The organism is Microbacterium sp. MM2322 (genome assembly GCF_964186585.1).
Classification (GTDB): Bacteria; Actinomycetota; Actinomycetes; order Actinomycetales; family Microbacteriaceae; genus Microbacterium.
Window position 1 is genome coordinate 2204076 of sequence record NZ_OZ075067.1, and the last position, 56978, is coordinate 2261053.

54 protein-coding genes (2 of these 54 cut by a window edge) are annotated in these 56978 nt (G+C 70.1%); 16 read left to right on the plus strand and 38 right to left on the minus strand.

Annotated features, from left to right (window positions below):
- On the plus strand, window positions 1-190 hold the end of the coding sequence (locus tag ABQ271_RS10845; RefSeq protein WP_349308770.1) for a homoserine O-acetyltransferase. Its footprint begins 1013 nt before the window's first position; the window shows 190 of its 1203 coding nt (coding positions 1014-1203); its start codon lies beyond the left edge, outside the window; the stop codon is at window positions 188-190.
- A 5-nt stretch (window positions 191-195) separates the two neighbouring features.
- Here ABQ271_RS10845 and ABQ271_RS10850 read toward each other — a convergent pair whose 3' ends face one another.
- The 6 genes from ABQ271_RS10850 to ABQ271_RS10875 form a co-directional block, all read right to left on the minus strand.
- The gene (locus tag ABQ271_RS10850) at window positions 196-1647 is read right to left on the minus strand and encodes an NAD(P)/FAD-dependent oxidoreductase (protein ID WP_349308771.1); all 1452 of its coding nucleotides are present in this window, start codon (window positions 1645-1647) and stop codon (window positions 196-198) included.
- The gene (locus ABQ271_RS10855) at window positions 1644-2126 is read right to left on the minus strand and encodes an SRPBCC family protein (protein ID WP_349308772.1); all 483 of its coding nucleotides are present in this window, start codon (window positions 2124-2126) and stop codon (window positions 1644-1646) included. Before ABQ271_RS10855 ends, ABQ271_RS10850 begins: the two co-directional genes overlap by 4 nt.
- Before the next feature lie 63 nt (window positions 2127-2189).
- Window positions 2190-3407, minus strand: coding sequence for an MFS transporter (locus tag ABQ271_RS10860; RefSeq protein WP_349308773.1), 1218 nt, complete (start codon window positions 3405-3407; stop codon window positions 2190-2192).
- The gene (locus tag ABQ271_RS10865; RefSeq protein WP_349308774.1) at window positions 3404-3745 is read right to left on the minus strand and encodes a thiamine-binding protein; all 342 of its coding nucleotides are present in this window, start codon (window positions 3743-3745) and stop codon (window positions 3404-3406) included. The genes ABQ271_RS10860 and ABQ271_RS10865 overlap by 4 nt, the downstream gene beginning before the upstream one ends.
- Before the next feature lie 13 nt (window positions 3746-3758).
- Window positions 3759-4973, minus strand: coding sequence for a glycosyltransferase 87 family protein (locus ABQ271_RS10870; RefSeq protein WP_349308775.1), 1215 nt, complete (start codon window positions 4971-4973; stop codon window positions 3759-3761).
- A 46-nt stretch (window positions 4974-5019) separates the two neighbouring features.
- A complete protein-coding gene (locus ABQ271_RS10875) occupies window positions 5020-5853 on the minus strand; it encodes an ADP/ATP-dependent (S)-NAD(P)H-hydrate dehydratase (RefSeq protein WP_349308776.1) in 834 nt (277 codons plus the stop codon).
- A 21-nt stretch (window positions 5854-5874) separates the two neighbouring features.
- Here ABQ271_RS10875 and ABQ271_RS10880 point away from each other — a divergent pair, with 21 nt between their 5' ends.
- Window positions 5875-6948, plus strand: coding sequence for an NADH:flavin oxidoreductase/NADH oxidase (locus ABQ271_RS10880; protein WP_349308777.1), 1074 nt, complete (start codon window positions 5875-5877; stop codon window positions 6946-6948).
- A gap of 6 nt (window positions 6949-6954) precedes the next feature.
- Here the strand turns inward: ABQ271_RS10880 and ABQ271_RS10885 are convergent, their stop codons facing one another.
- From ABQ271_RS10885 to ABQ271_RS10895, 3 genes are all read right to left on the minus strand, one after another.
- The gene (locus ABQ271_RS10885) at window positions 6955-8007 is read right to left on the minus strand and encodes a hemolysin family protein (RefSeq protein ID WP_349308778.1); all 1053 of its coding nucleotides are present in this window, start codon (window positions 8005-8007) and stop codon (window positions 6955-6957) included.
- Window positions 8004-9332: a hemolysin family protein gene (locus ABQ271_RS10890; RefSeq protein WP_349308779.1), complete on the minus strand. Its 1329-nt coding sequence runs from the start codon at window positions 9330-9332 to the stop codon at window positions 8004-8006. The genes ABQ271_RS10885 and ABQ271_RS10890 overlap by 4 nt, the downstream gene beginning before the upstream one ends.
- Window positions 9333-9435: 103 nt before the next feature.
- Window positions 9436-10890, minus strand: a complete 1455-nt coding sequence (locus ABQ271_RS10895; protein WP_349308780.1) for a GuaB1 family IMP dehydrogenase-related protein — start codon at window positions 10888-10890, stop codon at window positions 9436-9438.
- A 149-nt stretch (window positions 10891-11039) separates the two neighbouring features.
- Here ABQ271_RS10895 and ABQ271_RS10900 point away from each other — a divergent pair, with 149 nt between their 5' ends.
- The gene (locus ABQ271_RS10900) at window positions 11040-14738 is read left to right on the plus strand and encodes a multifunctional oxoglutarate decarboxylase/oxoglutarate dehydrogenase thiamine pyrophosphate-binding subunit/dihydrolipoyllysine-residue succinyltransferase subunit (protein ID WP_349308781.1); all 3699 of its coding nucleotides are present in this window, start codon (window positions 11040-11042) and stop codon (window positions 14736-14738) included.
- Between the two features lie 71 nt (window positions 14739-14809).
- Here the strand turns inward: ABQ271_RS10900 and ABQ271_RS10905 are convergent, their stop codons facing one another.
- From ABQ271_RS10905 to ABQ271_RS10925, 5 genes are all read right to left on the minus strand, one after another.
- Entirely contained in the window at window positions 14810-15055 is a 246-nt protein-coding gene (locus ABQ271_RS10905) for a zf-HC2 domain-containing protein (protein ID WP_349308782.1), read from the minus strand.
- On the minus strand, window positions 15052-15705 hold the full coding sequence (locus tag ABQ271_RS10910; RefSeq protein WP_349308783.1) for a sigma-70 family RNA polymerase sigma factor: 654 nt from the start codon (window positions 15703-15705) through the stop codon (window positions 15052-15054). Before ABQ271_RS10910 ends, ABQ271_RS10905 begins: the two co-directional genes overlap by 4 nt.
- A 91-nt stretch (window positions 15706-15796) precedes the next feature.
- Window positions 15797-16681, minus strand: a complete 885-nt coding sequence (locus ABQ271_RS10915; RefSeq protein ID WP_349308784.1) for a HAMP domain-containing sensor histidine kinase — start codon at window positions 16679-16681, stop codon at window positions 15797-15799.
- A complete protein-coding gene (locus ABQ271_RS10920) occupies window positions 16678-17397 on the minus strand; it encodes a response regulator transcription factor (protein ID WP_349308785.1) in 720 nt (239 codons plus the stop codon). The genes ABQ271_RS10915 and ABQ271_RS10920 overlap by 4 nt, the downstream gene beginning before the upstream one ends.
- Window positions 17398-17413: 16 nt before the next feature.
- A complete protein-coding gene (locus ABQ271_RS10925; RefSeq protein WP_349308786.1) occupies window positions 17414-17986 on the minus strand; it encodes a hypothetical protein in 573 nt (190 codons plus the stop codon).
- 117 nt (window positions 17987-18103) lie between these two features.
- Between ABQ271_RS10925 and aroA the strand changes: the two genes are divergently transcribed.
- From aroA to bcp, 3 genes are read left to right on the plus strand one after another with little or no spacing between them, the layout of a single operon-like run.
- A complete protein-coding gene (gene aroA / locus ABQ271_RS10930) occupies window positions 18104-19432 on the plus strand; it encodes a 3-phosphoshikimate 1-carboxyvinyltransferase (RefSeq protein ID WP_349308787.1) in 1329 nt (442 codons plus the stop codon).
- Window positions 19429-20472 carry a ribosome small subunit-dependent GTPase A gene (gene rsgA / locus ABQ271_RS10935; RefSeq protein ID WP_349308788.1) on the plus strand — a complete coding sequence of 348 codons (1044 nt, stop codon included), beginning with the start codon at window positions 19429-19431 and terminating at the stop codon, window positions 20470-20472. The genes aroA and rsgA overlap by 4 nt, the downstream gene beginning before the upstream one ends.
- Before the next feature lie 22 nt (window positions 20473-20494).
- Window positions 20495-20959, plus strand: a complete 465-nt coding sequence (gene bcp / locus ABQ271_RS10940; protein WP_349308789.1) for a thioredoxin-dependent thiol peroxidase — start codon at window positions 20495-20497, stop codon at window positions 20957-20959.
- On the opposite strand, the gene ABQ271_RS10945 is transcribed toward bcp, so the two are convergent.
- Window positions 20960-21361 carry a histidine kinase gene (locus ABQ271_RS10945; protein ID WP_349308790.1) on the minus strand — a complete coding sequence of 134 codons (402 nt, stop codon included), beginning with the start codon at window positions 21359-21361 and terminating at the stop codon, window positions 20960-20962.
- Between the two features lie 209 nt (window positions 21362-21570).
- On the opposite strand from ABQ271_RS10945, the gene ABQ271_RS10950 reads away from it, so the two are divergent.
- The gene (locus tag ABQ271_RS10950; protein WP_036312663.1) at window positions 21571-21819 is read left to right on the plus strand and encodes a WhiB family transcriptional regulator; all 249 of its coding nucleotides are present in this window, start codon (window positions 21571-21573) and stop codon (window positions 21817-21819) included.
- Between the two features lie 18 nt (window positions 21820-21837).
- Here the strand turns inward: ABQ271_RS10950 and ABQ271_RS10955 are convergent, their stop codons facing one another.
- From ABQ271_RS10955 to ABQ271_RS10965, 3 genes are read right to left on the minus strand one after another with little or no spacing between them, the layout of a single operon-like run.
- Entirely contained in the window at window positions 21838-23331 is a 1494-nt protein-coding gene (locus tag ABQ271_RS10955) for a histidine kinase N-terminal domain-containing protein (protein ID WP_349308791.1), read from the minus strand.
- A gap of 47 nt (window positions 23332-23378) precedes the next feature.
- Complete coding sequence (locus ABQ271_RS10960) at window positions 23379-24617, minus strand: hypothetical protein (RefSeq protein ID WP_349308792.1); 1239 nt, start codon at window positions 24615-24617, stop codon at window positions 23379-23381.
- Window positions 24614-25243, minus strand: a complete 630-nt coding sequence (locus ABQ271_RS10965) for an SAF domain-containing protein (RefSeq protein WP_349308793.1) — start codon at window positions 25241-25243, stop codon at window positions 24614-24616. The genes ABQ271_RS10960 and ABQ271_RS10965 overlap by 4 nt, the downstream gene beginning before the upstream one ends.
- Window positions 25244-25364: 121 nt before the next feature.
- On the opposite strand from ABQ271_RS10965, the gene ABQ271_RS10970 reads away from it, so the two are divergent.
- Window positions 25365-25613 (plus strand): helix-turn-helix domain-containing protein, encoded by a 249-nt coding sequence (locus ABQ271_RS10970; protein WP_349308794.1) that lies wholly within the window; start codon window positions 25365-25367, stop codon window positions 25611-25613.
- A 16-nt stretch (window positions 25614-25629) separates the two neighbouring features.
- Here the strand turns inward: ABQ271_RS10970 and ABQ271_RS10975 are convergent, their stop codons facing one another.
- On the minus strand, window positions 25630-26223 hold the full coding sequence (locus ABQ271_RS10975) for a hypothetical protein (RefSeq protein ID WP_349308795.1): 594 nt from the start codon (window positions 26221-26223) through the stop codon (window positions 25630-25632).
- A gap of 141 nt (window positions 26224-26364) precedes the next feature.
- Between ABQ271_RS10975 and ABQ271_RS10980 the strand changes: the two genes are divergently transcribed.
- Window positions 26365-26802 (plus strand): Rv3235 family protein, encoded by a 438-nt coding sequence (locus tag ABQ271_RS10980; RefSeq protein ID WP_349308796.1) that lies wholly within the window; start codon window positions 26365-26367, stop codon window positions 26800-26802.
- A gap of 6 nt (window positions 26803-26808) precedes the next feature.
- On the opposite strand, the gene ABQ271_RS10985 is transcribed toward ABQ271_RS10980, so the two are convergent.
- Window positions 26809-28032 carry a pyridoxal phosphate-dependent aminotransferase gene (locus tag ABQ271_RS10985; RefSeq protein WP_349308797.1) on the minus strand — a complete coding sequence of 408 codons (1224 nt, stop codon included), beginning with the start codon at window positions 28030-28032 and terminating at the stop codon, window positions 26809-26811.
- A gap of 75 nt (window positions 28033-28107) precedes the next feature.
- Window positions 28108-30891 (minus strand): preprotein translocase subunit SecA, encoded by a 2784-nt coding sequence (secA, locus tag ABQ271_RS10990; protein WP_349308798.1) that lies wholly within the window; start codon window positions 30889-30891, stop codon window positions 28108-28110.
- Between the two features lie 178 nt (window positions 30892-31069).
- Between secA and ABQ271_RS10995 the strand changes: the two genes are divergently transcribed.
- Both ABQ271_RS10995 and ABQ271_RS11000 read left to right on the plus strand, forming a co-directional pair.
- Window positions 31070-32398: a hypothetical protein gene (locus ABQ271_RS10995; protein WP_349308799.1), complete on the plus strand. Its 1329-nt coding sequence runs from the start codon at window positions 31070-31072 to the stop codon at window positions 32396-32398.
- Window positions 32398-33228, plus strand: a complete 831-nt coding sequence (locus ABQ271_RS11000; protein WP_349308800.1) for a serine hydrolase domain-containing protein — start codon at window positions 32398-32400, stop codon at window positions 33226-33228. The genes ABQ271_RS10995 and ABQ271_RS11000 overlap by 1 nt, the downstream gene beginning before the upstream one ends.
- A gap of 65 nt (window positions 33229-33293) precedes the next feature.
- Here ABQ271_RS11000 and raiA read toward each other — a convergent pair whose 3' ends face one another.
- The 12 genes from raiA to ABQ271_RS11060 all read right to left on the minus strand — a co-directional run bounded on the left by raiA (window position 33294) and on the right by ABQ271_RS11060 (window position 45550).
- Window positions 33294-33953: a ribosome hibernation-promoting factor, HPF/YfiA family gene (raiA, locus tag ABQ271_RS11005; RefSeq protein ID WP_349308801.1), complete on the minus strand. Its 660-nt coding sequence runs from the start codon at window positions 33951-33953 to the stop codon at window positions 33294-33296.
- A gap of 117 nt (window positions 33954-34070) precedes the next feature.
- Entirely contained in the window at window positions 34071-34745 is a 675-nt protein-coding gene (locus ABQ271_RS11010) for a phosphoribosyltransferase family protein (RefSeq protein WP_349308802.1), read from the minus strand.
- Window positions 34746-34839: 94 nt separating this feature from the next.
- Entirely contained in the window at window positions 34840-36513 is a 1674-nt protein-coding gene (locus tag ABQ271_RS11015; protein WP_349308803.1) for an LpqB family beta-propeller domain-containing protein, read from the minus strand.
- The gene (gene mtrB, locus ABQ271_RS11020; protein ID WP_349308804.1) at window positions 36510-38189 is read right to left on the minus strand and encodes an MtrAB system histidine kinase MtrB; all 1680 of its coding nucleotides are present in this window, start codon (window positions 38187-38189) and stop codon (window positions 36510-36512) included. Before mtrB ends, ABQ271_RS11015 begins: the two co-directional genes overlap by 4 nt.
- Before the next feature lie 19 nt (window positions 38190-38208).
- Complete coding sequence (mtrA, locus tag ABQ271_RS11025) at window positions 38209-38889, minus strand: MtrAB system response regulator MtrA (protein ID WP_349308805.1); 681 nt, start codon at window positions 38887-38889, stop codon at window positions 38209-38211.
- Window positions 38890-39036: 147 nt separating this feature from the next.
- Complete coding sequence (katG, locus tag ABQ271_RS11030) at window positions 39037-41376, minus strand: catalase/peroxidase HPI (protein WP_349308806.1); 2340 nt, start codon at window positions 41374-41376, stop codon at window positions 39037-39039.
- A 40-nt stretch (window positions 41377-41416) separates the two neighbouring features.
- Window positions 41417-41851: a Fur family transcriptional regulator gene (locus tag ABQ271_RS11035; protein WP_349308807.1), complete on the minus strand. Its 435-nt coding sequence runs from the start codon at window positions 41849-41851 to the stop codon at window positions 41417-41419.
- Window positions 41852-41912: 61 nt separating this feature from the next.
- Window positions 41913-43370 carry an adenosylhomocysteinase gene (gene ahcY, locus ABQ271_RS11040; protein ID WP_349308808.1) on the minus strand — a complete coding sequence of 486 codons (1458 nt, stop codon included), beginning with the start codon at window positions 43368-43370 and terminating at the stop codon, window positions 41913-41915.
- Window positions 43371-43392: 22 nt separating this feature from the next.
- Window positions 43393-43599 carry a DUF3499 family protein gene (locus ABQ271_RS11045; protein WP_036313226.1) on the minus strand — a complete coding sequence of 69 codons (207 nt, stop codon included), beginning with the start codon at window positions 43597-43599 and terminating at the stop codon, window positions 43393-43395.
- Window positions 43600-43650: 51 nt separating this feature from the next.
- On the minus strand, window positions 43651-44244 hold the full coding sequence (locus tag ABQ271_RS11050; RefSeq protein WP_349308809.1) for a CbiQ family ECF transporter T component: 594 nt from the start codon (window positions 44242-44244) through the stop codon (window positions 43651-43653).
- The gene (locus tag ABQ271_RS11055) at window positions 44238-44927 is read right to left on the minus strand and encodes an ABC transporter ATP-binding protein (RefSeq protein ID WP_349308810.1); all 690 of its coding nucleotides are present in this window, start codon (window positions 44925-44927) and stop codon (window positions 44238-44240) included. The genes ABQ271_RS11050 and ABQ271_RS11055 overlap by 7 nt, the downstream gene beginning before the upstream one ends.
- Window positions 44924-45550, minus strand: a complete 627-nt coding sequence (locus tag ABQ271_RS11060) for a biotin transporter BioY (protein ID WP_349308811.1) — start codon at window positions 45548-45550, stop codon at window positions 44924-44926. Before ABQ271_RS11060 ends, ABQ271_RS11055 begins: the two co-directional genes overlap by 4 nt.
- A 52-nt stretch (window positions 45551-45602) precedes the next feature.
- Here ABQ271_RS11060 and ABQ271_RS11065 point away from each other — a divergent pair, with 52 nt between their 5' ends.
- A complete protein-coding gene (locus ABQ271_RS11065) occupies window positions 45603-46238 on the plus strand; it encodes a TetR family transcriptional regulator (protein ID WP_349308812.1) in 636 nt (211 codons plus the stop codon).
- Here ABQ271_RS11065 and ABQ271_RS11070 read toward each other — a convergent pair.
- Window positions 46213-46686: a hypothetical protein gene (locus tag ABQ271_RS11070; protein WP_349308813.1), complete on the minus strand. Its 474-nt coding sequence runs from the start codon at window positions 46684-46686 to the stop codon at window positions 46213-46215. The two genes, ABQ271_RS11065 and ABQ271_RS11070, sit on opposite strands and share 26 nt — an antisense overlap.
- An 81-nt stretch (window positions 46687-46767) precedes the next feature.
- On the opposite strand from ABQ271_RS11070, the gene ABQ271_RS11075 reads away from it, so the two are divergent.
- Window positions 46768-47190, plus strand: coding sequence for a metallopeptidase family protein (locus ABQ271_RS11075; protein ID WP_349308814.1), 423 nt, complete (start codon window positions 46768-46770; stop codon window positions 47188-47190).
- 24 nt (window positions 47191-47214) lie between these two features.
- Here ABQ271_RS11075 and ABQ271_RS11080 read toward each other — a convergent pair whose 3' ends face one another.
- The 4 genes from ABQ271_RS11080 to manA all read right to left on the minus strand — a co-directional run bounded on the left by ABQ271_RS11080 (window position 47215) and on the right by manA (window position 53131).
- Window positions 47215-48603, minus strand: a complete 1389-nt coding sequence (locus tag ABQ271_RS11080) for a DUF5719 family protein (RefSeq protein WP_349308815.1) — start codon at window positions 48601-48603, stop codon at window positions 47215-47217.
- Window positions 48600-51461 carry a glycosyltransferase gene (locus ABQ271_RS11085; RefSeq protein WP_349308816.1) on the minus strand — a complete coding sequence of 954 codons (2862 nt, stop codon included), beginning with the start codon at window positions 51459-51461 and terminating at the stop codon, window positions 48600-48602. The genes ABQ271_RS11080 and ABQ271_RS11085 overlap by 4 nt, the downstream gene beginning before the upstream one ends.
- Before the next feature lie 66 nt (window positions 51462-51527).
- Window positions 51528-51848 carry a WhiB family transcriptional regulator gene (locus ABQ271_RS11090; RefSeq protein ID WP_076709487.1) on the minus strand — a complete coding sequence of 107 codons (321 nt, stop codon included), beginning with the start codon at window positions 51846-51848 and terminating at the stop codon, window positions 51528-51530.
- 140 nt (window positions 51849-51988) lie between these two features.
- On the minus strand, window positions 51989-53131 hold the full coding sequence (manA, locus tag ABQ271_RS11095) for a mannose-6-phosphate isomerase, class I (protein WP_349308817.1): 1143 nt from the start codon (window positions 53129-53131) through the stop codon (window positions 51989-51991).
- Between the two features lie 59 nt (window positions 53132-53190).
- Here manA and ABQ271_RS11100 point away from each other — a divergent pair, with 59 nt between their 5' ends.
- The 3 genes in view from ABQ271_RS11100 to ABQ271_RS11110 are tightly spaced (at most 38 nt apart) and all read left to right on the plus strand, a layout consistent with a single transcriptional unit that may run on beyond the window.
- On the plus strand, window positions 53191-54591 hold the full coding sequence (locus tag ABQ271_RS11100; protein ID WP_349308818.1) for an O-antigen ligase family protein: 1401 nt from the start codon (window positions 53191-53193) through the stop codon (window positions 54589-54591).
- Window positions 54588-55907, plus strand: coding sequence for a hypothetical protein (locus ABQ271_RS11105; protein ID WP_349308819.1), 1320 nt, complete (start codon window positions 54588-54590; stop codon window positions 55905-55907). Before ABQ271_RS11100 ends, ABQ271_RS11105 begins: the two co-directional genes overlap by 4 nt.
- A gap of 38 nt (window positions 55908-55945) precedes the next feature.
- Window positions 55946-56978: the 5' portion of a CDP-glycerol glycerophosphotransferase family protein gene (locus ABQ271_RS11110; RefSeq protein WP_349308820.1), read on the plus strand. 1352 nt of this gene lie beyond the right edge of the window; 1033 of the gene's 2385 nt are visible here — the first part of the coding sequence; its start codon is at window positions 55946-55948; its stop codon lies beyond the right edge, outside the window.

A 56978-nucleotide genomic window follows, 5' to 3' on the forward strand; every position in this document is an offset into this window, starting at 1 on the left:
GCGCACGCTGGTGCTCGGGGTCGACAGCGACCGCCTGTTCCCGGTGGAGGGGCAGCACCGCATCAGCCGCGGCATCCGCACCACCATCGACGACGAGACCGTCGTGCTGCGAAGCGACTTCGGACACGACGGGTTCCTCATCGAGACCGAGCCCGTCGGCCGCCACTTGCGTCGCCTGCTCGAGAGCTGAGGAGATCAGTTCGGCGCCAGATCCGGCGAGATCCGCGTGCCGAACGTGTGGCGGAGCGCAGACCTCGCCGCGTGCCAGCCGGCGAGACCGTGCACACCGGGGCCAGGGCTCGTCGACGCCGAGCACAGGTACACGCCGTCGAGCGGTGTCCGCCACGGCTCCGGCGAGACGACCGGCCGCTTGAGCAGCTGCCACAGGGCGGGGGCGCCCGCGGCGATGTCGCCGCCGGGGTAGTTGGGGTTCTCGGCTTCGACCTCGACCGCGTTGCGTGAGTTGACCGCGACGATCAGGTCCCGGAATCCGGGGGCGAACCGCTCGATCTGCCGGATGACCGCCTCGGCACGGTCGGCCGTGCTCCCCGACGGCACGTGCGTGTACGTCCAGAGGACATGAGCGCCGTCGGGTGCGCGGGACGCGTCGAACCCCGACGGCTGCGCCACGAGCACGTACGGCGCGTCGGGCAGTCCGCCTCGCGAGATCAGATTCTCGGATGCCGCCATCTCGGCGCGCGTGCCGCCGACGTGGACCGTGCCCGCCGAACGGACCTCCTCGTTCGCCCATGGCACGGGACCGGAGAGCGCGAAGTCCACCTTCGCCACCGCACCGCCGTAGCGGAAACGTTCGAGAGCCCGACGATAGCGGTCGGGCACGGCGTCGCCCGCGATGCGGAGGAAGTCTCTCGGGACGACGTCGAGCAGCACGGCTTTCGCTGCGGGCAGCTCGTCGAGCGAGGTCACCTCGTGGTCGGTGACGATCTCGCCGCCGTGCTCGCGCAGGTCGTCCGCCATCGCATCGACGATCCGTTGGCTGCCGCCGATCGGGATCGGCCATCCGCGTGCGTGCCCGTACGTCGACAGCGCGAGCCCGGCACCCGCGGCAGCGAGGCTCGGCAGCGACAAGATCGTGTGGGCGGCGACACCCGTGAGGAGGGCCGGTGCAGCATCCTCACGGAACCGGGCGTTCCACGCTCCGCTCCCCTGCTCCAGGGTCCGCAGGCCGAACCACACTGCCGCGGCGGGATCGGCGGGCATGCGGATGAGCGGATGCCCCGTGAAGTCCGCGACTCCGGAGGCGCGGTCGACGAGCGGCCGCATCAGGCGCGCGTACGCGTCGCCGTCGCGGCCGAGGGTGTCGGCCGTCCGGTCGAGATCGCGGTAGGCGACGGCAGCTCGGCCGCCGTCGAGAGGCTGCGCGAACGAGGCCTCGGGAACGGCGAACTCGACCCGTCTGCCCAGCCCGAACTCACGGAAGAAGCGGCTCTCGAACGCGAGCGGGTGAACGGCCGAGCAGACGTCGTGCAGGTAACCCGGCAGCGTCATCTCCGCTGTGCGGGCGCCGCCGCCGATCGTCGCGCCCTTCTCGTACACGCGGACGGCGAGACCCGCACGTGCGAAGGTGACGGCGGCGGCGAGCCCGTTCGGTCCCGCTCCGACGACGATCGCGTCGAGATCGCTCACTCGGAGACGCCCTCGTCGTGGGCCGACGTCTCATCGGTCGGCCGCGAGGCGCGCCCCTCGGCGAGGTAGGCGAGTCGGTGCAGGGTCTCGGCGTTCCGGAGCTGGAGCGCGACGTCGAGGAGCGCGGGGGGCACGAGACTCCCCGGGCCGGCGACGGCCTCCTCCTGGATGCGGACGACCGCGCCGTCGCGGTGGGGCCGCACCTGGATGTCCACCTGCGCCTCACCCATCGGCCAGCCCTTCGCCCGGAACAGGATGTGCCGCGGCGGCTCGAAGACGAGGACTTCGGTCTCATCGTCGATCAGGACCGGCCACACCCCGAACGAGTGGTGGAGGCGCGACCCGACCTGCGGCCACGAGTCGGCGACCTCCCGCATCCGGGACGCGCCGACGACCCACGACGGGAAGAGCCATCCGTCGGCGAGGACGGCGAAGACGTCGTCGGGGGTGCAGGCGAACACGCGCGAGTTCCGGGACATGACTCGACGCTACCGAGTCGGATGGAGCGAGACGGACGGGGTTGCGCGGGCGTCGCGGGCGTGTCAGACGCGCGCCGGCACGCGTGTCTGCGCGCGTCGCTCGATCCCGATGCTGAGGGCGGCGATCCCGAGCCCACCGAGCGCGAGAGCGAGACCGACCCAGACGGGTGCGGTGAACCCGAGCCCCGCCGCGATGACCGCACCGCCGAGAGCGGCGCCGAGGGCGTTGCCGGTGTTCAGGGCGGAGTGGTTGAGGGCTGCGGCGATCGACTGGTTGTCACCCGCGACATCCATCAACCTGGTCTGGATCGTCGGGCTCACGGCCGACGACGCGAACGCGACGGCGAACACGAAGACGATGACCGTGACGATCCACCCCGAGGTCAGCGCGAGCAGCAACTGCGTCACGACGAGCAGGATCAGCAGCCCGAACATCGCCCGGATCAGGTTGACGTCGGCGAGGTGGCCGCCGACGAGGTTGCCCGCCGTCATCCCCAGGCCGAGGATCACGAGGACGATCGGCACCAGCCATGCAGGCGCGCCCGCAGCTTCCGTGACGAGCGGCGACACGTACGTGTAGACGGCGAAGAAGCCGCCGAAACCGATCGCGCCGATGCCGAGCGCGAACCACACCTGGCCGATGCGGAACACGGCGAGCTCCGCACGGAGGGTGCGCGACGGCTCGCCCGGGCGGTGCGGCACCGTCAGCGCGATCGCGACGGTCGCGGCGGCGAAGATGACGACGACGAGCACGAACGCCCAGCGCCACCCGAGGTTCTGGCCGAGGAAGGTCCCGAGAGGCACGCCGACCACGTTCGCGACCGTGAGACCGGTGAGGACGAAGGCGACGCCCTTCGCCCGATTCCCCGGGCCCATCACGTCGGCCGCGACGAGAGCTCCGATGCCGAAGTACGCCCCGTGCGGAAGCCCGGCGAGCAGGCGCGACGCCGCGACGAGCTCGAACGTCGGAAGGACGAGGGTCAGCGCGTTGAAGAGGGTCAGTGCACCCGCGAGCAGGATCATGACGCGGTGACGCGGGTACTTCGCAACGGATGCCGCGATGGTCGGGGCGCCGATCACCACACCCAGCGCGTAGAGCGTGATCAGCCAGCCCGCCTGGGCGATGGCGTCTTCCTGAGAGGTCGCCCACGCCGACGGGAGGAGTTCGCGCGCGATCTCGGGGAGGAGACCCATGACGACGAACTCCGTCATGCCGATGCCGAAGCTGCCGATGGCGAGCGCCAGGAGAGCGCGGCGGGGACGGTCGGGAGCGGAAGTCACTCCGGAATCGTAGTCCCGCTCTTCTCCTGCGAACGAATCGATTCGAGGGCGGACTCGAGGCGGTCGATCTTGCCGTCGATCTCGCCGGTGTACCCCGGCCGGATGTCGGCCTTCATCACGAGCGAGACACGCGAGCCGAAGGGCTGCACGGCGTCGACGGCGGCCTTGACCACGGCCATCACCTCGTCCCACTCCCCCTCGATCTCGGTGAACATGCTCGTCGTCCGGTGCGGCAGGCCGGAGGAGCGGACGACGGCGACGGCGGCAGCCACCGCGTCGTGGACGGAACCGTCCGAGTTGCCGTTGCCGGACGGGGCGACGGAGAAGGCGACGAGCATGGGAACCTCCGGATCAGGGGATGGTGCGAACGAGAGCGGGAACGGGGGCGGGCAGACGCACGAGGCGGACCAGCATCCAGCCGAGGAGCACGACGAGCGCGACGTTTCGGAGGGTGAGGACGGCGACGGGAAGGACCGCGGGCGAGACGATGCCGTCGTAGAGCAGCGGGTAGATCAGCTGAGTGAGCCCGGCGGACGCGAGGACGAGGATGCCGGGACCCACCCACCGGCGACGGTCGATGACGAGGCCGAGCACCACGATGGCGAACAGCCACGCCTGGAACTGCGGCGAGCCGACCTTGTTGACGACGATCAGGACGGTGGTGAGGGCGAGGCCGAGGGTCGGGAAGAGCCGGACGAACGGCACACCGCGGTGGGCCTTCATCCCGCCGATCGTGACGACGGCCGCGACCGCCACGACGAGCAGCGGGGTCATCACGGCGCTCACGATGTCGGTGTGCGCGCCCGCGACCTGGAAGGTCAGGATCCCCTGGTCGTAGTACACCGACGCCCCGTCGACGCCGAAGAGCGCACCCCACAGGTAGACAGCGCTGACGGGGGCCTCCACCTGGAGCCCGCGACCGGTCTGGCCGGTGACGAATCCCAGCGCGTGGTCGGCTCCGCCCGCTGCCACGACGACTCCCAGGATGAGCGCGCTCGTGAGCGCAGCGGCCGCGATGACGACGCTCCGGCGACGCACCGCCACGACGGCGGCCGCCACGAGCGCCGCCGGCCAGATCTTGATCCACGTCGCCGCGGCGAGCAGCACGGATGCGAGCCACGGCCGACGCAGCAGCCACAGGCATCCGAGGATCGCCAACGGCACCGACACCCCGTCGATGCGGTACATCCCGACGGGGCCGAGGCAGACGATCGCGGCGAGCCAGAAGACCGACGCCGCGATGCGGCCGCGCGAGCGTCCCCGGCCCACGAGCACCGCGAAGGCGACCGCGTCGAGAACGGTCACGAGGATCGCCCAGCCGGTCGTGTAGTCACCCACGACAGAGCCGGGCAGGTGGGCCAGGAGCATCGGCAGGAGGGCGAGGTGCGGATACACCCAGTCCTGCGTGATGCCGACGATCCCGCCACCCGAGAACACGGCGCGCGACCACGGCTCGTACACCCGGTAGACGTCGCCCATCGGCTCGTTCGGCAGGAGGAAGCCCATCGCACCGACGAAGAGGTGAACGACCGCGAACGCGGCCCACAGCAGCACGCGGTTCGTCACGCGCACCAGCCTAGGCGCGCCGCCGCGCGGTCGACGTCGCCGGCCGTCACCCCGCGAGCACCGCCGCGACGGCGTACGGCAGGTGCTTGGCGACGTCGAGCGCCGCGATCGGCCCCCCGTCGTGTGCGGCGACGGCGAGGGCGGCCGCGTGTCCGTGCAACCACACGGCGGATGCCGCGGCACGCTGCAGTGCGCCGAGGTCATGCGGCGACGTCCCCCGTCCCACGATGCCGGCGACGACCGCCCCGACGGTGCCGGCGAGCACATCGCCGGTCCCCGCGGTCGCGAGCCACGAGGTCGGCGCCGTGATCTCGATGGCGTCCTCTCCGGGAGCGGCGACGACGGTGGTCGCCCCCTTCCGGACCACGACACCCTCCAGAGCGGCCGCGGTGCCCGAAGGGTCGTCGACGTCCGGGTCGAGCCCCAGCATCCCCCGCAGGCGGGCGTGTTCGCGACCGTGCGGAGTCGCCACGACCGGTGCCGACGCGCGAGACGCGAGGTCGAGAGCGCCCGCGTCGACCACGACCGGCACGGCGCCGGACAGGATGCCGCGAAGCGCCGCGAGTTCGAGGGCCGAGCGGTGCGCGGCATCCGTCCCCGACCCGATCACCCACGCCTGCACGCGACCGTCCGCCGTCACCGTCTCGGGACGCCGGGCGAGGACGAAGTCCGCCGCCCGCGCCGGTCCCAGGTAGCGGACCATGCCGACGCCCGTGCGCCAGGCGGCCTCGACCCCGAGGACCGCCGCGCCGGGGAACGCGGTCGAACCGGTCCGCATCCCGACGACGCCACGGGAATACTTGTCGTCGTCAGCCGTTGGCTCGGTGATGACTGCGGCCGTGTCCGCACTGTTCCACTCGCGCGCCGCCATGGCGCCCACCCTATGCGACGGAGTCCGCTCATGACCCTCCTGTTCACGCCTCTCGAACTCACCGGCGCGACCGCCCGCAACCGGCTCTGGGTGTCGCCGATGTGCCAGTACACCGCGGTCGACGGCGTGCCGAACGACTGGCACCACGTGCACCTCGCACAGTTCGCCACGGGCGGTGCCGGCATCGTCATCGCCGAAGCCTCGGCCGTGACCCCCGAGGGACGCATCACCGCGCACGACACCGGGCTCTGGAACGACGAGCAGCGGGATGCCTGGGCTCCCATCGTCGCCGCGATCCACGCGCGCGGCGCCCTCGCCGGCGTGCAGCTCGCCCACGCGGGGCGGAAGGCCTCGACCCACCGTCCCTTCGACGGCGCCCGCGGCAGCGTCGGCCCCGCCGACGGCGGCTGGACGACGGTCGCGCCCTCGGCGATCGCCTACGAGGGCTTCGCGGAACCGGTCGCGCTCGACGCCGCCGCGATCGATGCGCTCGTGACGGCGTTCGGCGATGCGGCGCACCGCGCCGACGAAGCCGGCTTCGACCTGCTCGAGGTCCACGCCGCCCACGGCTACCTCCTCCACCAGTTCCTCTCGCCGCTGTCGAACACCCGCACCGACCAGTACGGCGGTTCGCTCGAGAACCGCGCGCGCGTCCTGCTGCGCGTCGTCGACGCGGTCCGGGATGCCGCGCCCACCCGCACGATCGCCGTCCGATTCTCGGCGACCGACTGGGCTGAGGGCGGCTGGGGAGTCGAGGAGACCGCCACCGTCGCCGGCTGGGTCGGCGAGCGCGGCGCGAGCGTCATCGACGTCTCGACCGGTGGGCTGGTCGCCCACCAGCAGATCACGACCGGCCCGGGCTACCAGGTGCCGTTCGCGGCGACCGTCCGCGAACGCACGGGCCTGCTGGTCACGGCCGTCGGCGAGATCCTCGACGGCCCGCAGGCCGAGGCCGTCCTCGGCGAAGGACTCGCCGATGCCGTCATGGTCGGGCGCGGGTGGCTCCGCGACCCGCACTTCGCCCTGCGTGCCGCCGACGAGCTCGGCGACGCGGAGGCCGCGACGCTGTGGCCGCCGCAGTACCTCCGCGCCCGTCGGCGCTGAGCCTCGTCAGAGGCGTCGCGTCGCGTCGTGCACCTCGCCGACGAGCTCCTCGATGATGTCCTCGAGGAACAGCACCGCGGTCGTCTCGCCCGCCGAGTCGCGCACCTGAGCCAGGTGCCGGCTCGAGCGGCGCATGAGCGCCAGCGCATCCTCGAGGTCCGTGGTCTCGCTGAGGGGGATCATGTGATGGATGCGCTTCGGCTTGATCGGACGCTCGACCGACACCTCGGCATCCGGTCCCTCCGTCGCGCGGAGCACGTCCTTCAGGTGGACGTAGCCGAGCGGCATGCCCTCGTCGTCCACGATCACGTAGCGCGAGAAGCCGTGGCGGGCGACGGCCCGTTCGATCTCGTCGGGCGTCGTGTTCTCGGGGAGGGTGACGAGCTCCGACAGCGGCACCGCGACATCCTTCGCCTTCTTGTCGGTGAACTCGACCGCCGCGGCGACCGCTCCCGACGCGTCGTCGAGCACGCCCTCGATGCGCGACTGGTTCACGATCGTGGCGACCTCGTCGAGGGTGAAGGTCGAGGCGGCCTCGTCCTTCGGCTCGACGCGGAAGAGCCGCACGACGTGGTTCGCGATCCAGTTGAGGACCACGATCACCGGGTGGAAGACGCGCGAGACGAAGACGAGCGGCGGCGCGAGCAGCAGCACCGCGCGGTCCGGCAGCGAGAACGCGAGGTTCTTCGGCACCATCTCGCCGAAGACGACGTGCAGGTACGACACGAGCAGCAGCGCGACGACGAAGGCCACGACGTCGACGACCGCGTACGGGATGCCGACGGCTTCCAACGGCACCGCCAGCAGATGGTGGATGGCGGGTTCGGACACGTTCAGGATCAGGAGCGAGCAGATCGTGATGCCGAGCTGACAGGTCGCCAGCATGAGGGTGGCGTGTTCCATCGCCCACAGCGCGGTCTTCGCGGAGCGCGACCCCTTCTCGGCGAGGGGTTCGATCTGCGAGCGTCGCGCCGAGATGACGGCGAACTCGGCGCCGACGAAGAAGGCGTTCGCCACGAGCAGGACGACGAGCCACGCGATTCCGGCCCAGTCGCTCATCGGCGCTCACCCCCTCTGGTCTCCGCGCCGACAGGCACGGGGGCGGGCACGAACTTGACGCGGTCGACGCGGCGACCGTCCATCCGCTGCACGGTGATGGTGCCGTCCTCGATGGTGATCTCGTCGCCGACCGCGGGGATGCGCTCGAGCGTGGCCATGATGAAGCCGCCCACGGTGTCGTAGACGTCGCCTTCGGGGACGCGGATGCCGGTGCGATCGAGCACCTCGTCGGGACGCAGATCGCCCGGGAAGATGATCGAGCCCTTCGCACGCACGACTCCGGCACGGTTGCGGTCGTGCTCGTCGAGCACTTCGCCGACGATCTCCTCGACGAGGTCCTCGAGCGTCACGACACCGGCCGTCCCGCCGTACTCGTCGACGACGATCGCCATCTGATAGCCGCGGGAGCGGAGCTCCGACATGAGGCCGTCGAGGTGGACGGCTTCCGGTACCCGCAGCGGCTCTTCGGCGATCGCCGCAGCGGGCACGTCGCCCCGCCGCTCGCGCGGCACGGAGACGGCCTGCTTGAGATGGACGATGCCGGTGATGTCGTCCATCGACTCGCCGAACACGGGGAACCGGCTGTGGCCGGTGCGACGGGCGAGCTGCACGACATCTTCGACGCTGTCGTCGGCGGCGACCGCGTGGATGCTCGGACGCGGCGTCATGACGTCGGCCGTCGTGAGGCGCGAGAAGGTGAGCGTCCGATCGAGCAGCGACGCGGTGTCCTTCTCGAGGACGCCGGCGCTGGCCGAGCGACGCACGAGGCTCGACAGCTCCTCCGCCGTGCGCGCACCGGACAGCTCCTCTTTGGGCTCGACGCCCATCGATCGGAGGACCCCGTTGGCGCTGCCGTTGAGGAGCTGGATCGCCGGCCGGAAGACGGTGGTGAACACCGTCTGGAATCCCATGACGAGCTTGGCGGTCTGACGCGGGATCGCGAGAGCGAAGTTCTTCGGGACGAGCTCACCGATGATCATCGAGAAGATCGTGGCGGTGGCCATCGCGACGACGGTCGAGATGGGGCGGGATGCCGCTTCCGGCACACCCCATGCCTCGAACACGGGATTCAGCAGGTTCGACAGTGCCGGTTCCATCGTGTAACCGGTGAGGAGGGTCGTCAGCGTGATGCCGAGCTGCGCGCTCGACAGATGCGTCGACGTGATCCGGAGCGCGTTGATCGTCAGCGACAGCCGGGTCTCACCCGCAGTGCGGCGCGCTTCGAGGTCCGCACGATCGAGGTTGACGAGGGCGAACTCGCTGGCGACGAACAGACCGGTCCCCACGGTCAGGAGCAGCCCCACGCCCAACATGACGTAGTCCATCACACGTCACCCCCGATCAGCGGGGAAAAGGGTCGGTGGGGCGAAGGTCTACTGGGAGGGTCGTCCATTGTGCGCTCGATTCTACGGCACCGCGGCCGGCGGATCACCAGCTGACCGGCAACGCCTTCCCCTCTTCGTAGCCCGCCGCCGACTGGAAGCCGACAGTGGCGCGCTCGTGGAAGTCGGGCACGGTCGCCGCCCCCGCGTAGGTGAAGGAGGAGCGGACGCCGGAGGTGATCATGTCGAGGAGATCCTCCACGCTCGGCCGCAGCGGGTCGAGGTAGATCCGCGACGACGAGATGCCCTCGGCGAACAGCTCCTTCCGCGCCCGCTCGAACGGGTCGAGGCGGCCGAACCGTCCCTGCACGGCCTTCGTCGACGCCATGCCCCACGATTCCTTGAAGACGCGACCCTCCGCATCGACGCGGAGGTCGCCGGGCGCTTCGATCGTGCCGGCGAACCACGACCCGATCATGACGGATGCCGCGCCCGCCGCCAGGGCGAGCGCGACGTCGCGGGGGTAGCGCACGCCACCGTCCGCCCAGACGTGCGCTCCGGCGGCAGCGGCGGCTTCGGCGGTCTCGAGGACGGCGGAGAACTGCGGCCGACCGACGGCCGTCATCATGCGCGTCGTGCACATGGCCCCCGGTCCGACGCCGACCTTCAGGATCGTCGCACCGGCGGCGACGAGGTCGTCGACGCCCTCAGCGGTGACCACGTTGCCGGCGACGATGGGGAGCCCCAGCTTCTCGGCCGCAACAGCGCGGAGGGCGCGGATCATGCTCTCCTGGTGTCCGTGGGCGGTGTCCACGACGAGCGCGTCGACACCGGCGGCGGCGAGCGCGCGCGCCTTCGCCGCGACGTCGCCGTTGATGCCGACCGCTGCCGCGACGATGAGTCGACCGTCGGCGTCGACGGCGGGACGATACAGCGACGAGCGCAGGGCGGTCCGCTGGGAGAGCGTGCCGACGAGGTAGCCGTGCTGAAGAACGGTGACGATGTCGGCATCCGCTGCGATCAGCAGGTCGAACGCGGCGCGAGCCGAATCGACGTCGTCCGCATCGATGGATGCCGCGCGGCCCCGGACGAGGTCGCCGAGACGGGCATCGGGAAGCGCCGTCCCGAGTCGTTCGCCGGGAACGACGCCGAGGATGTCGTCCACATGGATCCGACCCGACCCGGGTGCGACGACGATGCCATGACCCGCGGACGGCGGCAGCATCGCCGCCGCGTCGGAGACGAGGGTGTCGGGCGAGAGGACGTGCGGCGTGTCCCACCGCACCGGCTGGTCCTTGACCCATCGGATGCCGGCATCCACGTCCTGCAGCGCCATGTCCTGCGGCAGGACGGCGAGTCCGCCGCGACGGGCGAGCGTCGCCGCCAGGCGGGGGCCCGTGACCGAGTTCATGTTCGACGCGACGATCGGAATCGTCGCGGTCGTGCCGTCCCCGGGAGAGAGATCCACGTCCAGCCGACTCGCGACGTCCGAACGCCGAGGGACGAGGAACACATCGGAGTACGTCAGATCGCCTGCGGGCCGCTCACCGGAGAAGTGCATACCCCCACGCTAAGCGACGGCGAACGCCCCGTGTCCGGGCCGCGGACGCGGGTCGGACAGGTAACAACCTGGGATACCCTTGACCTCTGTGCGCGGAGCCGCGCGAGCCCCGCACATTCTGAACGTCGACGACGAAAGCAGGCGGAACCGTGTCCAGTCAGGCGACCGGCGTGGGAACTACGAGCGACGGGGAATTCGGAGCCAACGAATGGCTCGTCGCAGAGCTGTACGAGCAGTACAGCCGCGACAAGAACTCGGTGGACAAGGAGTGGTGGCCGATCCTCGAGGCCTACACCCCCGACGCCCCCTCGGGCGGCACTCCCGCCGAGGCGGCAGCACCGGCGGCATCCGCCCCTGCAGCCACGACCCCGGCGCCCGCTGCCGATGCGCGCCCCGCCGCGCCCACCGGAGCGCAGCCCGTCGCACGGACGACTGCTCGCCCCGCTGCTCCGCAGCCGATCCCGGCCGAGGCTCCGAAGGCCGCACCCGCCGGTGAGAAGGCGACTCTCGAGGACACCGTGACCCCGCTCCGCGGGCTTCCCAAGACCCTCGCCGCGAACATGGACGAGTCGCTCACGGTCCCGACCGCGACGAGCGTCCGCACCATCCCCGCGAAGCTGATGATCGACAACCGCATCGTCATCAACAACCACATGTCCCGCACGCGCGGCGGCAAGGTGAGCTTCACCCACATCATCGGCTGGGCGCTGATCCAGGCCCTCAAGGCCTTCCCGACGCAGAACGTCTACTACACCGAGGTCGACGGCAAGGCGTCCGTGGTCTCCCCGGCGCACATCAACCTCGGGATCGCGATCGACCTGCCCAAGCCCGACGGCACTCGGGCGCTCATGGTCCCGAGCATCAAGCAGGCCGAGACGCTCACGTTCGGTGAGTACCTGCTGGCCTACGAGGACCTTGTTCAGCGTGCGCGCAAGAACAAGCTGACCGCCGCGGACTTCCAGGGCACGACCGTCTCCCTCACGAATCCCGGCGGCATCGGCACGGTGCACTCCGTCCCGCGTCTCATGAAGGGCCAGGGCTGCATCATCGGCGCCGGCGCCCTCGACTACCCCGCCGAGTTCCAAGGCGCGAGCGAGAAGACGCTGGGCGAGCTGGGCATCGGCAAGACGATCACGCTGACCAGCACGTATGACCACCGCGTCATCCAGGGTGCCGGCTCGGGCGAGTTCCTGAAGATCGTGCACCAGTTGCTGATCGGCCAGGACGGCTTCTACGACGACATCTTCGCGGCCCTCCGCATCCCGTACTCGCCCATCCGCTGGTCGAGCGACATCAAGGTCGACATCGCCGAACGCGTCGACAAGACGGCGCGCGTGCAGGAGCTCATCAACTCGTACCGCGTCCGCGGTCACATGATGGCCGACATCGATCCCCTCGAGTACGTGCAGCGCACGCACCCCGACCTCGAGATCGAGAACCACGGCCTCACCTTCTGGGACCTCGACCGCGAGTTCGTCACGAACGGCTTCGGCGGCAAGCGCACGATGAAGCTCCGCGACATCCTGGGCATCCTCCGCGACTCGTACTGCCGCACCGTCGGCGTCGAGTACATGCACATCCAGGACCCGTCGCAGCGCAAGTGGTTCCAGGACAACCTCGAAATCAAGTACCAGAAGCCGGGTCATGACGAGCAGCTCCGCGTCCTCGGCAAGCTGAACGAGGCCGAGGCGTTCGAGACCTTCCTGCAGACGAAGTTCGTCGGGCAGAAGCGCTTCAGCCTCGAGGGCGGCGAGTCCCTCGTCCCGCTCCTCGACCAGATCCTGCAGGGCGCCGCGACGGAGGGCCTCGACGGGGCCGCGATCGCCATGGCGCACCGCGGGCGCCTCAACGTCCTCACCAACGTCGCCGGCAAGACCTACAGCCAGCTCTTCCGCGAGTTCGAAGGGTCGGTGGCGGTCGGCTCCAAGAGCGGCTCGGGCGACGTCAAGTACCACCTCGGCACGCAGGGCACCTTCGTCGCCGACGGCGGCGAAGAGCTCCCCGTCTACCTGGCGGCGAACCCGTCGCACCTCGAGACCGTCGACGGCGTCCTCGAGGGGATCGTCCGCGCCAAGCAGGATCGCCTCCCCATCGGGTCGTTCTCCTGGCTGCCGATCCTCGTCCACGGCGACGCGGCCTTCGCGGGCCAGGGCGTCGTGATGGAGACCCTGCAGATGTCCCGCCTGCGCGGCTACCGCACCGGCGGCACCGTGCACGTGGTCGTCAACAACCAGGTGGGCTTCACGACCCTCCCTCTTGATGCCCGCACGTCGATCTACGCGACCGACGTCGCCAAGACGATCCAGGCGCCGATCTTCCACGTGAACGGCGACGACCCCGAAGCCGTCGTCCACGTCGCGGAACTCGCCTTCCGGTACCGCCAGAAGTTCAACCGCGACGTCGTCATCGATCTCGTCTGCTACCGCCGTCGTGGCCACAACGAGGGCGACGACCCCTCGATGACGCAGCCGCTCATGACGAACCTCATCGAGGCGAAGCGTTCGGTCCGCAAGCTCTACACCGAGGCGCTCGTCGGTCGCGGCGACATCACCGAGGAGGAGTACGACAAGGCGAAGCAGGACTTCCAGAACCGCCTCGAGATCGCCTTCGCCGAGATCCACGCCGCCCAGACCGGCACGTCTCCCGTCGTCTCCTCGGACGGCCCCGCGGAACCCGCGGTCGGCGAGCCCGACTCCACGGGCGTCGACCGTGACGTCATCGAGCGCATCGGCGACGCCTTCGTGAACAAGCCCGAGGGCTTCACGGTGCACACGAAGCTGCAGCAGCTGCTCGACAAGCGCTACGACATGAGCCGCAACGGCAAGATCGACTGGGGCTTCGGCGAGCTGCTGGCCTTCGGCTCACTCCTCGCCGAGGGATCGAACGTCCGGCTGGCGGGACAGGACGTCCGCCGCGGCACGTTCGTGACGCGCCACTCCGTCATGCACGACCGAGCGAACGGCCAGGAGTGGCTGCCGCTGGCGAATCTGAGTGACAATCAGGGCCGGTTCTACGTGTACGACTCGCTCCTGAGCGAGTACGCCGCGATGGCCTTCGAGTACGGCTACTCCGTCGAGCGCGCCGACACGCTGACGCTCTGGGAGGCGCAGTTCGGCGATTTCGCCAACGGCGCGCAGTCCGTCATCGACGAGTTCATCTCCTCCGCCGAGCAGAAGTGGGGCCAGCAGTCCGGCGTCGTGCTCCTGCTCCCCCACGGCTACGAGGGGCAGGGACCTGACCACTCGTCTGCCCGCATCGAGCGCTACCTGCAGATGTGCGCACAGGACAACATGACGGTCGCGCGTCCCTCGACGCCCGCGTCGTACTTCCACCTCCTGCGTCGCCAGGCGTATGCGCGCCCGCGCCGTCCGCTCATCGTCTTCACCCCGAAGGCGATGCTGCGACTGCGGAACGCGACCAGCCCCGTCGAGGACTTCCTCGAGAGCCGCTTCGAGCCCGTGATCGACGACGACCGTTCGCTCGACCGCGGCGCGGTCACGCGCGTACTGCTTCACGCCGGCAAGATCCACTGGGATCTCGTCGCGGAGCTCGAGAAGAACCCGAACGAGAAGGTCGCCCTGGTCCGCCTGGAGCAGTACTACCCGGCCCCGATCGACCAGCTGAACGCGATCCTCGACAGCTACCCGAACGCGGAGCTGTATTGGGTTCAGGAAGAGCCTGCGAACCAGGGCGCCTGGCCGTTCATCTCCCTCGAGGTCGCGAAAGACCTCAAGGGTCGGGCGATCGAGCGGATCTCCCGGGCGTCGGCCGCATCCACCGCCACCGGCTCGCCGAAGGTCCACGCCCGCCAGCACGCCGAGATCATGGAGCAGGCGCTCAGCGTCTGATCGACCCCCACACGCAGAAGAGGCCCCGCTCCGGCGGGGCCTCTTCTGCGTGGAACGCTCGCCAGCAGCGGTCAGTGGTGGGTGGCCTGCTCCGCCCGGAGGCGCGCGAGCACCTGGTCGCGCAGATCCTCGGGAGCCGCTTCCTTGCAGGCACGGGCGACCACTGCTGTGAGCGTCGTGGCGACGAGGGCTTCGTCCCGGCACTCGGAGCAGTTCTCCAAATGCTCGGTGATGTCCGCATGACGGGTGTTGCAGACCTCGTTGCGCAGGTACTCTTCGAGGTCCTTTTGGGCCTTGTCACAACCGCAGTCGGTCATTTCGCACTCCTTGTGGCGGGCACATCGATGCCGCGCTCTTTCGCATAGTCGGACAGCAGGTCGCGGAGCTGTCGTCTGCCTCGATGCAGACGGCTCATGACCGTGCCGATGGGGGTTTTCATAATGTCCGCGATCTCCTGATACGCGAACCCTTCGACGTCCGCGAGGTACACGGCCAGTCGGAAGTCTTCGGGAAGGGACTGCAGCGCATCCTTGACGACGGATGCCGGCATGTGGTCGATCGCTTCCGCCTCGGCCGACCGCGCCGATGACGCGGTGGTCGATTCCGCGCCGCCGAGCTGCCAGTCCTCGAGGTCGTCGATGGTTCCCTGGTACGGCTCACGCTGCTTCTTGCGGTACGTGTTGATGTAGGTGTTCGTCAGGATGCGGTAGAGCCACGCCTTGAGATTGGTGCCCTGCGTGAAGGACGCCCAGGCGGCGAACGCCTTGACGAATGTCTCCTGCACCAGGTCCGACGCATCGGCGGGGTTGCGGGTCATCCGCATCGCCGCCGCGTAAAGCTGGTCCATGAAGGGGAGCGCCTGCTCCTCGAACTGGGTACGCGGGTCTTCGACCGCTTGATCGCTCATCGCCCGCAAGTCTACGTCTGCCCATTCGGCGAGCTCGGGGGCATCCAAAGTTGCGATCATCGCGCTCCTCTCCCCTGGCCTGCACGCTGTCGACATGAGGTCCAACGAGGCCGGGGCTGGGGCTATTCCCAGCTTTCTCCCGCAGGTCGCCTCACGCGCTGCCGACCGGGAGGTCGATGCTGACTCTCGTCCCCCGCCCCTCGTGCGAATCGACCGACACCGTGCCCCCGTGACGTTCGACGATCGTGCGGACGAGGGCGAGCCCCAGGCCGCTGCCGGGCCGGTCGCGCGCATTGGCACCGCGGGCGAGTTCGTCGAGCACGGAAGCCACGTCGGCCGCCGGGATGCCGCGACCCGTGTCGGCCACCTCGATCACGACGCGTCCTGCGCGCTCGATGCCGCGGACCTCGATGGCGTCGCCCGGCTCGGAGTACTTCACCGCGTTGGAGACGACGTTGTGGACCGCGGTGAAGAGGAGATCCGGATCCCCCGTCACCGCGGGCAGCGGCCAGGGCGCGGAAGGGACGGTGACGCGTATGTCGCGCCCCTGCGCCTCGCCGATCGTCGCGGCCACGTCGGCGATGACGTCGCTCGGATCTACGGCGACGCGCTCCATGGGCGCGGTCTGCAGTTCGCCGAGCTTGCGAAGATCGCCGACGAGGCGCGCCATGCGGGTCGTCTGCGCGTCGATGGCCGCCAGCTGGGGCGTCGCCGCGTCGCTGACGGCGACGGCGGCGCGGATCGCCGTGATGGGGTTCTTCAGCTCGTGGTCGAGCCGGTCGAGGAACCGACGGTGCTCGGCGGCGGCCGCGCGCGTCGCCTGCTCACGCGCGCGCGTTGCGGACCGTTGAAGGTGGGCCCGCCACGCGAGGATCACTGCCGTGGTGGTGGCGGTGAGCACGGCGCCGACGAGGATGACGGTCCCGAGCGGTGTCGACACCACGACCGTCCGACGATCCAGCGCGAACGCGACGATCGCCATGATCAGCAGCACCGCCGTCGGCAGCGCGGCCGCGACGACTCGACGCCGACTCACGCTCGACGCACCGATCGGGTGAAGCGGTAACCGACCCCGGGGACGGTCTCGATGTAGGTGGGTGAGGATGCGTCATCCCCCAGCGCGGAGCGCAGTTCCGCGACACGATTGTCGACCGCGCGCGTGTGGGCGGCGAAGTCGAATCCCCACACGACGCTGAGAAGGCGCTCCCGTGCGTGCGCCTCGCCGGGCCGCGTCATGAGGAACTCGAGCAGCTGGAACGCCTTCGGCGTGAGCGAGATCTCCGCGCCCTCCCGCCAGACGCGGCGAGCGGGTCGGTCGAGCCGCAACCCGTCCGCTTCGACGATCTCCGACGACACGAGTCCGCCGGCGCCTGCCGCCACGCGCCGCAGGACTGCTCTCGTCCGAGAGACGAGTTCCTGCGGATCGAACGGCTTGTTCAAGTAGTCGTCGGCACCCTCGTCGAGTGCCGCCGACCGCTCCCCCGACTCACCGACATGAGTGAGCAGGATGACGGGTGTCGCATCACCGGCGCGGCGCAGGCGCCGGAGCAACTCGCGCCCGTCGACCACCGGCATGACGACGTCGCTCACGACGATGTCGGGATGCCGGGACTCGATGACCCGCAACGCCTCCGCTCCATCGGCGGCGACGTCGACGACGAAGCCGCTGCGGCTCAGGAACGGAGCGAGGCTCTCGGTGATCGACTGCTCGTCGTCGACGAGGAGCAGTCGGGGTGCCGCATCGGAGGACATATCCGGATCGTAGCGATCAGGAGAGAGGCGTCGTCACGTTCGCGGTACCGGCATAGTCGATCGTCGGCGTGCCACTCTCCCAGCCCACGAGGTTGATGTCGGCGTTCTTGTCGAACACGATCTTCTCCGCCGACGCCACGACGACGTTCTCCGCATCGCCGTTGATCGTGAGCAGGCCGACGTCAGGGAGCAGAACGACGCCCGCACTCGCGAGGATCGTCACCTCCGTGCAGTCGCCCGTGAACTCGACGATCATTCCGTCGAGGTCGCGCCCCACGGTGGCGGACCCATCGGTGCAGGTGAGGTTCTGGGTCACCAGTTCTCGCAGGCGCGCGCGGTCGAGCTTCGCCCGCACCTCGGGGTCGACCACCGCGCTCGACTCGGTCACCGGGGCGGGCGATACGTCCGGGCCGGTCGATGCACCGGGCGCCGCGCTCGACGCCGACGGCACGGGAGACGACGGCACGGGAGACGATGCGCGGGCGGCGGGATCGGTGACGGCCACCGTGCACCCCGCGAGAAGAAGCGGAGCGACGAGGGCGGCTCCGAGGAGCGCCGACCGGATGCTGGTGCGAGTGATCTGTTCCATGGCATTCACGCTAGAGGGCCGATGTCGCGGTGCTGTCGCGAGGATGTCGCAGATCAGCGACACCGCCGAAGAAAGCCCGCCGTCGGCGACGTCGCCCCGTTCAGTAGGCTGGAGACGATGAGCGACGCCCCCCTTCCCCCGCCCCCGGCCGCGCCGACGGTCCCTGGATCGTGGCCGGCTCCCACACCGGACGAGCCGGTCCACGCCCGCGTGTCCGTGCCGGGATCGAAGTCGCTCACGAATCGCGAGCTCGTCCTCGCGGCGATCGCCGACGGCCCGAGCCTGTTGACCGGCGCGCTCCACTCCGACGATTCCGCCCGCATGATCGACGCGCTGCGTGCGCTCGGCGTGTCGATCCGCCCGGTGCGCGGCGATTCGCCGTTCGGCCCGGACCTCGAAGTCACCCCGCCGTCGTCCTTCACCGGGGGCACCACCATCGACTGCGGGCAGGCCGGAACCGTGATGCGGTTCGTATCGCCGATCGCCGGTCTCGCCGTGGGAGATGTGCATGTGACGGCGCATCCCACCGCGATGCACCGTCCGATGGGCGCGATGATCCAGGCTCTTCGCGAGGTCGGTGCCGACATCGACGACTCGGGCAGCTGGGCGCTGCCGTTCGACGTACGCGGCCACGGCCACCTGCGGGGCGGCGAAGTCACGATCGACGCGAGTCAGTCCAGTCAATTCGTGTCGGGTCTGCTCCTTGCCGCAGCACGCTTCGACGTGGGCCTCCGACTGATCCACGAGGGCGAGCGCCTCCCGAGCCTGCCGCACATCGAGATGACGATCGAGGCCCTCGCCCGTCGGGGTGTCCACGTCGAGCACCCGAACCCGAACGAATGGGTCGTCCCTGCGGGTGCCGTGCGCGGGAAGGATGTGGCGATCGAGCCCGACCTGTCCAACGCCGCCCCCTTCCTCGCCGCGGCGGTCCTGACCGGCGGATCGGTGACCGTCCCCGGATGGCCCGTCCACTCGACCCAGCCCGGAGCGCTGCTCGCCGACATCCTGCCGGTCATGGGCGCTCACGCCTCGCGTCGGGCCGGCGCCCTCACGGTCACGGCCGGAGACCGGATCGCGGGCGTCGACCTCGACCTCTCCGCGGCGAGCGAGCTCACGCCGACGCTCTTCGCCCTCGCGGCGTTCGCCGATGCCCCGACGACGTTCCACGGCATCGGTCACATCCGCGGTCACGAGACCGATCGGATCGCCGCGCTCGTCGACAACCTCCGCGCGCTCGGCGGCGAGGCCGAAGAGCGGGAGGACGGCATCCACATCGTTCCGCGGCCACTGCACGGGGGCGTATGGCGTGCGCACCACGACCACCGCATCGCCACCGCGGGGGCCGTCATCGGCCTGCGCGTGCCGGGCGTCGTCGTCGACGACATCGGAACGACCGCCAAGACGATGCCGGAGTTTCCGCAACTGTGGGCGGACATGCTCGCGTGAGCTGGCTCGGCGACGATGATGACGATGACGACCTCGAGTTCGACGAGGCCGACATCCGGGTGCGCCCCAACCCGAAGGCGAACCGTCCCCGGACCAAACGTCGCCCCGCGCACGCCGACGCGAAGATCGCACGCGTGCTCGGAGTCGACCGAGGGCGCTACACCGTCCTCATCGACGAGGACGGCCCCGACGAACGACAGATCCTGGCCTCCCGCGCCCGTGAACTCCGCAAGCAATCGATCGTCAACGGAGATCGCGTCCGCGTGGTGGGTGACAGGACCGGCGACGACGGCACCCTCGCGAGGATCGTCGGCATCGAGGAGCGCAGTTCGCTGCTTCGCCGCAGCGCCGACGACACCGACCACATCGAGCGGATCATCGTCGCCAACGCCGACCAGCTCCTCATCGTCGTCGCGGCCGCCGATCCCGAGCCGCGCCCGCGCCTGGTGGACCGCTACCTGATCGCGGCATTGGATGCCGGCATGCACCCGATGCTCGTCGTCACCAAGACGGATCTCGCCGATCCGACCGCTTTCCTCGCCCACTTCGAGGGGCTCGACGACCTCGAAGTGTTCACGAGCGGCCTCGAGACGATGCCGCTCGATCTCATCGGGAACCGTCTCGCGGGACACTCCACGGTCTTCGTCGGGCACTCCGGCGTCGGCAAGTCGACCCTCGTGAACGCGCTCGTCCCCGACGCCGCCCGCGCCATCGGTCACGTGAACGTCGTGACCGGCCGCGGCCGCCATACGTCGAGTTCAGCCGTCTCCCTGCGCTACGCGGGCGACAGCGGGCGGGGGTGGGTCATCGACACCCCGGGCGTCCGTTCGTTCGGTCTCGGACACGTCGATCCCTCGAACATCCTCCGCGCGTACACAGACCTGGCGGCTGTCGCCGAAGAATGCCCACGCGGGTGCACCCACCTCCCGGATGCTCCCGACTGCGCCATCCCTGAGGCCGTCGCCGAGGGCCGGCTCGGCGAGCGTGGCGCGGCGCGGCTGGACTCGCTGCAGCGACTCCTGGCCACCTTCGCGCCCTGAGCGGGGCGCTTAAGATGGTCGGATGCCGCGACTGAACACCGGAGCCCCCGCACCCGAATTCACCCTCGTCGACCAGGACGGCCGGAGCGTCTCGCTCACCGACTTCCGCGGCCGTCGACTCATCGCCTTCTTCTACCCGGCCGCGATGACCCCGGGCTGCACGACGGAGGCCTGCGACTTCCGAGACAGCGTCGCCCCGCTGCAGGCCGCCGGGTACACCGTCGTCGGAATCTCGCGGGACGAGCCCGCGAAGCTTCGCGAGTTCCGCGAGCGCGATGCACTCCCCTACGACCTGCTGAGCGACCCCGATCACTCCGCACACGAGGCCTACGGCGCGTGGGGCGAAAAGATGAACTACGGCAAGGTCGTCGAGGGCGTCATCCGATCGACGTTCGTGATCGACGAGGACGGTGCGATCGCGCACGCCCTCTACAACGTCAAGGCCACGGGGCACGTCGCCCGCATCCGCACGCTCCTCGGAGTCTGATCAGACCTCGTCGTCGGCGGCATCCCGAGCACGCTGACCGGCGGCGCGCGCCGCAGCGATGAGGAGGATGAGACCGACGATCCCGGGCACCGCGATCGTCGCGGCGAGGCGGGTATCCGCGCCTTGGCCCGTCAGGGTTCCGAGCGCGATCGACAGCACGAGCACCTGCACGACGACGCCGCCGGAGCGCCCCCACGAGCCGCCTCGCCAGACAGCAACCGCGAACCCCACGAGGGCAGCGGCGCCGAGAACGGTCAAGACCAGTAGCGCGAGCGAACTTCCGAGGCTGTCGCTGTCGTCTCCGACGAGTGCCACGATCTCCCAGACGGCGAGGCCGAGGACGCCGGTTGCTTCGAGCCCGAGCCAGGCCGCCGCGATCCGCTCGATACGAGTGGTTCGCACGATGACTGCTCCTTCTGGCCGCCCGGGCACGGCGACGCGCCGAAATACTCCGTTAACCCTTGATTCACATGCCCGAGCATGGGAATATTGACGGGCAAGTGTGCTCCCACAGCGGCGTGGGGCGAGCGTCTGCTCGCACACCACCCAGGTTAGTCGACGTCGCCCGGCGTCGCATAACGACTTCCGATCCCCCCTTTAGGAGCACCGCTATGGATTGGCGCGACAAATCCGCCTGCCTGACCGTCGACCCCGAACTGTTCTTCCCCGTGGGGAACACCGGGCCCGCCGTCGACCAGATCGAAAAGGCGAAGTCCGTCTGCGCCCGGTGCACCGTCACGGAGCTCTGCCTGCAGTACGCCCTCGAGACCGGACAGGACTCGGGCGTCTGGGGAGGCCTCTCCGAAGATGAGCGTCGCGCTCTCAAGCGCCGCGCCGCCCGCGCCCGCCGCGCGTCCTGACGGCGTCGCGCGCGGGCCTCAGGCCCGCGCGCGCTCGATGTACCGCATCGGGATCTCGATCGTGACCTCGGTTCCACTCCCCATGAGAGTGTGCCAGTCGATGGTTCCGCTCAGCTCGCCCTGAATGAGGGTGCGCACGATCTGCGTGCCGAGACCGCGGCCGACCTGACCCTCGGGAAGGCCGACCCCGGTGTCGCGTACGCGCACCAGGAGCTGGTCCTCGTCGCGCTCGGCGATGATCTCGACCTCGCCCTCCTTGTCGGCGAGACCGTGCTCGACGGCATTCGTCACGAGCTCGGTCAGAGCCAGGGCGAGGGGCGTGGCGTATTCGCTCGGGAGGGTTCCGAACGTCCCGGTCTTGACGGTGCGCGCCCTCGTATTCGGGGCGGCTGCGACTTCGGCGACCAGCTTGAGGACCCGTTCGAAGACGTCGTCGAAGTCGACGCTCTGCATGAGCCCCTCGGAGAGCGTGTCGTGGACCACTGCGATCGCGCTGACGCGCCGCATGGCCTGGGTCAGCGCATCCCGGCCCTCGTCGGAGTGGGTGCGGCGCGCTTGTATGCGCAGGAGCGACGCGACCGTCTGCAGGTTGTTCTTGACCCGGTGGTGGATCTCCCGGATCGTCGCGTCCTTCGTGATGAGTTCCTGCTCCTGGTGGCGGATCTCGCTGACATCGCGGCAGAGGACGATGGCGCCGATCCGATTGCCGTTCTCGCGCAGCGGGATCGTCCGCAGCGACACGGTCACTCCGCGAGCCTCGACATCGGCACGCCACGGTGCGCGGCCGGCCATCACGATGGGGAGAGACTCGTCGAACTGACGGGATGCCGGCATGATCGTCGTCGCGACCTCCATCAGCGATTCGCCCTCGAGCTCGTCGTCGAACCCGAGCCGGTTGAACGCGGACAGCGCGTTCGGGCTCGCGAAGGTGGTGATGCCGTCGACATCCAGACGGATGAGGCCGTCAGAGGCGCGCGGAGCGCCGCGGCGGGGCGACGTCGGCGCTGTGAGATCCGGAAAATCCGCGGAGGCGATCATGCCGAACAGGTCGTCGGCGCAATCGTTGAAGGTGATCTGCTGGCGCGACGGCGTGCGCGCCTCGCCGAGGTTGGTGTGACGGGTCACCACACCGATCACCCGGGTCTCACGCCCCTCCCCCGCACGCTCGCGGACGATCGGCACGGCCCTCACCCGCGTGGGCGTCTCCTCGAACCAGTCCGGCGACGCCGAATCGACCATGCGGACCTGGGTGAACGCGTCCTTGACCTGCGTCCGCCACTGCGGACGCACGGCATCGCCGACGATGTCGCGGTAGAAGAGCGTCGCGGCTCCGCTCGGTCGGGTGTGAGCGACGGCGATGAACGAGTCATCCGCCGTCGGCACCCACACGACGATGTCGGCGAAGGCGAGGTCGGCGAGCAGCTGTCCGTCTCCGGCGAGGCGGTGGAGCCATTCCACGTCCTCCGCGGTGGAACGGCCTTGGGCGTAGACGAGGTCGCTGAGCGTGGACACGCATCCACCCTAGATCCTCCATCCGAGCGCTTCGGGCGACCCGGGTCCTACGCCGTCCGGGCGAGGCGCCTGATCGAATGGCGCGATGCGACGGGTTCCGTCGCCGCCCGCGGCGCGAGGGATTCGGCCACGAGCCGTCGTACCGCGGTCGGGACGGCCGAACGCGGCGCGACGTGGGCGATGGGGCGGGCGGCGAGCATGGCGGCATCCGTCCCGCGGGCATCCCAGGGCACGAAGGAGACGTCCGTCACCCCCGTGTACCGCTCGAGCGTGCGACGCACCTGACCACGCGGGTCGACGCCGAGGGCAGCAGCGCGGACTTTGTTCACCACCACGCGGACGGGCGTCGTACCAGCGGCTGCGCGGAGGTCGGGCCACGCCCGGACGAACCGGGAGACCCCCACGGGATCGGCCGCCACGACCGCGACGACGACGTCGGCGACGTCGAGCGCGGCACGCGTGGCGGCATTCCGGCGGGGCCCGTCGATGAGGTCGCTGACGATCTCCTCGTCACGTTCGAGAGGGGCGGCGACGTCGACGACGGTGTCATCCACCCATCCTCGACAGGCGTCGAGCGCGGCGGTCACGCGGTCGTGCGAGAGCTCGGGCCAGCGCCCCGGCCGATTGAGGCCCGTCAGGACATCCACCTCACCCAATGACGACGCGATGCGGCTCAGCTCGGCCACCGTGAGCGATCCGCGTTCGGCCTGGCGACAGGCGGCGGCGAAGCCGGGTCCCTCATCGGCCAGCCCCGTTGCGAGGGCGAGCGATGGCGCGTGCGAATCGGCGTCGACGAGGGCGACTCGATTCGTCGGCGTCGAGAGGGCGAACGCCAGCTCGACGGCGATCGTCGTCCGCCCCGGTGCGCCGTGCGCGCCCCAGACGGTGATCACCCGCCCCCGCGTGGCCTCGAGAGGGGTCGCCGACACGGGGACAGCCAGCAGGTCCGCGGCGGCCGCGTCGGGATCGTGCGCAGCGAGTCCGAGAGACGCGGCGAGGCGACGATCCGAACTCCGCGCACACAGCGGCACGATCCGCACCGACATCCGGTCGCACGCCGCCACGAGCTCCGCGGTGAGCGCTGCGGGACGCCCCTCGACGATGAGCAGGTCGGCGCGGGACAGCTCCGCCAGAAGCTCGGCGGCCTCCGGGGCGGACATCGCGTCGAGTGCGGCGCTGGCCGGAGCGGATGCCGCGACCACCGTCCGGACATCGGCGTCCTCCTGTCGCAGGCGCTGAGCGAGGTCCTCCCCACGTCGCCCGTCGACCGCGACGACGACCCTCACTGCGACTCCCCCGTGACGGGGACAACCGACAAGCTCGATTCGTCGGTGAGGGCTGCCAGGGTCGCAGCGACGTCGGAGCGGGGGATGACGATCTCCAGCGACACGTCCTTCCCCGACACCACGGCATCGTCGCGGGTGATGGTGACGACGGTCGCCGACGGCACCAGGATGCGCGGCTCACCGAGCTTGCCGTCCTCCTCCGCCGGTGCCGCCCACACCTCGACGAGGGATCCGGGAGAGATCGCCGCCGACACATCGCCCGCCGTGCGGATCACCACACTCGTCGTCGTCGCGGCATCCGCGTCGTCAACCGCCGCCTGAGGCAGGAGTTCGCCCTCGAAGACCGTGCGCGTCGCGATCACGCCGGGCTCGAGGGATGCCGGGGACACGTACGTCTCGCCGGCGGCGCCCAGCGCCACGTCGACCACCCTCAGATCCTCGGCCGTCACGGTCTGTCCGGGCACGATCGTCCGCGCGGCAGCGAACACGGGCGCGGTCTGGCGGGCGGAGGCGACGACGAGCCAGACGCCCGCGACGGAGGCGATGATGAGCGCGATCCCCAGCAGGAACCGCGCGTCGGCCCAGAACGCGCGAGGCGCGGGCCGGACGGTGTCGGGAGTGGTCATGACGTCATGCTGACCGAGCCCCGTCGCTGGTGGCGGGGATTATCCACAGGCCGCCCGCACTCGAGATGCGAGCCCCCATCGGGCCCATAATGGCCTCATGCCCGATGGAATGCCTGCGCGTATGCTCACGCCTGCCCAGGTTGCGGAAATGCTGCAGCTGGAGGTCGACGAGGTCGTCGCCCTTGCGCTCGACGGCCGTCTGCGCGGAGCTCGGCTGGGCTCGCCGGCATCGTGGCGAATCGAGGCGGCAAGCGTCGAGGACTACCTCGACGACCAGGCTGAGGACGCACGCCTGCACGCGCTGTGGCGTGAATCGAACGCCGCCAGCTTCCCCGAACTGTGGGGGCGGGGCCGCCGCGGCGGCGAGTAACGACGCGGCACCCTCCTCACGCGAACGCGACCGGTGACTCCAGCCGGATCCCGGCGAGCGCCGTGAAGGGGACGAGGCGGTGCCCCATCACGAGGTCGGCGCGTCGCGGCGTTCCACGATCGTGCAGAGCGAGGTCGAGGTGATCGGATGCCGCCCGGTCGATCGTGCCGCTGTACTCGCGGCCGTCCGTGGAGTGCAGCGTCACCGGTACGCGGCGCCGCGCGAGATCACGGAGGACGAATCCCAGCGTCATCCGCTCGCGAAGCCGGCTGGGCGTCGCGCCGCGGGCGCTGCGGAGCAGATCGGCGTGCGATGGGCCGAGAGCGACCACGGCTGCCAGCGGCACGAGGAGCGCACCGCGTGGAGCACCGTCGTCCACCGCAAGCCAGTCGGGTCCCGCAGCGATCGGCGTCCCATCGACGGATGAGCCGCCGGCGAGGTCGACGGTGACGGGCCCGTCGACACGATCGGCCAGAGCACTCAGGCGCTCGAAGAGGGACAGGCGCGCGAGGCGCAGCCGTTCGGCTTCCGTGTCGAGGGCAGCACGCTCGGCCTCCCATTCGGAGTCGAGTTGGTCCTCGAGGTCTTCGAAGAATCGGTCCCAGCGCACGCACGTGACAGTAGAGGACCGGGATGCCGACCGCCGTCTTTGTCCACAGGTTGGAGTATTCTCATCCACCCCCGCACGCAGGTGTGCTGTACTCATGCCGTTCACCGCTCCGTAGACACCTGTCGCCCGAGAGGAATCGACATGGCCCTCGCCGTAGACGAAGACCGCCGCATCCCGCGTTCGGGAAGCTCCCTCGAGGTCGCAGAGTACTTCGCGCCGCAACGCACCTCCTCGAGCGACCTCCCCGACGCGCTCCCCCTCGTCAAGAACCTCACGATCGGGGTGTTGGAGGTGCTGGCCGGCGTCCGGGATGTGGACCAGCTCGCACGCTGGCTCGGCGAAGACGCCTACCGGGCGCTCGTGACGCGAGCGAATCTCTCGGCTCGCGCACGAAGCGCGCGCGGCGTCGCGGCGGTCCGCCCGGCCCACCGCATCCTGTCGGAGCGCACCTGCGAGCCAGCGGACGGCGTGCTCGAAGCGGTCGTCGTGGTGAGTGGGCCCGCGCGGACCCGTGCGGTGGCGATGCGGCTCGAAGGCTGGGACGGTCGCTGGCGGGCGACCTCTCTCGCCCTGCTCTGACCCGGCCTACTGGCGGTAGGACGCGAGGAAGTTGCCCAGCCGCTCGATCGCTTCGCTGAGCACTCGGGCCTCGGGGAGGGTGACGATCCGGAAGTGATCCGGTGTCGGCCAGTTGAAGCCCGTCCCCTGTACCAGGAGGACGTGCTCGGCAACGAGGAAGTCGTACACGAACTTGGCGTCGTCGTGGATGTCATGAACCTCGGGGTCCAGCCGGGGGAACGCGTAGAGGGCGCCTTGCGGCTTGACGCAGCTGACGCCGGGGATCGCCGTGAGTCCCTCCCACGCCGCATCCCGCTGCTCGTGAAGACGGCCGGTGGGCGCGATGAGTGCGTCGATCGACTGCACGCCCGACAGCGCCGCCTGCACCGCGAACTGCGCGGGGACGTTCGGGCACAGCCGGGTCGACGCGAGCAGCTGGATGCCTTCCAGGAAACCGGCCGCATGCTTCTTCGGCCCCGTGATGACCATCCAGCCCGAGCGGTACCCGGCCACCCGGTAGGTCTTCGAGAGGCCGTTGTAGGTGAGGCAGAGGAGGTCGGGGGCGAGCGTCGCGAGCGGGATGTGCTGCGCGCCGTCGAAGAGGATGCGGTCGTAGATCTCGTCTGATAGAAGAAGCAGCTCGTGCTCGCGGGCGATCTCGACGATCCCCTGCAGGATCTCGCGCGTGTAGACGGCACCCGTCGGGTTGTTGGGGTTGATGACGACGATCGCCTTGGTGCGGGGTGTCACCTTTGCACGGATGTCGTCGAGGTCGGGCTGCCAGCCGTTCTCCCCGTCGGCGAGGTAGTGCACCGGCGTTCCGCCGGCGAGGCTCGTCATCGCCGTCCAGAGCGGGTAGTCCGGTGCCGGGATGAGGACCTCGTCCCCCTCGTCGAGGAGGGCCTGCATCGTCATCGTGATGAGCTCGGAGACGCCGTTGCCGAGATAGACGTCGTCAGGATCGAACTTGGGGAAGCCGGGCTCCTCCTCGTAGCGCGAGACGATCGCGCGGCGCGCGGACATGATGCCGCGGGAGTCCGAGTAGCCGTGCGCCTGGGGCACCGCCTCGATCATGTCGCGCACGATCTGGAACGGCGCCTGGAACCCGAAGATGGCCGGGTTGCCGGTGTTCAGCTTGAGGATCGTGTGACCCTCGTCCTCGAGCCGGTCGGCCTCCACCAGGGCTGCCCCGCGGATCTCGTAGAGGACGTCCTTGAGCTTGGATGACTGGTCGAGGGTGCGCGGGGTCATCGGTTCAGAATAGCGGGGGCCGACGGGGCCAATGACGGGTCGGTGGACCGCCCCGGCGCCCGTCGGCGCAGCCGTCTACTTCTTCTTGCCGGACGCCCGCCGCTGCGCACGGTTTCCCGCGTCGGCCGGTGCGGATGCGGCATCCACCTGCTGTCCGAACGCGCCTCGGGGGGCGTCGGCGGGAGCTTCCTGCTCGGCCTCGCGCTGGCGGGCCTTGCTGGTCGCGGCCTGCTGCACCTGACCCCGCTCATTCCGGACCTCGACTTCGCCGGCATCGTTGGGCGCCGTGTACTGCAGGTTCTGCACGTCGATCTCCGGCGAGGCGAGCCCCTTGGCCTCGATGTCGCCGCTCTCGGTCTGCCGAACCTCGACCTCGAGGTTGAAGAGGAACCCGACGGACTCCTCCTTGATCTGCGCCATCATCGACTGGAACATCTGGTACCCCTCGCGCTGGTACTCGATGAGCGGGTCGCGCTGGGCCATAGCGCGCAGGCCGATGCCGTCCTTCAGGTAGTCCATCTCGTAGAGGTGGTCGCGCCAGCGGCGGTCGAGCACCTGCAGCACCACGCGTCGCTCGAGTTCGCGCGTCGCAGCCTCGCCGAGCTTCTCCTCGCGCGAGCGGTAGGCGATCTTGGCGTCCGACAGGAGCTCGCGCTTGAGCAGCTCAGGGGTCACCTTGCCCTTGGCGCCGCTCTCGGCCACGACCTCGTCGATCGTGACGCCCACAGGGTAGAGCGTCTTCAGCTCGGCCCACATGGCGTCGAAGTCCCAGCTCTCGTTGTGCCCGGAGCCGGTGTGCTCGTCGATGATCGCGCCGATGGCGTCCTCGATGAAGTGCTCGACACGCGACGAGAGATCATCGCCCTCGAGCATCTGGCGCCGGTCGTGGTAGATCGCCTCGCGCTGGCGGTTCAAGACGTCGTCGTACTTGAGGACGTTCTTTCGGATCTCCGCGTTGCGCGCCTCGACCTGCGACTGGGCGCTCTTGATCGCCCGCGAGACCATGGTCGATTCGATGGCGACGTCGTCGGGGAAGTTCGTCCGCGCGAGGATCGCCTCGGCCGCGCCCGACTGGAACAGTCGCATGAGGTCGTCGGTGAGCGACAGATAGAAGCGGCTCTCGCCGGGGTCGCCCTGACGACCCGAGCGACCGCGCAGCTGGTTGTCGATACGACGCGATTCGTGGCGTTCCGTGCCGAGGACGTACAGACCGCCCGCCGCGACGACGCGGTCGGCCTCCTCCTGCACCTTCTCCTTGACGGCCGCGTACACCTCTTCCCAGGCGGCTTCGTACTCGTCGGGTGTCTCGACGGGGTCGAGACCCTTCGCCTTCATCTCCGAGACCGCGAGGAACTCGGCGTTTCCGCCGAGCATGATGTCGGTTCCACGACCGGCCATGTTGGTGGCGACCGTCACGGCACCGTATCGACCGGCGCGCGCGACGATCTCGGCTTCGCGAGCGTGGTTCTTCGCGTTCAGGACCTCGTGCTTGATGCCCTTCTTGGCGAGGAGCTTCGAGAGGTATTCGCTCTTCTCGACGCTGACCGTTCCCACCAGCACCGGCTGACCGGACTCGTGGCGCTCGGCGATGTCCTCGACCACCTGCGCGAACTTCGCCTGCTCGTTCTTGTAGACGAGGTCGGACTGGTCCTTGCGGATCATCGGCTTGTTCGTCGGGATGGGAACCACGCCGAGCTTGTACGTCGACATGAACTCGGCCGCTTCGGTCTCGGCGGTACCCGTCATGCCCGCGAGCTTGTCGTAGAGACGGAAGTAGTTCTGCAGGGTCACGGTGGCGAGGGTCTGGTTCTCGGCCTTCACCGCGACACCCTCCTTGGCCTCGATCGCCTGGTGGATGCCCTCGTTGTAACGACGACCGACCAGGATGCGGCCGGTGTGCTCGTCGACGATCATGACCTCGCCGTTCATCACGACGTAGTCGGTGTCGCGCTTGAACAGGGCGAGCGCCTTGATCGAGTTGTTGAGGAAGGAGATGAGAGGGGTGTTCGCCGACTCGTAAAGGTTGTCGATGCCGAGGTAGTCCTCGACCTTCTCGATGCCGGGCTCGAGCACGCCGATCGTGCGCTTCTTCTCGTCGACCTCGAAGTCGACGCCCGCTTCGAGGGTGCGCGCGATCTTCGCGAACTCGGTGAACCAGCGGTTCGCCTCGCCCGACGACGGGCCCGAGATGATGAGCGGCGTTCGGGCCTCGTCGATGAGGATCGAGTCGACCTCGTCGACGATGCAGTAGAAGTGACCGCGCTGGACGAGGTCATCACTGCGCCACGCCATGTTGTCGCGCAGGTAGTCGAAGCCGAACTCGTTGTTCGTGCCGTAAGTGATGTCGGCCTCGTACTGCTGGCGACGCACCTCGGGGTTCTGCCCCGAGACGACGGTTCCCGTCGTCATGCCGAGGGCGCGGAAGACACGACCCATGAGCTCGGACTGGTACGACGCGAGATAGTCGTTCACCGTGATGACGTGGACGCCCTTGCCGGCGATCGCGTTGAGGTAGGCGGGGAGAGCAGCGGTCAGGGTCTTGCCCTCACCGGTCTTCATCTCGGCGATGTTGCCGAGGTGGAGGGCGGCGCCGCCCATGACCTGCACGTCATACGGACGCTGGCCGAGCGTGCGGCTGGCGGCTTCTCGCACGGCGGCGAATGCTTCGGGCATGAGCTTGTCGAGCGTCTCGCCGGCCTCGTAGCGGGCGCGCAGCTCGGCGGTCTCGCCGCGCAACTCCTCGTCGGTGAGGTGCGCGTAGTCCTCTTCGAGGGCCGACACGGCCTTCACGACCTGCTGCAGCCTGCGCAGAACGCGGCCTTCACCGGCACGAAGCAGTTTCTCGAAGGGGTTCGCCACGGAGGATCTCCATCTGTCGGTTCGCCACCCCGACGAGCGATGTCGGGATGTCGGTGCGCGGGACGCGCAGACATACACCGCCATGTTATCGGCCCGTGACCTACGAGGTTGCTGGAGACGCTCGGCATCCCCCGCCCGGAGTCGACCTGCGGCATCCCTCGGCCCGTAAGATCGGCGCATGGCGGGTTTCTGGGGCAGACGAAAGCGCGAAGACGCGGAGATCGAGGCACAGGATGCCGAGCTCAGCCGGAAGGCGGGAGCGGCACTCGTGTCGGCAGACGAGCGGATCCGGGTGACGGACGACGAGCTCGCCTACGCCGAGATCGAACTCGGACGAGACGCGACGAAGGACCTGCGCGACGCGCTGGCCGCCGTGCGCCAACACCTCGGCGAGGCGTTCCAGCTGCATCAGCTCAACCACGACGAGATCCCCGACACTCCCGAGGAGCTCCGCACCCGCAACGCACGCATCGTGCAGCTGTGCGAATGGGCCGAGGACCTGCTCGACGACCGCATGGAATCGCTCGGCGAGGCCATCGCCCGTGCGCGCCGCGCCCCTGAGATCATCGCCGGCATCCGTACCGACGTCGCGCGCCTGCGCGAACGCCTCCCGGCACTGACCGCGAGCCTGGAGCGGCTGTCGACGAGGTACTCGGATGCCGCGATGCGGACGGTCCTCGGCAACGCCGCCGAAGCGGCTCAGCTGCTCGACTTCGCCGAGCACAGCTCTGACGTGTCCGAGCGCCGCCGCGACGCGGGACAGCGCGAGCAGGCGAACCTCGCCCTCGAGACGGCGATCGAGGCATCCCGACGCGCCGGCACGCTCGTCGAAGCCGTCGACACGTTCGAGATCGAAGCGCTGCGCGCCGAGTCCACCCTCGCGGCGATCGTCGACGACTCGCGGGACGACCTGATCGTCGCCCAGCCCCTGCTGTCGACTCCTGCCGTCGCGAGCGCGGCCGCGGACCTCGAAGCCGCGCTCGGCTCGTTGACACCGGCGGGGAGCAAGCCCGATCCGTTCGCCGAGCTCACCCGACTGCGTGCCGCGAACGCGGCCCTGGATGCCGCAGTCGACAAGGCGCGCGAACGGGCCGCACGACCCGTGCCGACCGAGGATCACGTCCACCACGCGATCGATGACGCCGACCGGCAGATCGGCGTCGCACGCAGCGTCATCTCCGGCCACCGCGGCTGGATCGGTGCGGACGCACGGACCCGGCTCGCCGAAGCGGAACGAATCCGCGGCGACCTGATGCGTTTCGGGGGTCCGATCGACGAGGACGACCGGGACGAGGCGATGGGCCTCGCCCGCCGGGCGGCGCATTTGGCCGGCGAAGCGCTTCAGCTCGCTCAGCGGGACATCGATTCGTCCCGCCCCGACGACTGGGGCAACGGCGGGTACGGCGGTCGCGGTGGCATGGGCGGCGGGATGGGCGGCGGCAGCCTCGCCGGTGGCCTGCTCGGCGGCCTCGTCATCGGTGGCCTCCTCGACGGCATGTTCGACTGATGCCCGCGCTCGACGAAGCGGTCGCCGTCTCGCAGGACTGGGACGTGCCGCACGCCTCCGTCGCTGTCGTGAGCGCGGACGGCCGGACCGCGGCATCCGCGGGCGATCAGGATCGCGTGTACCGTCTCGCATCGGTGACGAAACTCCTCAGCGCCTACGCGGCGCTCGTCGCAGTCGAAGAGGGTGCGCTCGCGCTCGACCAGCCCGCCGGCCCGCCGGGCGCCACCGTCGAGCATCTCCTCGCGCACACCGCCGGCTACGACTTCTCGACGTCTGCCCTCCGGGCCGCTCCCGGCGAGCGCCGGTTGTACTCGAACACGGGGTTCGAGGTGCTCGCCGACCTGCTGGAATCCGAGACCGGCATCGCCTTCGACGCGTACGCGCACGAGGCGGTGTTCGCCCCCCTTGCCATGGCGTCGACGACGATCGGCGACTCCGCCGCGGCCGGGGGATCGTCCTCGGCCGCCGACCTGGCGCGCTTCGCCGCCGAATTGCAGGAGCCCCGGCTGCTCGACCCGGCGACCTTGACGCGAGCCACGGGAGTGTCCTTCCCGGGACGCCGCGGCATCCTGCCGGGATTCGGCCAGCAGCCGGAGAACGACTGGGGGCTCGGGCTCGAGATCCGCGGCACCAAGAGCCCGCACTGGACGGGTGCGCACAACTCCCCCGAGACGTTCGGACACTTCGGACAGTCGGGGACGTTCCTCTGGGTCGACCCGCGCGCCGGGGCCGCTCTCGTCGCCCTGACCGATCGCCCGTTCGGCGCGTGGGCTGCGGAGACCTGGCCGCCCTTCAGCGACGGCGTCCTCGAGGCCCTCGCGTCGCGATGAGACGACGATGCGGAACGACGAAGGGCGGATGCCGCGCAGCATCCGCCCTTCGTCGTCTCAGGAGGTCAGGAAGCGAGCTCCGCGGGGGCGGCAGTGGTCGTGAGGGAGATCACACCGTAGTCCCAGCCCTTGCGGCGGTAGACGACGCTCGGCTGGTCGCTACGTGCGTCGATGAAGAGGAAGAAGTCGTGGCCGACCAGCTCCATCCGGTCGACGGCCTCTTCCACCGTCATCCATTCGGGGTCGAAACGCTTGGTGCGGATGACGACGGGGGTGTAGTCCTCTTCGTCCTCGGCGCCGGTCACGATCGGCACCTCCCCCGTGGCGACCGCCCGGATGACGTCGACGGATGCGGGCTGCACGTCGATGCCCTGCAGCGTGCCGGTGCCCTTTTCGAGCTTCGCGCCGCGGGGGTGGTTGCGCAGGTCGACGCGCTTCTCCTTCGCACGGCGGATCTGCTCGGCGAGCTTGGTGATCGCGACGTCGAGAGCGGCGAACTTGTCGCCGTCCACCGCCTCGGCTCTGACGAGGGGGCCCTTGCCGGTGAGGGTGACCTCGACCGTCTCGTCCTCGCGTCCACCGTTGTGGTAGACGCGGTGCGTGACCTTGATGTCGAGCCGCTGGGCTCGAGGGGCAAGGTGCTCGATTCGGGCGGACTTCTCTTCGACGACTGTGCGGAAACGATCGCTGACGCTGACGCCCACACCGACGATGTTGATTTCCATCCCTGACCTCCTTGTTCCGGTCCACCCGGTCAAGGGCGGACCGCGGTTCGCCTTGTGTCCCCCCACCGTAGTGCTGCTCCTGCGCTGTGTCACGGCCGGATCACGATGAATCCCGTTTCAGCCTCCTGGGCGATGCCGGAGGGGCGTCGCCGCGATCGTGACCGCCCCCGCGACGGCGACCCCCGCCGCGGTCAGCGCCCGCGTCGCCTCCTCGAGGGTGGCTCCCGTCGTGACGACGTCGTCCACCAGAACGACGGCGCGTCCCCGCAGACGTTCCGCCGCGCTCGGGCGTGCCCGCATCGCGCCCGCCAGGTTCGCGGCGCGACCGTCGCGGGTCAAGCTGCGCTGGTCCGCCGTCGCGCGGGCGACGCTGAGGAGTGGGAACGGCCGCCAGCCCGCCCGGCGGGCCGCGAGCACGACGGGGGCGTAGCCGCGTCGGCGCATCGACGATCGGCTGGCGGGGACGGCGACGGGGACGCCGTCGAGTCCCGCCGGCCACGCCTCTCGGAGTGCGATCCCGAGCGGCCGGGCGAGCCCGGTCCTCCCGTCCTCCTTGAACGAGCGGATGACGCGCGCCGCCACCCCGTCGAACACGAGGGCGCTCCGTACCTCGAGTCCACCGGGGAGTTGGCGGACACGCGCAGACGCGCGGAGCTGCTCCCGGCAGGGCTCGCAGAGATCGCGGTCGGCGAGGTCGCACCCGGCGCACGACACCGGGAACACGACGGCGAGCGCGTCTTCGACGGCCCGGCGCGCGCTCAGCGCGAGGGAAGAGGCGGTGGGAGGCGGCATCCGCTCAGCGTGCGTCGCCGCTCACGCGCGCGGACCTCGCGCGCGGCTGCCCGGGGACGCCCCGCCGAGCGGAGATCCTGGGGAGGAGACGGGGTCAGCCGGGGAGGCCCTGCTGCCCCGCCAGCACGCTCACGTCGGATGCGAGGACCTGCCACGACCCGCGCTGCACGTAGAGGCTGCCGTCGTCGGTGAGGAGGCTCACGCTGCCGCTCTGGTTGCCACCCGCGATCGCGACGATGCCGTCGGGGCCGCGGACCTCCGTGCCCAGGCCGCCGATCGTCTGCTCGCGCACGACACGCTGCTGACCGTCGACGAAGACGAGCGCGAGCGTCGCACCGTCGATCCACGTGAGATCCACCCCGCGGCCGCCAAGAGTGGCCACCGGAAGCGGCTCACCGAGCGAGGTCGGTACGCCGTTCTCGTCACGGATGATCCCGGCGACCCACACGGCCGATTCGCCGCCCGCTCGAACGAGCGCCGCGACCCGGGCGCCGTCGCGCGATACGCGCATCGCCGTCACCTCGGACGCTCCGACCCATCCCGACGAGATGGTCTGCGCATTGCCGTCCGGGCCGTAGGCCGCGATCGTCCCCGGCTTGTCACGGGGGACCGTCCAGATGTAGCCGAACGTGTCGATCGTGGGCGCCGTCATCCCCGCACGAGTGTCGAGTCCGACGCGAGTGCCGTCCGACGACACCCGGTAGATGGCGCCGGTCCCGGTGCGAACCGCCGCAGTGGTGCGGGCGGCATCCAGCTCGACCGCCCGCGGATCCAGGCCGTCGAAAGCCGCCGCGAAACCGGGCACCGATTCGATGTCGCGCCCCGAGAGGAATCCGAACTTCCCGTCCTGCAGCACGAGCGGGCGCGCATCGACCGCGGTCGATCGGGCGGTTCGGGCCGTTACGTCGAGCGGCTCGTCGCCGACGAGCATCTGGACATCGAGGATGCCGGCACCCGCCAGGCTCGCTTCGAGCTGGGCTTTCATGCGCGCCAATGTTTCGCGGGACAGATCGCGGATGGAGGGATCGAACGATATCTGCGCAACCCCGGACTCGACCGGCACCGACGGCTGGGTGAGGGTCGCCTCGCCCGTGAAGGCCGTTCGCACCGACCCCGCGAGCCAGGGGCTCGGCGCGCCCGACACGAGCGCCGCCGTGATGCGGGTAGCCGGGTTCGTCGACGGGAACCAGCGAACGTCGGGGATGAGGGTGCGCCAGGCGCGATCGAAGTAGGAGAGGTCGTAGCTCTGGAAGACCGAGCCGAACCGGTTCGCGTCGAGCACGATGCCGTCGGGCGCCTGGGAGATACGCCACTGCCCGCGCTCCTTGGCGAGGGAGAAGGTGAAGGGGATGCGGCCCTTCTCGGCCGGCTCGTACGATCCGGCCGAGTCGACGATCGCAACGGGCTCGACCGTGAAGACGATCTCGTTCTCGCTGGGCGCGGAGATCGCACTCTCCCCGGGCCGGTAGACGGTGACGTTCGCCTGCGGCTGCCACTTCTGCCGGAACTGCTTCGTGAGGAACTCCTGCGCGACCTCCCAATTGCCGCGAGGACCGGAGCCGGCGGCGATGAAGCCCTCGACGATCTGCTGGGGCGTGGCATCCCCCACCGGCCCATCGGGCACGTAGGAGAAGTCCGGCGGCCCCTCGACCTCGTCGATCGCCTTCCCGACGTGCACCGGGCCGCCGATGGGCAGGCCCGCGCACGCCGTCAGGACGAGCGCGAGGACGACGGCGAGCGTGGCCGCGAAGCGTCGGCGGATGATCATGTTCTCTCCTCCCGCTGCGGCAGGGTGATCGGCTGGGTCAGGCCGAGGTCGCCGAGCGCGGCGTCGTCGCGCGGATCGAGCTCGATCGGCGAGCTGCCGGACAACTGCTCCCCCACGCGACGAGGCAACGTCAGGACGAAATGGCTACCGCCGCCGAGCTCGGACCAGACCTCGAGTGTGCCGCCGTGCAGCCGCGCGTCGCCGAGGGCGATCGACAGACCCAATCCCGTCCCGCCGATCGTCCGACGGCGGGACGGGTCCGCACGCCAGAACCGGTCGAACACCCTCTCCGTGTCGGCTTCGCTCATCCCGAGCCCGAAGTCGCGCACGCCCAGAGCGACGGCCCGCTGATCGCTGTCGACGGTCACGACGATCGGGCGCCCTTCGCCGTGCTCGATGGCGTTTCCGAGCAGATTCCGGACGATCCGACGGATGCGGCGGGGATCCATCTCCACTGGCGAGTACCCACCGGGGGCGACCAGGCGCACGTCGCTGCCGTGCTGCTCGGCGAGCTGGGCCATCGACTCGATCGTGTCTTCGGCGAGGTGCGCGAGACTCGTCGGCTCGAGCTCGAGCTGCACCGATCCGGCGTCGTAGCGGCTGATCTCGAGGAGGTCCACGAGGAGCACTTCGAAGCGCTGCACCTGCGCGTGCAGAAGTTCGGCGGCGCGCGATGTCGAGGCGTCGAACTCGTCCCGCTGATCGTTGATCATGTCGGCCGCGAGACGGATGGTGGTCAGCGGCGTGCGGAGTTCGTGCGAGACGTCGGAGACGAAGCGCTGCTGGACGAGCGAGAGCTCGGCGAGTTCCTTGATCTGTCCCTCGATGCTGTCGGCCATCGCGTTGAACGAACGCCCCAGAGTCGCGAACTCGTCTTCGCCGCGGACCGGGAGGCGCACACCGAGGTCTCCTGCGGCGAGCTTCGCGCTCGTCTCGGCGGCCTGGGCGATCGGCACGGTGACGGAGCGGAGCACGAACAGCGAGATCCCGCCGATCAAGACGAGCAGAGCCGCGCCGACGACCCACAGAGTGACCTGCACGAACTGCAGGGTCTGCGCCTCCGACCCCAGGTCGTACGCGAAGTAGACCTCGTAGGCGCCCGCCTCGGGAACGTTCAGCTGCTGGCCGACGATGATCCCCGGCGTCTCACCGCCGTCCGCTTCGGGGAGTCCGATCGACTGCCACCACTGCCGGTCCCCCGTCAGACGCACGCTCTCGCGGAGCTCGGGCGAGATCATCGACTCCTCGAGGCCGCCGGCCTCGAAGTTCTGCGGCGCGATCGCCGACGGCTCGTCGTCGATGCGGAAGACCGCGAGCATCGTCGTACCCGCCTGCCGCGAGAGGATCTCCCGACGAACCTCGTCCATCAGCACCTGCAGGGCGACCTCGTCGCTGTCGACGACGGCCGCGTCGAACGTGCTCTGCGCGGCCTGCGTCGCCCGCTGCGCGGCATCCTGCACCTGTTCGGCGCGGGACTCGTACAGGTCGGTCAGGATCGCGAGCGACATCCAGACGAGGGCGATGAGGATCGTCAGCGCGGTGAGGGTGAGCGTCACCGAGAGCGTGCGGAAGCGCAGCGACCGACGCCAGAGGAACCGGATGCGACGCTGCCACGACCGCCAGTCCCGCCACGGCGGGACCACCGTGTGTGTGCTGGTGCGCGCGGTCACCGACACGATCGGAGGCTCCGGCCGGTCACACGGCGGCGCCGGCGCGATAACCCACGCCGCGCACGGTCGTCACGATCTGAGGGTTGTCGGGGTCGCGCTCGACCTTGGCCCGGAGCCGCTGGACGTGGACGTTCACGAGGCGGGTGTCGGCCTTGTAGTGGTAGCCCCAGACCTGCTCGAGCAGCATCTCGCGGGTGAAGACCTGCTGCGGCTTGGACGCCAGGGCGACGAGGAGTTCGAATTCGAGCGGAGTGAGGGCGATGATGCCGTCTGCTCGTCGTACCTCGTGCGCCGCGACGTCGACCGTCAGATCGCCGATCCGCAGGTTCTCCGCGTTCGCATCCGCGGTCGGCCGGAGTCGGGTGCGGATGCGGGCGACGAGCTCCTTCGGGTTGAAGGGCTTCACGATGTAGTCGTCGGCACCGGACTCGAGCCCTCGGACGACATCAGCGGTGTCGGTGCGGGCGGTGAGCATGATGATGGGGACGCCGGACTCGGCGCGCACGCGAGTGCACACCTCGATGCCGTCCATCCCGGGCAGCATCAGGTCGAGCAGGATGAGGTCGGGACGCTCGTCCCGCCAGGCGTCAACGGCGCCGGCGCCGTCAGCGCAGAAGGCGACATCGAAGCCTTCGGTGCGCAGGACGATGCCGATCATCTCTGCGAGAGCGGTGTCGTCGTCGACCACCAGGATGCGCGATGTCATAAAGCCGATGTCGTCCTTCGGGGTTGGCGGATGCCGGTGCACCCCCCACGGGTGAGTCCACAGTAACTGACGGGTGCCCGCTCGTGCCCGGACGACGCACGGCCCCTCCCCGAAAGGAGGGGCCGTGCGTCGATCTGCGGCTGCGGATCAGGCGTGCAGGTCGAACCGGTCGAGCTCGGTGACCTTCGTCCAGGCGGCGACGAAGTCGCGGACGAACTTCTCGCCGGCGTCGTCGGAGGCGTAGACCTCGGCGACGGCGCGGAGCTCCGAGTTCGCGCTGAAGACGAGGTCGACACGCGTGCCGACGCCGATCTCGGAGCCGTCCGCCGCGGTGCCGCGGAAGGCGTGCGAGCCGGGGTCGAGCGGCTTCCACGTCGCGCCCAGGTCGAGCAGCTTCACGAACACGTCGTTCGTGAGGACGCCCGGACGATCGGTGAACACGCCGTAGGGCGAGCCGTCCCAGTTCGCGCCGAGGGCGCGGAGACCGCCGACGAGAACGGTCGTCTCGGGAGCGCTCAGCGTCAGGAGGTTCGCCTTGTCGATGAGGTGGTGCTCCGCGGGGAGGACCGCGTTCGGGCCGTAGTAGTTGCGGAACCCGTCGGCGGCCGGCTCGAGGTAGCCGAACGACAGCTCGTCGGTCTGCTCCTGCGACGCGTCGGTGCGGCCGGGGTGGAACGGCACGGTGGCCTCGACCCCGGCATCCTTCGCCGCCTTCTCGACACCCGCGTTGCCCGCGAGCACGATGAGGTCGGCGAGCGAGACCTTCTTGCCGCCGGTCTGCTCCGCGTCGAACGCGGCCTTCACGCCCTCGAGCGCGGCGAGCACGGTCTGCAGCTGAGCGGGGTTGTTGACCTCCCAGTCCTTCTGCGGCGCGAGGCGGATGCGGGCGCCGTTGACGCCGCCTCGCTTGTCGCTGCCACGGAAGGTGGATGCCGCGGCCCAGGTCGTCGAGACCAGCTGCGACACGGTGAGGCCGGTGGCGAGGATGCGCTCCTTGAGGAGAGCGGCATCCGCATCGTCGATCAGGGCGTGGTCGACGGCGGGCACCGGGTCCTGCCAGATGAGCTCCTCCTGCGGCACCTCGGGTCCGAGGTAGCGGGCGACGGGGCCCATGTCGCGGTGGGTCAGCTTGAACCACGCGCGGGCGAACGCGTCGCCGAAGGCGACCGGGTCGTCCTTGAAGCGGCGCGAGACCGCGTCGTAGGCCGGGTCGGTGCGGAGGGCGACGTCGCTGGTCAGCATGCGGGGCTCGCGACGACCGTCGGAGTGGGCCAGGGGCACCATGTCGGCACCCGCACCGTTCTTCGGACGCCACTGGTGGCCGCCGCCGGGGCTCTTCATGAGCTCCCAGTCGTAGGCGTAGAGGATGTGGAAGAACTCGTTGTCCCACCGCGTCGGGTGGTACGTCCAGGTGACCTCGAGCCCGGAGGTGATCGTGTCGTCGCCCTTGCCCGTGCCGTGGTTGTTCTTCCATCCCAGGCCCTGCTGCTCGATCCCCGCGGCTTCGGGGTTCTCCTCGACGTTCGTGTCGGGGGCGGCGCCATGGGTCTTGCCGAAGGTGTGACCACCGGCGATGAGGGCGACGGTCTCCTCGTCGTCCATCCCCATGCGGCCGAAGGTCTCGCGGATGTCGCGGGCCGACTTCAGCGGGTCGGGCTCGCCGTTGGGGCCCTCGGGGTTCACGTAGATGAGACCCATCTGCACTGCGGCGAGCGGCTTCTCGAGGTTGCGGTCACCGCTGTAGCGCTCATCGGCGAGCCACGTGGTCTCGGGGCCCCAGTACACGTCGTCGTCCGGCTCCCAGACGTCGGGGCGGCCGCCGCCGAAGCCGAAGGTGGAGAAGCCCATGGTCTCGAGCGCGACGTTGCCGGCGAGGATCATGAGGTCGCCCCAGGAGAGGGACTGCCCGTACTTCTTCTTGACGGGCCACAGCAGGCGCCGCGCCTTGTCGAGATTGACGTTGTCGGGCCAGCTGTTCAGCGGCGCGAAGCGCTGCTGGCCGGTGCCGCCGCCGCCGCGACCGTCGGTCGCGCGGTAGGTGCCGGCGGAGTGCCACGCCATGCGGATCATGAGGGGCCCGTAGTTGCCGAAGTCGGCCGGCCACCAGTCCTGCGAGGTGGTGAGGACGGCGGCGATGTCGGCCTTCACGGCGGCGAGGTCGAGGCTCTCGAAGGCCGCCTTGTAGTCGAAGTCCTCGCCGACGGGGTTTCCGACGGCCGGGTTCTTCTTGAGGATGCGGAGGTTCAGCTGGTTCGGCCACCACACCTGGTTGGCGGTGCCGACGGTGGGATGCGGCTGGCCACCGTGGTTGGCGCGGTCGGCGCCGGGAGCGGAGTGGATGACGGGGCATCCATCGGCGGCGTTGTCGCGGGGACGCGTCTCGCCGTCGCCGCGCTCATCGACCGGGGTGTCGATGGGGGTGACGGCCTGGTCGGTGTCGGTGGCGTCGGCGCCGAGAGGCTCGGCCTGGGGGTCACGGTCGCTCATGGTGATCCTTCCGTTCGGGGTGAGGGGAGAGAGGGGATGATCAAGCGGCGGCCTCGGCGGCGCACGCACCGCAGAGACCCCAGTAGGTCACCTCGGCCGAGGCGATCCGGAAGCCGTGATCGTCGGACGGGTGAAGGCACGGAGCGGCGCCGACGGCGCAGTCGACGTCCTGGACGAGACCGCACCCCGTGCAGACGAGGTGGTGGTGGTTGTCGTCGACGCGCAGCTCGAACAGCATGGGCTGGCCAGCGGGCTCGATGCGGCGGACGATCGCGGCATCCGCGAAATCGTTGAGCGCGTTGTAGACCGACTGGCGACTCGCCCTGGGCAGCGCCCCCGCCACCGCGGCGAAGACCGCGTCAGCGCTCGAATGGGGGTGAGCGGCGATCGCGGCGAACACTGCGAGCCGCGATTCCGTCACCCGCAGTCCCGCGTCGCGGAGGGCGACGGCGGGGTCCGCGGCGAGATCGGTCATGCCCTCACCCTACGCGTTCTTTTGATCTATTCAAAAGAAAATCCGGCCGGGCGTGTCGGTGTCAGTACCGGTAGTGGTCGAGCTTGTAGGGCCCGTCGACCGGCACGCCGATGTACGACGCCTGCTCATCGGTGAGGCTCGTCAGCTGCACCCCGAGCGCGGGCAGATGGAGGCGCGCGACCTTCTCGTCGAGTGCCTTCGGCAGCACGTACACACCGGTCGGGTACTCGTCGACCTTCGTGAACAGCTCGATCTGGGCGAGGACCTGGTTCGTGAACGACGCGCTCATGACGAACGACGGGTGACCCGTCGCGTTCCCGAGATTCAGGAGCCGACCCTCGGACAGGACGAGGATGCTGCGCCCCGTCGGCAGGCGGTACTCGTGCACCTGCGGCTTGATCTCGATCTTCTCGACGCCCGGCAGCGACTCGAGCGCGGCCATGTCGATCTCGTCGTCGAAGTGACCGACGTTGCCCACGATCGCGAGGTGCTTGAGCGAGAGGAGGTGGTCGACCGTGACGACGCGGGTGTTGCCGGTGCCGGTGATGATGATGTCGACCTGGTCGGCGACGTCCTCGAGCCGGGCGACTTGATAGCCGTCCATCGCCGCCTGGAGCGCGCAGATCGGATCGACCTCGCTGACGATGACGCGTGCGCCCTGGCCGCGGAGCGCCTCGGCAGCGCCCTTGCCCACGTCGCCGTAGCCGACGATGAACGCGACCTTGCCGCCGATGAGAACGTCGGTCGCACGGTTGATGCCGTCGGGGAGCGAGTGGCGGATGCCGTACTTGTTGTCGAACTTCGACTTGGTGACCGAGTCGTTGACGTTGATCCCGGGGAAGAGGAGCTTTCCGGCCGCGTGGAGTTCGTACAGGCGGTGGACGCCCGTCGTCGTCTCCTCGGTGACACCGATGAGCCCTGCCGCGAGGCGGGTGAAACGCTGCGGATCGCGCGCGAGGCTCTTCCGGAGGGTGTCGAGCACGATGCGGTACTCGGCCGAGTCGGTGTGTGCGGCATCCGGCACGGCACCGGCGGCCTCGAACTCGACGCCCTTGTGGACGAGCAGGGTCGCGTCGCCGCCGTCGTCGAGAATGAGGTTCGGTCCGTCGAAGCCCTCGGTGGACCAGTCGAAGATGCGGTCGGCGAGCTCCCAGTACTGCTCGAGCGTCTCGCCCTTGAAAGCGAACACCGGCACGCCGGCGGGGTCGTCGACAGTACCGTTCGGTCCGACGACGATGGCGGCGGCGGCTTCGTCCTGCGTCGAGAAGATGTTGCAGCTCGCCCAGCGCACCTGCGCGCCGAGGGCGACGAGCGTCTCGATGAGGACAGCGGTCTGCACCGTCATGTGGAGCGACCCCGCGATGCGCGCACCGGCGAGGGGCTGCGACGCGCCGTACTCGTCGCGGAGCGCCATGAGACCCGGCATCTCGTTCTCGGCGAGGCGGATCTGGTGGCGACCCGCTTCAGCGAGCGAAAGGTCGGCGACGACGTGTTCGATGGTCTTCACGGGAGTGGGCACGGGCCCATCCTGCCACGCAGAATCAGACGCGGAGCGTCTCGTGACGGACGACGACCCACCCCTTCGGGACGGACATGCGGCCCGTGTGGATGGCGCAGAGATCGTGGGCGTGGGGGTCGTTCCCCGCGCCGAGCGGACCGAGGACGGCCATCTGGTCGCCGTAGTCGTAGGTCAGGGTCGTCACGGCCTCACGGGCGCAGCCCACCTTGGAGCAGAGTCTCTCGAGCATCGTGCTCACGCTATCCCTGCACCAGCCGCGCTCCTGGATGCCGCGCCGGTCTCAGCCGACCCCGCGAGCCGTCAGCGCATCACCGAGGTCGTCCGCGTACCGGAGGGCGAGGACGAGGAACGGCACCACGAAGACGCGGATGCCGCGCGCTCCCCGCGCCCGCTGGGCGGCACGCACCTCGCGTGCGAGGCGCGTGAGGGTCGGGACCGTCCCGAGCGCGACGACGAGCAGGAGTGCCGCGCGGGCGGCATCCACCCCGACGACCCGCAGCGGACGGAGCGCCCGCTCGACGACATCGAGCAGGGCGGTGACGGGCGTCGTGAGCGCGAGGAGACCCGCCAGGGCGACGGCGGCCACGATGCGTACGGTGCCGACCGTCGCGGCCTCGACGCCGAGGAAGATGCACGGGATGCCGAAGGCCACCACGACGAGCCAACGGAGCGACCAGACCTGCCGCCCGAGTTCGCGCAGCCCCACGCCGGGGACGAGATAGCACGCGACGCAGACTCCCGCCGCGATCCCCGCCGCCGGCCATGCGGCGGGAAGGAGGGATACGCCCAGAACGAGAAGCAGGATGAGGACGGTCTGGGGACCGGCCGCCATCCGATGCCAGGGACCGGTTCCGGGTCGGTAGAGCGTCAGCATCGCCAGGTCGCGGCGTGCGCGGCCACGACCTCCGCGGCCTCCCCCACCTGCGCGACGCGCCCCTCGTGCATCCGGACCGCGACGTCGCAGCGCGCGGCGAGATCAAGGTCGTGCGTCACGACCAGGAGGCGATGGCCGGTCTCGGCGAGCAGGTGCCCCGAGACGACGTGGGCGTTTCGTCCGTCGAGGAATGCCGTCGGCTCGTCGGCGACGACGAGGTCCGGCTCGCGGATGAACGCACCGCACAGCGCGAGAAGCTGCTTCTGTCCACCGGAGAGCTCGTAGGCCGGACGATCGGCGAGATCTCCGAGCCCGAACCGGTCGAGCGCAGCGGCGACGCGGGCGTCGCGATCGGCGCGTGACAGTCGGTCGGCGCGGAGCGAGAACGCGACGTCCTCGGCGACCGTCGGCATGATGATCTGGGCGTCGGGGTTGCTGAAGACGATCGCGGTGCGGCGGCGGAGAGCTGCCGCATCCCTCACCGCATCGAGGCCGAACACCTCGACCGTCCCCGCCGTGGGGCGCACCAGTCCGCCGATCACGCGGGCGAGCGTGGACTTCCCGGACCCGTTGTCGCCGACGACGGCAACGGTCCGGGCGTCGAGGGCGAGGTCGATGCCCCGGAGAACGTCGACATCCGCGAGGCGCACCGACACACCGGTGAGTCGGAGGGCGCTGATCACCGGGACTGCGCCGCCTCACGAGGAACGTTCGCGGCGCGGGGACCCCATGTGCGACGGAACGCCCGCGGGTAGCCGCGGACGAGCGCGCCGACGACGACGGTCGCCACGACGGCCTTCGCGAGGTCGCCCGGCACGAAGGCGAGGTTCGCGACGAGCGCCTGGTCGACGCCGATGCGCATGACGAGACTCTGCAGCGGGATGCCGCAGGCGTAGACGACCACCACTCCCCCTATGAGGACGCCCGCGAACGTGCGCCACCACACCGGTCGCCGCCCGCCGAGATGCACGATAGCCCCGATGACGACGGCTCCGACGAGCCAGCCGATCAGGTAGCCCGCGGTCGGTCCGACGAACACGCCCGCTCCCCCGCGGCCGCCTGCCAGGAGCGGAAGCCCGATAGCGACGAGGGCGAGGAGCGTGCCGACGGAGACGGCACCGACGACGGGGCCGAGCACCGCTCCGGCGAGCATGACGCCCAACGTCTGTGCGGTGATCGGGACGCCGCCGAAGACGGAGAACGATCCCGGCAGACCGAGGACCGCGATGACGCCGGCGAAGATGGCGGCGCGAGCGAGGTCGGTCGTGTCGAGTCGGGGGGAACCGGCGGGGCGCGGGTGGGTCATGACATCCTCCTGAACAGCGTTCACGTGAACACCGTTCAGGTAGGCTAACGCCATGTCTCCGAACGAGCCAAACCCGGCATCCCGAGCGCCCCGACGGACGAAGGACGACGTCGTCGACGCCGCACTGAGCCTCCTCGACCGCGTCGGCCTCCCCGACCTGTCGATGCGGCGGCTCGCCGACGATCTCGGGATCCAGCCGAGCGCGATCTACTGGCACGTCGCGAGCAAGCAGGAACTGCTCGCGGCCGTGAGCGGACGCATCCTCGCACCCGTCGTCCTGCGCCCCGGCGACCCTTCCGACCTCGCCGGGGCGGCCGTCGCACTCGGTCATCGATTGCACGACCGACTTCTCGCCCATCGCGACGGCGCCGAGGTCGTCTCGAGCTCGCTGGCACTCGGCCTGACCCCCTCACCACTCCACGACGCGCTCGCGGAGCTCGACGACTCCCCCGCGGCGCGCGTGGTCGCCGACGCCGTGACCCACTACGTCGTCGGGTTCACCTTCCACGAACAGCAGCGCCGATCAGCGGATGCCTGGGGCACCGCCGCATCCGCGGTATCGCTCACCGCGGCATCCTTCACAGACACCGGGGACGACGGGTTCGTGGCCGCCCTCGAACTCATCGCGGGCGGCATCGGGTCGTGGCGGACCGGCGCGCAGGCTACGAAAACCACGGGACCGCGCTGAGCTGCGCGCGACCCTCATCGCCCGACGGGCTGATCGTGAGGGTGTATCGCGAGTCACCGTCGGCCTGCCGGAGGCAGACGCGATGCCACCCCTCGGCGACGGGAAGGCGGATCGAATCCGGCGCGGTCGGTCCTTCGTCGTCGAACTGGGCGGCCATCGTCAACTGCGTGTAGTCCGTGCTCCACAGGCCGCCGGGGCCGACGTGCATCACGCCAGCCGCCTCGCGGGACACGGAATCCTCGACACCGGCGTCCGCAACCACGACCGCGTCGGCATCGTCCGGGCCCGGATAGGCGACGAACAGCGATCCCGCATTCATCTGTGCAACGAAGTGGGTGAGGAGTTGGTCGAACTCCCAATCCTCGTCGACGAACCCTCGGTACGCATCGGGCGCGACGAGACAGAAGAATCCGTCCTCGTCGACGCGCAAGACAGCGGCATCTCCCATGGGGTCACCGTAGTGGCCGACGGACACGAGCCGACCGTCTGACACGACCTAGGATGGCGACATGCTCAGCAAGGTGGATCCGTGAGGCGGCGCGCACGCACGATCGCCCGCCCCGACCGCCACGGACGGCACGGGCGCCTCGACCGCAGCTCCGTCGTCCGACCGCCGCTCCCCGCGATCGAGACACGTGCCGAGAAGTTCGACCTCACGGTGACGACGGCTGTCGAGTTCCTGCGGAGCGCGTGGCCGGAACTGCGTGAGGTCCGGTTCGACATCGGATGGATGCCGGATGCCGCGGACGACGACGGCATCCCGCGCTGGGAGGTCCAGAGCGAACAGAAGCGCATCATCCTGTTCCGCCTGCCCATCGAACGCCTCGCGCGACTCCACCACACCGACGATCTGCACCGGCGGATGATGATCGAGAGCTGTGTCTTCCGGGCCGCCGCCGAGTACCTCGACCGCGACCCCTGGGACCTCGGACCCGACCGCTTCCGCTTCTGACCGCCCCCGCGTCGAGGCGTTGACTCAGCGCGGGCGGACCACGACGGGAGCAGCGGCGGCGTCGGCCGGGACGACCGCATAGCCGGCGATCGCGTCGGGCGCCGTGAAGGTCACGCCGGCTCGGAGAGTCCCGCCGGCGGGATCGAGGCGGTAGAGCTCCCCGGCACGGAGATCGACCGACACCGACCCGCCCGCAGGGACGCGGACCTCCCGCGGATCACCCGCACCGGCGCCGTCCGTGAGGACCGCGGCGACCTCCTGGCCGCCCGGGTTCACGAGGGCGAGCTGCGGCGACGGCCCGTCCGCGACCGCGACGAGGGTGGGGACCCGGATGTCGTCGGCCGTTCCGTACCAGGCGAAGTCGGACCCGGCATCCGCCCCCGTCGAGGTGTGCACGGAGGCGATCACGGGAGCACCGGAATCGACGTCGACGCGGTACCGCCCTTCGGGCAGCGTGTTGATGTCGACCTCGATAGGGACCCCGGCGGTGAGGTCGAGGTCCGGGAACGACGCCGCCACCGTGGACCCGCCGACCGGCGTGACCGAGACGGTCGCCGTCGTGTCGTCGGAGGGCGCGAGTAGACGCACCATGGTGTCGGTCGGTTCGTCTCCGCCGCCGACCGCCGAGAATGCGGGGATCGTCTGCTGCGCGCGAGGCAGACCGGTCGCACCGCCCTGATCGACACCGACGGGGACGAGCGTGCGAGTGAGGGTCGATTGGAGCACCGCCTGCACGGGCGCCTGGGTGGCGGAGACCAGCACGACGGGGCTCGCCTCGCCGAGAGCGAGCGCGGCCAGCGGCACGATCCGCTGCTCCCCCGCAGGCACCAGGATGTTCGAGCCGGCATCGGGGGTCACCCGGCCAGCCGAGGCGAAGACGGTCAGGTCGACACGGGCGGCGACGTCCCCGGGGTTCGAGAGGACGACGAGGTCTGATGCTCCCGTCAGACCGCTTCCGGCCGAGAGCCACGTCTCCATCGCCGGGGGCGTGCACGCCGAAGCGGCGAATCCGGCGAGGTCGTCCGCGGCGACGCGGGCGGATCCGGCCGCGGCGAGATCCGTCCGCATCCGATCCACCGGTTCGGCGGAGAACGATGCGACCGGCGGGGCTCCGCTCACCCCCGAGGCGATCTCCCCGGCGATGGCTGCAGGCGCTCCCGCGGCGGTCCCCGACACGACCTTCTGAGGAGCCGCGACCTGCACGGCGGCAACATCCTCGGCGTCGCGACCGGCGGCGAGCAACGGGCCCGCGCAGGAGAGGACGGATGTCGCAGCCTCCGGCCGCGTCGTGATCGAGAGCGTCGACCGCTCGACGGAGGGCAGTGGAGTGGTCACGACGAAGAATGTCCCCGCCACGACGAGGAGGCTGACAGCAGCCCCGACGCCGCGGCCGATGCGGCGGGCGGTGGTCACGAGCGGCTCCTCTCTGCGACAAGGGCGTTCCGCTCCCCGACGATGCGAGGGTGGCGCCGTCCGGCACGCAGGCTCGCTCGCGTGGGCACGGCGAGCAGCAATGCGATCGCGATGACGCCGAGCTGAAGGAGGGCCACCCGGATCGAGTGCGGCCCGGACGCATCGTCCACGGTGCGCTCGGCGATCGATCCCTTCACGCTCCAGAGGACGCCGCGGGCGGTTTCGCCGACGCTCACGAGGTCGGCGCGCTGGTTGAGGAGCGTCTGGGCGCCGAGCCGCCCCGCGCGTGCGAGGTCGCTCTCGCGGGGGGCCTCCTCGAGCAGGACGTACGCGATGCCGTGTCGGGCGAGGTCGGCGACCACGTCGCCCGTCGCGGTCGAGACGAGGTCCGCGGTCACGTGCGCGAGCTCGCGGTCGCCGGCGGTGAGCTCAGGACGCGCGGACTGCAGCGTCGTCTGCCCGCCGAGCGTCTCGCTGGCTCCCCACACCACCGATGCCGAATAGGCGGCATCCGGTTGCACCGTGAGGACGAGCGTCGCGGTCTGCTCGCCGTCCCGCTCCCCTTCGCTGCCGGCGGTCTGAACGTAGGCGGGGAGGGTGCTCGTCGGCCCATCTGTCAGTGCGGAGTCACCGCGGACCACGGCCGTGAGGGCGGGGACGGCGCCGACGGCGAGGAAGGCGATGACGAGGGACGCCGCGACGGGGACGAGCGCGTCGACGCGGCGCAGTCCGTCGAGCCCGGTGACGGCGGCGAGGACGAGGCCCGCCCAGGCGAGGGAGAGAGCAGTACCGGGCCAGATCGCGACCGGCCCCGACATCCCTGCCGTGAGCGCGACTCCCGAACCCAGGACAGCCGTCGCCACGCCGAGGGCGGTGGCCACGAGCGCAACGGATGCCGGGAGCAGGCGCCCGAGGATCGGGCCGAGGAGCGCGAGCAGCACGACGGGCGCGGTGAAAGCGGCGACCCACCAGGCCCGCCCGTCCTCGCCGAGGAACTGCGTCCAGCCGACGCCGTCCGTCGAGGGATAGCCGAAGGCGAAGAGGATCTTCGGCAGGAGGCCGTCGGGGCTTCCCCCCACGGCGAGCGGGCGCCCCGGGTCGGCGAAGATCGCCAGCGGGTCACCGAGGGTGACGTGGTACCAGCTGAGAGGCGCGAAGATCGCGATCGAGGGGATGACGAGCCACGCGACCCGCCCCACTCCCCGCCCGCGTCGCGCGGAAAGCACGAGGACCAGGGAGATCAGCCACAGGACGATGAGCGCCGGGGCGAGCGAGGGCGCGCATGCGAGGACCACCACGAGGATGATCGAAGCCAGCCCGGCACTGCTCCACGAACGTCGCGCGGCCGCAGCCGTGTAGACGAGCCACGGGAGTGCGAGGTGGAGGATGACCGCGGTCGGTCGACCTTCGATCAGCGCCGCGAGGAACATCGGCGCCACCGCCCACGCGAACGCCGCAGCACAGCGCAGGACGGAGCGTTCGGTGACGCGGGTAGCGGCGAACCATCCGCCGAGGGCAGCGAGCGGAAGGGCGAGCAGCCACAGGATCACCAGGGCGCGGGAGGGCGCGAGCGGCCAGAGGGAACCGATCAACGCCACCACCGACGCGAACGGATCGGCGGGGCCGACCGTGTCCCAGCCGAGCGCGCGGGGGCCGTAGGCGGCATCCGTCCACAGCGCGACGATTCCGCTTCGGAGCGGCGCGAGCCCGCCACCACCGAGCACGGGCCAGGCCAGCAGAGCCCCGAACGAGAGCATCGAGGTGGCGAGCGCGCCGAGGACCACCCAGGCGCCGCCGCCACTGAAGAACCGGAGTTCCTCGCGCGGTGCCGCCGCGGCATCCGCTTCGTCTTCGAGTCGCTCCCGGAGGTCGCGACGACCGATGCGGAGTTGCGCGAGCGAGAGCCAGGACGCCGCCCGATTGCGGCGGATCGTGCGACGGGCGCGGACCACGGCGGCGACCGCGAGGAGTACGGAGAACGAGGCGGCCCACTCGGGGCCGATGCGCCCGGGGTTCTTCGCCACGAGGTGGCCGAGCGTGCGCCACAGGGCGAGAGGGAGCAGAGCCAACCAGTGGAACGGCACGGCTGGGGCGGGAGCGTAGACGAGGCGCCGGTGGAGCTGCGCCTTCCGCTCCGCGTACAAGCGACGACCCCGCGCGCCGGCGGAGAGACCCGCGGGAGCCCCGGCGACACCGTCACCGGCCACGGCGACCAGCGCGGTCGGAGTGAGGGCGACGCGCCCACCCGCCAATCGTGCCCGGATGCCGAGGTCCAGCCCTTCGTCTGCGCCGGCGAGACCGGGGTCGACCCCTGCGAGAGCACTCCACACCTGGGTGCGGACGAGCACGCCGCGGATGTCGGATCCGAGGACATCCTCGCCGGTGTCGTGTTGGCCCTGATCGAGCTCGCCGTCCGCGAGGCCGACGGTGCGTCCCGTGTGGGTCATCGTCACCCCGAGCGACACGATCCGGCTGGGGTCGTCCCACGAGACGAGCTTCGGCGCGGCGAGAGCGACCGAGGGCGCGGTCTCGAGTGCTCCGGCGAGGCGTGCGAGGGCGTCCGGGGCGGGAGCAGTGTCCTGGGCGAGGAGCCAGACGGCATCGCCCGTGATCCGGCGGCTCGCGAGGCGGAGGGCGTCGGCGAAGCTGGTGCCGCGCCCGGCGACGATCACGGCTTCTGCGCCGGATTCGGACGCGAGCTTCTTCAGCTTCTCGTCGGGTCCGCAGAGGACGACGGTGAGCACGTCGGCGCGCCGCGTCTGGGCGGCGAGCGCGCGCAGCGTGCGGCTCAGATGGAGATCCGTGGGGCCGCGTCCGTGGGGGCGGACGACGAGGATCGCGTGTACTCGGGCGGGCATGGCCAGGTCAGCCTAGGTCGAGACCCGACCGTCGCGGGGAGGACGGACGGGGTGGCGCGGATCGCGTCAGGACGCGCGGCGCTTCAGCTTGCGGCGCTCACGTTCGCTGAGGCCACCCCAGATGCCGAAACGCTCATCGTTCTGCAGCGCGTATTCGAGGCATTCCCCGCGGACGTCGCAGGTCGTGCAGATCCGCTTCGCGTCGCGCGTCGATCCGCCCTTTTCCGGGAAGAAGGCTTCGGGATCGGTCTGCGCGCAGAGTGCGTCGGCCTGCCATGCGAGCGCCGTGTCCTCATCGGTGTCGATACGCCGGCGAACACCGGGGACCCCGAGGTTGACCGGGTCGACGAACCAATTCTCGGGAACGCCGGAACGGTAACCCGTCATCTTGCTCTCCCACCTGTAGACACTGGCCGCCGTGCGGCCGATGCCTAATTACACCCGTGTGATTCGCTCCGGTCAAGTCGCAAATCGTAAACCCTCAACCCGACATTGAATCTTCTTGAGGCTCACGGCGTGTCGCTGCGTCAGTCGCGCCGACCCGCTCGAGCGAGATACGCGACGCCGGATCCGCTCAGCACGACCTCCGACTCGTCCTGCGCGTACGCAGCGGTGCCGGGCGTGAGGTCGACGCGCTGCCCGGCGGTCGACACGGTGACCGCCCCTTCGGTGGCGAGCACGATGGCCGGACCGTCGAGCGGCACCGACACCGGCTCCCCCGCGGTCGCGTAACGGGTGAGGAGGAAGTCCGGCACACCGGCGTCGAACACCTCCCCGGCGCCCTCTGCGACGGGGGCGAGGAGCGGCGCGGCGCCGGGCTCGGTGTCGACGATCCGCATGAGCTCGGGAACGTCGATGTGCTTCGGGGTCAACCCGCCGCGCAACACGTTGTCGCTGGCCGCCATCAGCTCGACTCCGAGACCGTCCTGGTAGGCATGGAGGACACCCGCGGGGGCGAACACGGCCTCGCCCGCAGTCAGGACGACGAGGTTCATGAGGAGGGCGACGACGATGCCCGCGTCACCCGGGAAGTCGCGCACGATCGCACGGAGGATCTCGATCTCCTCCTCGAACCCGGGCGCCTCGGCATCCGTCAGCGCGGCGGAGACGTCCGAGACGATGTCCTGCGCCCGTCCGCTCAGCACCTCTTCGATGACGGCGCGAAGCGCGTCGGCGGGCGCCGCCCCGGCGAGCGCCTCACGGAGGCGCGAGACGCCGGGGGCCTCTCCGAACCCGGAGAGGAGGCGCTGCGTGTCCTCGACCGGGCGCAGCCCCACGAGGGCACGGAACCGGTCGCTGAGGGCGACGATGATCTCCGGCTTGTGGTTCTCGTCGCGATAGATGCGCTCGGCGGCATCGCGAGGGATGCCGGCGGCCTCCTCCGCGGCGAACCCGGCTCGCGCCTGGGCCAGGTCGGGGTGCGCCTGGATCGACAGGGAAGAGGATGCGGCGAGGATCTTCAGCAGGAACGGCAGCGGGGCTTCGCCCGTTCCGGCGCGGACGTCGACGAGCGAGCGACCGTCGCCCAGGGCGGCCGGGCTCCCGGGATGGTCGCCGAACCAGACCTCCGCCTCGGGGGCCCCGCTCGGTGTCCTGCCCTGCAGATCGGGGATGGCGGTGGGCGATCCCCAGGCGTAGTCACGGGGGGCGTTCGAGAGCGTCTCCAGCACGCGATCAGCCTACGGCGTGGAGCGGAGCGCGCGGGCTCGCGCGATACCCTTCTGTCACCATGGCCGTCCACTCCTCGCATCCGGTCTCGGCGCCGCCGGCCGCCCCGCCGCGCGAGCGGACGAGCCACATCCTGCTGCGCGGGTGGTGCATCGTCCTGCTCGTCATCACGCTGTCGGGAACGGCCCTCCCCCTCGCTTTCGGCGTGGGCATCTCCGCCGCCATCGGAATCGCGAGTTTCCTCGTGTCGGTCATCCTGTGGCTGGTGATCCGGCCGCGCGTCCAGTGGCCGCGCCTGCCCTGGTACGCGCTCACCTACCTGGTGTGGGCCGCCGCCTCGACGCTGTGGTCGCACTGGCTCGACGCGACCCTCCTGACAGTCGCCCTGCTGATCGTCACGACGGTGGCAGCGCTCTTCGTGGGGTCCGTCCTGACGTGGCGCGAGGTCGTTCGAGCCCTGGCATCCGCCCTGAAATGGATGCTGTCGCTGTCGATCCTCTTCGAAATCTGGGTGAGCGTCGTCTGGAACGGACCGATCCTGCCGCAGTTCGTGCGACCCGACGGGCGCGTCGCCGACCCGATCGTGCTCTGGTCGCGGGACAACCTGTTCGACGGTGGACGCATCCAGGGGATCTTCGGGAACTCGAACGCCCTCGCCTACGTCGCCCTCCTTGCGATCGTCGTCTTCGCCATCCGCATCGCCTCGCAGGCGCCCCGCCGCCCCGGCCTCGTGCTCTGGACGCTCCTCGCCGCCTTCCTCTTCGTGCGAGCCGGATCGGCGACCGCCACGCTCTCCGCCGTCGCCGTGGTGATCGTCCTCGTCACCGTGCTCGTCATGCGGACGACGAAGCGCGCCGGCGAGCGCACCCGCTACTACCTCCTCTATGCCGTCGTCGCCATCGGCGGCCTGCTCGCCGCGTGGCTCCTGCGCGACCGCATCTTCACGGCGCTCGGCCGCTCGAGCGACCTCACCGGGCGTGAGTCCATCTGGCAGAAGGTGCTGGAGCGCGCCGTCGAGCATCCGATCATCGGCTGGGGTTTCTCGACACCGTGGATCCCCACCGAACCGGCGTTCGATCGCTGGATCGTCGACCACGGCCAGACCGTCATGCAGGCGCACAATATGTGGGTCGACGTCTTCCTACAGCTCGGCGCGGTCGGGGTCGCTCTCATCGCCGCGGCCTACGTCGCCTTCGTGTGGCGGTCGTGGTTCTTCGCCGTCGACCGCCCGCGGTGGGACCTCGTCTCCGATCGGCCGTACACGGCCGTGACGCTCCTGCCCACCCTCACCGGGGCGATCCTCCTCGTGCAGGGACTGGCCGAGTCGACGCCGCTCCTCAACTGGGGGTGGTTCCTGCTCATCCTGTTCGCCTTCAAGATCAAGCAGGCCCCCCTGGTGGGCCGCGGCGCCTCGGAGGAGCGCCTCATCGGCGAACAGGGCGACAGGTCGCGGGAGCGATGACGAACGCTCGCGCGCTCCCGAGGCTGACAGCAGCGCTCCAGACCACGGATCTCGCCGCCGTCTTCTCGCTCGTCACGATCGGCGCCCTCTTCTCGACGCACGCACTCCGGCAGCTGATGGGGAACGCCGGATACGGCGCCATCCTCACGGGCCTCTGCCTCTTGGGGGGCGGGATGATGCTCGCCCGGCGCGCGGAGCTGCGCGTGATCCACCTCATCCCGACGACGCTCCTCATGCTTCTCACCTGGCTGCTGGTCACGGCGGGATGGTCCGGAACCCCGCAGACGACGGTCACGGGATGGCTCCAGCTCGCCGCACCCACGTTCCTTGCGGTCGTGGTCGCACAGTTCCGCGACACCCTCCAGACCGTCCGCGCGACGGGCGATGTCCTGCGCGTCCTTCTCACCGTCTCGCTCGGGCTCGAGATCCTGAGCGGCATCCTCCTCGACCTTCCGATCACCTTTCTCGGAATCGCCGGCAATCTCGCCGAGGGCGGTCCCGTGCAGGGCATCTTCGGAACGCGCACCGTCCTGGGCGTGGTCACGATCATCGCCCTCGTGACCTTCCTCGTGGAGTGGCGGACTCGATCGGTGAGCACCGGGGTCGCCATCGGCTCGGTCGCCCTCGCCGCGGTCCTCGCGGTGTTCACGGCCTCGCCGATCGTCCTCGGAATGGTCCTCATCTCCGGAACGGCGACGGGGGCGCTCGCCGTCGTCCGTCGGGTCCGCCCGAGCGTCCGTCCGATCCTGCAGAGCACCCTCGCGGTCGCGGTCGCCGTCGGGCTGCTCCTCGCCTACCTCTTCCGCCGGCCGTTGGTGTACTGGCTGAACGCCGAGCCCGACTTCTTCACGCGTTCCCGGCTCTGGAACATCATCCTGGACATGTCTGCGCTCCGCCCGGTCCAAGGCTGGGGCTGGGTCGGCACGTGGCCGGACCACCTCTCCCCCTACACGTACATCCGCATCGTCACCGGGCGCGCACAGTCCTCGGCGCTCAACGTGTGGATGGACGTCTTGATCCAGGCCGGGACGGTCGGCGTCGTCCTCCTGGTCGCCTTCGTGGGGCTGGCACTCGCCCGTGCGTGGGCGTCGGCGAGCGAGCGGAAGTCGACGGTCTACGTCTGGCCCGCCCTGGTCATCATCGTCCTCCTCACGGATTCGATCGTCACGAGTTCGCCCCTCGGCGGATTCGGGTGGTTCCTGCTCGTCCTCTGCGCCACCCGCGCGTCCCTCGTGCGCGGCTGGCGCCGCGAACGGCCGCTTCTGCCCGACACGGCCATCTCGCCTGACGCGTTCGGGCCCGGCGCACCGGCTTAGAATCGACCGACACCCGCCACGATCCAGGAGGTCCTCCCGTGCGATTGCTTCGCAGGTACCTGCGAGGGAACGCCTTCCTGCAGAGGTGGCGGTTCGGTCTGTGGATCGCCCTCTACTCCCTCGCGTCCCGACTCTTCCGCGTGCAACCGGGGCGAACGCTCTTCCTCTCGGACTCGCGCACCGACTTCTCGGGGAACATCGCGTTCCTGCGCGACGAGATCGCCCGTCAGCGACCCGACGTGACCGTCGTGGGCATCTTCAAGGCCGGCCTCGCCGAGCGACGGCCGCTCCGGGACTCCCTGCGACTGCCGTGGGAGCTCGCTCGAGCGCAGACGATCGTGCTGGACGACTACTACCCGATGATCTACCCGCTCCACCTGCGACCCGAGACGCGCCTCCTCCAGGTCTGGCACGCCGCGGGCGCGTACAAGAAGGTCGGCTGGAGTCGCGCCGGCCTCCCGGGCGGCCCGCTGCCGGGGTCGGTAGCGCACCGCAACTACACGGATGCGACGGTGAGCTCGGAGGCGATCCGATCCGACTACGCCGAGGCCTTCGCGATGGACATCGCCCGGGTGCACCCGCTCGGCGTTCCCCGGACGGACGTGTTCTTCGACACGGAACTCATCGCACGGACCGCGAACGAGGTCCGTGCGCGTCTCGGCATCCGCCCCGATCAGCGCGTCGCGGTGTTCGCCCCGACCTTCCGCGGCAACGGTCAGCTGAGCGCTCACTACGACATCGATGGTGTCCCGTGGACGGACCTGGCGGAGAGCCTCGGCGACGAGTGGGTCGTCCTCGTCAAGCTCCACCCCTTCGTCGCGCGCAAGGGTGCGGACATCCCGGCCCACGAGCGGATCATCGACGTCTCCGCCGAACGCGAGCTCAACGAACTCCTCATGGCGGCCGACGTCCTCATCACCGACTACTCGTCCGCGATCTTCGAGTTCTCGCTACTCGGCCGGCCGATGGTCTTCTTCTGCCCCGACGTCGAGGTCTACGCGGCGGAGCGCTCGTTCTATCACCCGTTCGAGGACTACCTCGCCGGCCCTGTCGTCACCGAAGGCGCCGACC

Excerpts from the sequence above, each read along its gene's own strand:
- ABQ271_RS11015 (WP_349308803.1), bottom strand. The coding sequence starts at position 36,513 with ATGATCATCCGCCGACGCTTCGCGGCCACGCTCGCCGTCGTCCTCGCG.
- ABQ271_RS11060 (WP_349308811.1), bottom strand. The coding sequence starts at position 45,550 with ATGACCCACCCGCGCCCCGCCGGTTCCCCCCGACTCGACACGACCGAC.
- ABQ271_RS10925 (WP_349308786.1), bottom strand. The coding sequence starts at position 17,986 with ATGGAACAGATCACTCGCACCAGCATCCGGTCGGCGCTCCTCGGAGCC.
- ABQ271_RS11000 (WP_349308800.1), top strand. The coding sequence starts at position 32,398 with ATGCCCGCGCTCGACGAAGCGGTCGCCGTCTCGCAGGACTGGGACGTG.
- ABQ271_RS11010 (WP_349308802.1), bottom strand. The coding sequence starts at position 34,745 with ATGCCGCCTCCCACCGCCTCTTCCCTCGCGCTGAGCGCGCGCCGGGCC.
- ABQ271_RS10855 (WP_349308772.1), bottom strand. The coding sequence starts at position 2,126 with ATGTCCCGGAACTCGCGCGTGTTCGCCTGCACCCCCGACGACGTCTTC.
- ABQ271_RS10885 (WP_349308778.1), bottom strand. The coding sequence starts at position 8,007 with ATGAGCGACTGGGCCGGAATCGCGTGGCTCGTCGTCCTGCTCGTGGCG.
- ABQ271_RS10950 (WP_036312663.1), top strand. The coding sequence starts at position 21,571 with ATGGATTGGCGCGACAAATCCGCCTGCCTGACCGTCGACCCCGAACTG.
- ABQ271_RS11090 (WP_076709487.1), bottom strand. The coding sequence starts at position 51,848 with ATGACGGGTTACCGTTCCGGCGTTCCCGAGAATTGGTTCGTCGACCCG.
- ABQ271_RS10995 (WP_349308799.1), top strand. The coding sequence starts at position 31,070 with ATGGCGGGTTTCTGGGGCAGACGAAAGCGCGAAGACGCGGAGATCGAG.
- ABQ271_RS10890 (WP_349308779.1), bottom strand. The coding sequence starts at position 9,332 with ATGGACTACGTCATGTTGGGCGTGGGGCTGCTCCTGACCGTGGGGACC.
- ABQ271_RS11105 (WP_349308819.1), top strand. The coding sequence starts at position 54,588 with ATGACGAACGCTCGCGCGCTCCCGAGGCTGACAGCAGCGCTCCAGACC.
- katG (WP_349308806.1), bottom strand. The coding sequence starts at position 41,376 with ATGAGCGACCGTGACCCCCAGGCCGAGCCTCTCGGCGCCGACGCCACC.
- ABQ271_RS10895 (WP_349308780.1), bottom strand. The coding sequence starts at position 10,890 with ATGCACTTCTCCGGTGAGCGGCCCGCAGGCGATCTGACGTACTCCGAT.
- ABQ271_RS11045 (WP_036313226.1), bottom strand. The coding sequence starts at position 43,599 with ATGCTCGAGAGACTCTGCTCCAAGGTGGGCTGCGCCCGTGAGGCCGTG.
- ABQ271_RS10970 (WP_349308794.1), top strand. The coding sequence starts at position 25,365 with ATGCTCACGCCTGCCCAGGTTGCGGAAATGCTGCAGCTGGAGGTCGAC.
- raiA (WP_349308801.1), bottom strand. The coding sequence starts at position 33,953 with ATGGAAATCAACATCGTCGGTGTGGGCGTCAGCGTCAGCGATCGTTTC.
- ABQ271_RS10910 (WP_349308783.1), bottom strand. The coding sequence starts at position 15,705 with ATGATCGCAACTTTGGATGCCCCCGAGCTCGCCGAATGGGCAGACGTA.
- ABQ271_RS11100 (WP_349308818.1), top strand. The coding sequence starts at position 53,191 with ATGGCCGTCCACTCCTCGCATCCGGTCTCGGCGCCGCCGGCCGCCCCG.
- ABQ271_RS10865 (WP_349308774.1), bottom strand. The coding sequence starts at position 3,745 with ATGCTCGTCGCCTTCTCCGTCGCCCCGTCCGGCAACGGCAACTCGGAC.
- ABQ271_RS11065 (WP_349308812.1), top strand. The coding sequence starts at position 45,603 with ATGTCTCCGAACGAGCCAAACCCGGCATCCCGAGCGCCCCGACGGACG.
- ABQ271_RS10985 (WP_349308797.1), bottom strand. The coding sequence starts at position 28,032 with ATGACCCCGCGCACCCTCGACCAGTCATCCAAGCTCAAGGACGTCCTC.
- ABQ271_RS10905 (WP_349308782.1), bottom strand. The coding sequence starts at position 15,055 with ATGACCGACTGCGGTTGTGACAAGGCCCAAAAGGACCTCGAAGAGTAC.
- ABQ271_RS11070 (WP_349308813.1), bottom strand. The coding sequence starts at position 46,686 with ATGGGAGATGCCGCTGTCTTGCGCGTCGACGAGGACGGATTCTTCTGT.
- ABQ271_RS11035 (WP_349308807.1), bottom strand. The coding sequence starts at position 41,851 with ATGACCGATCTCGCCGCGGACCCCGCCGTCGCCCTCCGCGACGCGGGA.
- ABQ271_RS10920 (WP_349308785.1), bottom strand. The coding sequence starts at position 17,397 with ATGTCCTCCGATGCGGCACCCCGACTGCTCCTCGTCGACGACGAGCAG.
- ABQ271_RS10965 (WP_349308793.1), bottom strand. The coding sequence starts at position 25,243 with ATGACCACTCCCGACACCGTCCGGCCCGCGCCTCGCGCGTTCTGGGCC.
- ABQ271_RS10980 (WP_349308796.1), top strand. The coding sequence starts at position 26,365 with ATGGCCCTCGCCGTAGACGAAGACCGCCGCATCCCGCGTTCGGGAAGC.
- ABQ271_RS11085 (WP_349308816.1), bottom strand. The coding sequence starts at position 51,461 with ATGCCCGCCCGAGTACACGCGATCCTCGTCGTCCGCCCCCACGGACGC.
- ABQ271_RS10880 (WP_349308777.1), top strand. The coding sequence starts at position 5,875 with ATGACCCTCCTGTTCACGCCTCTCGAACTCACCGGCGCGACCGCCCGC.
- ABQ271_RS11050 (WP_349308809.1), bottom strand. The coding sequence starts at position 44,244 with ATGCTGACGCTCTACCGACCCGGAACCGGTCCCTGGCATCGGATGGCG.
- bcp (WP_349308789.1), top strand. The coding sequence starts at position 20,495 with ATGCCGCGACTGAACACCGGAGCCCCCGCACCCGAATTCACCCTCGTC.
- mtrA (WP_349308805.1), bottom strand. The coding sequence starts at position 38,889 with ATGACATCGCGCATCCTGGTGGTCGACGACGACACCGCTCTCGCAGAG.
- aroA (WP_349308787.1), top strand. The coding sequence starts at position 18,104 with ATGAGCGACGCCCCCCTTCCCCCGCCCCCGGCCGCGCCGACGGTCCCT.